59 protein-coding genes, 1 tRNA gene, 1 other RNA gene and 2 pseudogenes (2 of these 63 cut by a window edge) are annotated in these 56,411 nt (G+C 56.7%); 32 read left to right on the top strand and 31 right to left on the bottom strand.

Going from position 1 to position 56,411, the window contains the following annotated elements; genetic code table 11:
* The 14 genes from Mal65_RS06445 to Mal65_RS06380 all read left to right on the top strand — a co-directional run.
* Positions 1-543, top strand: the final stretch of a protein-coding gene (locus Mal65_RS06445) for a site-specific integrase (RefSeq protein ID WP_145295028.1). 681 nt of this gene lie to the left of the window's left edge; 543 of the gene's 1,224 nt are visible here — the last part of the coding sequence; the start codon falls outside the window, past its left edge; its stop codon occupies positions 541-543.
* Between the two features lie 17 nt (positions 544-560).
* Positions 561-1,511, top strand: a complete 951-nt coding sequence (locus Mal65_RS06440; protein WP_197137846.1) for a tyrosine-type recombinase/integrase — start codon at positions 561-563, stop codon at positions 1,509-1,511.
* Positions 1,508-2,509: a tyrosine-type recombinase/integrase gene (locus tag Mal65_RS06435; protein WP_145295023.1), complete on the top strand. Its 1,002-nt coding sequence runs from the start codon at positions 1,508-1,510 to the stop codon at positions 2,507-2,509. Before Mal65_RS06440 ends, Mal65_RS06435 begins: the two co-directional genes overlap by 4 nt.
* Before the next feature lie 165 nt (positions 2,510-2,674).
* A complete protein-coding gene (locus Mal65_RS06430; protein WP_145295020.1) occupies positions 2,675-3,487 on the top strand; it encodes an amidoligase family protein in 813 nt (270 codons plus the stop codon).
* 288 nt (positions 3,488-3,775) lie between these two features.
* Positions 3,776-4,051, top strand: a complete 276-nt coding sequence (locus Mal65_RS06425) for a hypothetical protein (protein ID WP_145295018.1) — start codon at positions 3,776-3,778, stop codon at positions 4,049-4,051.
* A gap of 132 nt (positions 4,052-4,183) precedes the next feature.
* Positions 4,184-4,393, top strand: a complete 210-nt coding sequence (locus tag Mal65_RS06420) for a hypothetical protein (RefSeq protein ID WP_145295015.1) — start codon at positions 4,184-4,186, stop codon at positions 4,391-4,393.
* Between the two features lie 282 nt (positions 4,394-4,675).
* On the top strand, positions 4,676-4,927 hold the full coding sequence (locus Mal65_RS06415) for a hypothetical protein (protein WP_145295012.1): 252 nt from the start codon (positions 4,676-4,678) through the stop codon (positions 4,925-4,927).
* A 59-nt stretch (positions 4,928-4,986) separates the two neighbouring features.
* An RNA gene (locus Mal65_RS06410) (hammerhead ribozyme type II) lies at positions 4,987-5,048 on the top strand.
* Positions 5,049-5,077: 29 nt separating this feature from the next.
* Positions 5,078-5,557 (top strand): winged helix-turn-helix domain-containing protein, encoded by a 480-nt coding sequence (locus Mal65_RS06405; protein WP_165701108.1) that lies wholly within the window; start codon positions 5,078-5,080, stop codon positions 5,555-5,557.
* Positions 5,558-5,566: 9 nt separating this feature from the next.
* Positions 5,567-5,800, top strand: a complete 234-nt coding sequence (locus Mal65_RS06400) for a hypothetical protein (protein ID WP_145295007.1) — start codon at positions 5,567-5,569, stop codon at positions 5,798-5,800.
* A gap of 240 nt (positions 5,801-6,040) precedes the next feature.
* Entirely contained in the window at positions 6,041-6,223 is a 183-nt protein-coding gene (locus tag Mal65_RS06395; protein ID WP_145295005.1) for a hypothetical protein, read from the top strand.
* On the top strand, positions 6,220-6,453 hold the full coding sequence (locus Mal65_RS06390) for a hypothetical protein (RefSeq protein ID WP_145295002.1): 234 nt from the start codon (positions 6,220-6,222) through the stop codon (positions 6,451-6,453). Before Mal65_RS06395 ends, Mal65_RS06390 begins: the two co-directional genes overlap by 4 nt.
* Positions 6,454-6,464: 11 nt before the next feature.
* Positions 6,465-6,680: a DUF4314 domain-containing protein gene (locus Mal65_RS06385; protein WP_145294999.1), complete on the top strand. Its 216-nt coding sequence runs from the start codon at positions 6,465-6,467 to the stop codon at positions 6,678-6,680.
* Positions 6,681-6,692: 12 nt separating this feature from the next.
* The gene (locus Mal65_RS06380; protein ID WP_145294996.1) at positions 6,693-7,013 is read left to right on the top strand and encodes a hypothetical protein; all 321 of its coding nucleotides are present in this window, start codon (positions 6,693-6,695) and stop codon (positions 7,011-7,013) included.
* Here the strand turns inward: Mal65_RS06380 and Mal65_RS06375 are convergent, their stop codons facing one another.
* The 20 genes and pseudogenes from Mal65_RS06375 to Mal65_RS06285 all read right to left on the bottom strand — a co-directional run bounded on the left by Mal65_RS06375 (position 7,014) and on the right by Mal65_RS06285 (position 28,494).
* On the bottom strand, positions 7,014-8,324 hold the full coding sequence (locus Mal65_RS06375) for a DNA modification methylase (protein WP_145294993.1): 1,311 nt from the start codon (positions 8,322-8,324) through the stop codon (positions 7,014-7,016).
* A gap of 475 nt (positions 8,325-8,799) precedes the next feature.
* Positions 8,800-10,416, bottom strand: coding sequence for a DUF3987 domain-containing protein (locus tag Mal65_RS06370; protein ID WP_231131295.1), 1,617 nt, complete (start codon positions 10,414-10,416; stop codon positions 8,800-8,802).
* Positions 10,417-10,536: 120 nt separating this feature from the next.
* Positions 10,537-10,977 (bottom strand): annotated as a pseudogene (locus tag Mal65_RS27470) (bifunctional DNA primase/polymerase); the annotation flags it as partial.
* The gene (locus Mal65_RS06365) at positions 10,977-12,638 is read right to left on the bottom strand and encodes a DEAD/DEAH box helicase (protein ID WP_145294987.1); all 1,662 of its coding nucleotides are present in this window, start codon (positions 12,636-12,638) and stop codon (positions 10,977-10,979) included. The pseudogene Mal65_RS27470 and the gene Mal65_RS06365, both read right to left, overlap by 1 nt.
* On the bottom strand, positions 12,638-13,156 hold the full coding sequence (locus Mal65_RS06360; protein ID WP_145294984.1) for a RusA family crossover junction endodeoxyribonuclease: 519 nt from the start codon (positions 13,154-13,156) through the stop codon (positions 12,638-12,640). Before Mal65_RS06360 ends, Mal65_RS06365 begins: the two co-directional genes overlap by 1 nt.
* A 93-nt stretch (positions 13,157-13,249) precedes the next feature.
* On the bottom strand, positions 13,250-13,723 hold the full coding sequence (locus Mal65_RS06355) for a DUF669 domain-containing protein (RefSeq protein ID WP_145294980.1): 474 nt from the start codon (positions 13,721-13,723) through the stop codon (positions 13,250-13,252).
* Between the two features lie 55 nt (positions 13,724-13,778).
* Complete coding sequence (locus Mal65_RS06350; RefSeq protein WP_145294977.1) at positions 13,779-14,537, bottom strand: ATP-binding protein; 759 nt, start codon at positions 14,535-14,537, stop codon at positions 13,779-13,781.
* Between the two features lie 42 nt (positions 14,538-14,579).
* The gene (locus Mal65_RS06345) at positions 14,580-14,813 is read right to left on the bottom strand and encodes a hypothetical protein (RefSeq protein ID WP_145294974.1); all 234 of its coding nucleotides are present in this window, start codon (positions 14,811-14,813) and stop codon (positions 14,580-14,582) included.
* A 95-nt stretch (positions 14,814-14,908) separates the two neighbouring features.
* Entirely contained in the window at positions 14,909-15,523 is a 615-nt protein-coding gene (locus Mal65_RS06340) for a sigma-70 family RNA polymerase sigma factor (protein ID WP_165701107.1), read from the bottom strand.
* Positions 15,524-15,715: 192 nt separating this feature from the next.
* The gene (locus Mal65_RS06335) at positions 15,716-16,420 is read right to left on the bottom strand and encodes a GNAT family N-acetyltransferase (RefSeq protein WP_145294967.1); all 705 of its coding nucleotides are present in this window, start codon (positions 16,418-16,420) and stop codon (positions 15,716-15,718) included.
* 74 nt (positions 16,421-16,494) lie between these two features.
* On the bottom strand, positions 16,495-17,646 hold the full coding sequence (locus Mal65_RS06330; protein WP_145294964.1) for a hypothetical protein: 1,152 nt from the start codon (positions 17,644-17,646) through the stop codon (positions 16,495-16,497).
* Entirely contained in the window at positions 17,612-18,811 is a 1,200-nt protein-coding gene (locus Mal65_RS06325) for a hypothetical protein (protein WP_145294961.1), read from the bottom strand. The genes Mal65_RS06330 and Mal65_RS06325 overlap by 35 nt, the downstream gene beginning before the upstream one ends.
* 103 nt (positions 18,812-18,914) lie before the next feature.
* A complete protein-coding gene (locus Mal65_RS06320; protein ID WP_145294958.1) occupies positions 18,915-19,646 on the bottom strand; it encodes an ImmA/IrrE family metallo-endopeptidase in 732 nt (243 codons plus the stop codon).
* Between the two features lie 2 nt (positions 19,647-19,648).
* Positions 19,649-20,179, bottom strand: coding sequence for a helix-turn-helix domain-containing protein (locus tag Mal65_RS06315; RefSeq protein WP_165701106.1), 531 nt, complete (start codon positions 20,177-20,179; stop codon positions 19,649-19,651).
* A 186-nt stretch (positions 20,180-20,365) separates the two neighbouring features.
* Positions 20,366-20,689 carry a hypothetical protein gene (locus Mal65_RS06310; RefSeq protein WP_145294952.1) on the bottom strand — a complete coding sequence of 108 codons (324 nt, stop codon included), beginning with the start codon at positions 20,687-20,689 and terminating at the stop codon, positions 20,366-20,368.
* 243 nt (positions 20,690-20,932) lie between these two features.
* Positions 20,933-21,796 carry a restriction endonuclease gene (locus Mal65_RS06305; protein ID WP_145294951.1) on the bottom strand — a complete coding sequence of 288 codons (864 nt, stop codon included), beginning with the start codon at positions 21,794-21,796 and terminating at the stop codon, positions 20,933-20,935.
* Between the two features lie 148 nt (positions 21,797-21,944).
* Entirely contained in the window at positions 21,945-23,216 is a 1,272-nt protein-coding gene (locus Mal65_RS06300; protein ID WP_145294948.1) for a GIY-YIG nuclease family protein, read from the bottom strand.
* Complete coding sequence (locus Mal65_RS06295) at positions 23,209-25,383, bottom strand: hypothetical protein (RefSeq protein WP_196784618.1); 2,175 nt, start codon at positions 25,381-25,383, stop codon at positions 23,209-23,211. The genes Mal65_RS06300 and Mal65_RS06295 overlap by 8 nt, the downstream gene beginning before the upstream one ends.
* Entirely contained in the window at positions 25,380-25,646 is a 267-nt protein-coding gene (locus tag Mal65_RS06290; protein WP_165701105.1) for a hypothetical protein, read from the bottom strand. Before Mal65_RS06290 ends, Mal65_RS06295 begins: the two co-directional genes overlap by 4 nt.
* Positions 25,647-25,695: 49 nt before the next feature.
* On the bottom strand, positions 25,696-28,494 hold the full coding sequence (locus tag Mal65_RS06285; RefSeq protein ID WP_145294942.1) for a class I SAM-dependent DNA methyltransferase: 2,799 nt from the start codon (positions 28,492-28,494) through the stop codon (positions 25,696-25,698).
* Positions 28,495-28,625: 131 nt separating this feature from the next.
* Between Mal65_RS06285 and Mal65_RS06280 the strand changes: the two genes are divergently transcribed.
* Entirely contained in the window at positions 28,626-28,964 is a 339-nt protein-coding gene (locus Mal65_RS06280; RefSeq protein WP_145294940.1) for a helix-turn-helix domain-containing protein, read from the top strand.
* 21 nt (positions 28,965-28,985) lie between these two features.
* On the opposite strand, the gene Mal65_RS27155 is transcribed toward Mal65_RS06280, so the two are convergent.
* Positions 28,986-29,312, bottom strand: a complete 327-nt coding sequence (locus Mal65_RS27155) for a hypothetical protein (protein WP_231131294.1) — start codon at positions 29,310-29,312, stop codon at positions 28,986-28,988.
* A 231-nt stretch (positions 29,313-29,543) separates the two neighbouring features.
* Here Mal65_RS27155 and Mal65_RS27150 point away from each other — a divergent pair, with 231 nt between their 5' ends.
* From Mal65_RS27150 to Mal65_RS06265, 3 genes and pseudogenes are all read left to right on the top strand, one after another.
* Positions 29,544-30,278 (top strand): hypothetical protein, encoded by a 735-nt coding sequence (locus Mal65_RS27150; RefSeq protein ID WP_231131293.1) that lies wholly within the window; start codon positions 29,544-29,546, stop codon positions 30,276-30,278.
* The gene (locus Mal65_RS06270) at positions 30,271-31,713 is read left to right on the top strand and encodes an argonaute/piwi family protein (RefSeq protein ID WP_145294934.1); all 1,443 of its coding nucleotides are present in this window, start codon (positions 30,271-30,273) and stop codon (positions 31,711-31,713) included. Before Mal65_RS27150 ends, Mal65_RS06270 begins: the two co-directional genes overlap by 8 nt.
* 88 nt (positions 31,714-31,801) lie before the next feature.
* Positions 31,802-32,518, top strand: a pseudogene (locus Mal65_RS06265) (ZIP family metal transporter).
* Positions 32,519-32,950: 432 nt separating this feature from the next.
* Here Mal65_RS06265 and Mal65_RS06260 read toward each other — a convergent pair.
* The 3 genes from Mal65_RS06260 to Mal65_RS06250 form a co-directional block, all read right to left on the bottom strand.
* Positions 32,951-33,024 (bottom strand) — tRNA-Met (locus Mal65_RS06260).
* Positions 33,025-33,164: 140 nt separating this feature from the next.
* Complete coding sequence (locus tag Mal65_RS06255; protein WP_145294931.1) at positions 33,165-34,388, bottom strand: agmatine deiminase family protein; 1,224 nt, start codon at positions 34,386-34,388, stop codon at positions 33,165-33,167.
* 6 nt (positions 34,389-34,394) lie between these two features.
* Positions 34,395-34,688, bottom strand: a complete 294-nt coding sequence (locus tag Mal65_RS06250) for a hypothetical protein (protein WP_145294928.1) — start codon at positions 34,686-34,688, stop codon at positions 34,395-34,397.
* Between the two features lie 585 nt (positions 34,689-35,273).
* Between Mal65_RS06250 and hpf the strand changes: the two genes are divergently transcribed.
* From hpf to Mal65_RS06235, 3 genes are all read left to right on the top strand, one after another.
* Positions 35,274-35,618, top strand: coding sequence for a ribosome hibernation-promoting factor, HPF/YfiA family (gene hpf / locus Mal65_RS06245; protein ID WP_145294926.1), 345 nt, complete (start codon positions 35,274-35,276; stop codon positions 35,616-35,618).
* 135 nt (positions 35,619-35,753) lie between these two features.
* Complete coding sequence (locus tag Mal65_RS06240) at positions 35,754-36,233, top strand: PTS sugar transporter subunit IIA (protein WP_145294923.1); 480 nt, start codon at positions 35,754-35,756, stop codon at positions 36,231-36,233.
* A complete protein-coding gene (locus Mal65_RS06235; protein WP_145294920.1) occupies positions 36,233-36,547 on the top strand; it encodes an HPr family phosphocarrier protein in 315 nt (104 codons plus the stop codon). The genes Mal65_RS06240 and Mal65_RS06235 overlap by 1 nt, the downstream gene beginning before the upstream one ends.
* A gap of 174 nt (positions 36,548-36,721) precedes the next feature.
* Here Mal65_RS06235 and Mal65_RS06230 read toward each other — a convergent pair whose 3' ends face one another.
* Positions 36,722-36,994: a hypothetical protein gene (locus Mal65_RS06230; RefSeq protein WP_145294917.1), complete on the bottom strand. Its 273-nt coding sequence runs from the start codon at positions 36,992-36,994 to the stop codon at positions 36,722-36,724.
* Positions 36,995-37,238: 244 nt separating this feature from the next.
* Here Mal65_RS06230 and ptsP point away from each other — a divergent pair, with 244 nt between their 5' ends.
* The 3 genes from ptsP (at position 37,239) to Mal65_RS06215 (ending at position 41,462) form a co-directional block, all read left to right on the top strand.
* Positions 37,239-38,984: a phosphoenolpyruvate--protein phosphotransferase gene (gene ptsP / locus Mal65_RS06225; RefSeq protein WP_145304729.1), complete on the top strand. Its 1,746-nt coding sequence runs from the start codon at positions 37,239-37,241 to the stop codon at positions 38,982-38,984.
* Complete coding sequence (locus tag Mal65_RS06220) at positions 38,984-39,751, top strand: TIGR03936 family radical SAM-associated protein (protein WP_145294915.1); 768 nt, start codon at positions 38,984-38,986, stop codon at positions 39,749-39,751. Before ptsP ends, Mal65_RS06220 begins: the two co-directional genes overlap by 1 nt.
* Before the next feature lie 106 nt (positions 39,752-39,857).
* Positions 39,858-41,462 carry an Rne/Rng family ribonuclease gene (locus Mal65_RS06215; RefSeq protein ID WP_145294912.1) on the top strand — a complete coding sequence of 535 codons (1,605 nt, stop codon included), beginning with the start codon at positions 39,858-39,860 and terminating at the stop codon, positions 41,460-41,462.
* Between the two features lie 97 nt (positions 41,463-41,559).
* Here Mal65_RS06215 and sthA read toward each other — a convergent pair whose 3' ends face one another.
* The gene (gene sthA, locus Mal65_RS06210) at positions 41,560-42,951 is read right to left on the bottom strand and encodes a Si-specific NAD(P)(+) transhydrogenase (protein WP_145294908.1); all 1,392 of its coding nucleotides are present in this window, start codon (positions 42,949-42,951) and stop codon (positions 41,560-41,562) included.
* A 302-nt stretch (positions 42,952-43,253) separates the two neighbouring features.
* Here sthA and Mal65_RS06205 point away from each other — a divergent pair, with 302 nt between their 5' ends.
* The 3 genes from Mal65_RS06205 (at position 43,254) to Mal65_RS06195 (ending at position 46,306) form a co-directional block, all read left to right on the top strand.
* On the top strand, positions 43,254-44,207 hold the full coding sequence (locus Mal65_RS06205; protein ID WP_196784616.1) for an ABC transporter ATP-binding protein: 954 nt from the start codon (positions 43,254-43,256) through the stop codon (positions 44,205-44,207).
* Positions 44,208-44,216: 9 nt separating this feature from the next.
* A complete protein-coding gene (locus Mal65_RS06200; protein WP_145294905.1) occupies positions 44,217-45,419 on the top strand; it encodes an ABC transporter permease in 1,203 nt (400 codons plus the stop codon).
* A gap of 206 nt (positions 45,420-45,625) precedes the next feature.
* Positions 45,626-46,306, top strand: a complete 681-nt coding sequence (locus tag Mal65_RS06195; RefSeq protein ID WP_231131291.1) for a 3-keto-disaccharide hydrolase — start codon at positions 45,626-45,628, stop codon at positions 46,304-46,306.
* 30 nt (positions 46,307-46,336) lie between these two features.
* Here Mal65_RS06195 and Mal65_RS06190 read toward each other — a convergent pair whose 3' ends face one another.
* The gene (locus Mal65_RS06190; RefSeq protein ID WP_165701103.1) at positions 46,337-47,146 is read right to left on the bottom strand and encodes a biotin--[acetyl-CoA-carboxylase] ligase; all 810 of its coding nucleotides are present in this window, start codon (positions 47,144-47,146) and stop codon (positions 46,337-46,339) included.
* Between the two features lie 134 nt (positions 47,147-47,280).
* Entirely contained in the window at positions 47,281-47,544 is a 264-nt protein-coding gene (locus Mal65_RS06185) for a hypothetical protein (protein WP_145294900.1), read from the bottom strand.
* Between the two features lie 421 nt (positions 47,545-47,965).
* On the opposite strand from Mal65_RS06185, the gene Mal65_RS06180 reads away from it, so the two are divergent.
* Positions 47,966-48,739 carry a response regulator transcription factor gene (locus Mal65_RS06180; RefSeq protein ID WP_145294897.1) on the top strand — a complete coding sequence of 258 codons (774 nt, stop codon included), beginning with the start codon at positions 47,966-47,968 and terminating at the stop codon, positions 48,737-48,739.
* A gap of 82 nt (positions 48,740-48,821) precedes the next feature.
* Here Mal65_RS06180 and Mal65_RS06175 read toward each other — a convergent pair whose 3' ends face one another.
* On the bottom strand, positions 48,822-49,418 hold the full coding sequence (locus Mal65_RS06175; protein ID WP_165701101.1) for a sigma-70 family RNA polymerase sigma factor: 597 nt from the start codon (positions 49,416-49,418) through the stop codon (positions 48,822-48,824).
* A 487-nt stretch (positions 49,419-49,905) separates the two neighbouring features.
* On the opposite strand from Mal65_RS06175, the gene Mal65_RS06170 reads away from it, so the two are divergent.
* The 4 genes from Mal65_RS06170 to Mal65_RS06155 all read left to right on the top strand — a co-directional run bounded on the left by Mal65_RS06170 (position 49,906) and on the right by Mal65_RS06155 (position 53,959).
* Positions 49,906-50,340, top strand: a complete 435-nt coding sequence (locus tag Mal65_RS06170; RefSeq protein ID WP_145294891.1) for an ExbD/TolR family protein — start codon at positions 49,906-49,908, stop codon at positions 50,338-50,340.
* The gene (locus tag Mal65_RS06165) at positions 50,337-50,813 is read left to right on the top strand and encodes an ExbD/TolR family protein (protein ID WP_145294889.1); all 477 of its coding nucleotides are present in this window, start codon (positions 50,337-50,339) and stop codon (positions 50,811-50,813) included. The genes Mal65_RS06170 and Mal65_RS06165 overlap by 4 nt, the downstream gene beginning before the upstream one ends.
* 95 nt (positions 50,814-50,908) lie before the next feature.
* Entirely contained in the window at positions 50,909-53,320 is a 2,412-nt protein-coding gene (locus tag Mal65_RS06160) for a hypothetical protein (RefSeq protein ID WP_145294886.1), read from the top strand.
* Between the two features lie 9 nt (positions 53,321-53,329).
* Complete coding sequence (locus Mal65_RS06155; RefSeq protein ID WP_145294883.1) at positions 53,330-53,959, top strand: hypothetical protein; 630 nt, start codon at positions 53,330-53,332, stop codon at positions 53,957-53,959.
* Here Mal65_RS06155 and Mal65_RS06150 read toward each other — a convergent pair.
* Entirely contained in the window at positions 53,887-54,699 is an 813-nt protein-coding gene (locus Mal65_RS06150) for a hypothetical protein (protein WP_145294880.1), read from the bottom strand. The genes Mal65_RS06155 and Mal65_RS06150 overlap by 73 nt on opposite strands.
* A gap of 104 nt (positions 54,700-54,803) precedes the next feature.
* Positions 54,804-56,411 carry the 3' portion of a hypothetical protein gene (locus Mal65_RS06145; protein ID WP_145294877.1) on the bottom strand. It continues 1,578 nt past the right edge of the window, so 1,608 of the gene's 3,186 nt are visible here — the last part of the coding sequence; its start codon lies off the right edge, out of view; the stop codon is at positions 54,804-54,806.

Genomic DNA, 56,411 nt, shown 5'->3' with positions numbered 1-56,411 from the left:
AAGCTGCTACAAGCGGTTGACCGATCCACCAAGATTGGTAGGCGAAATTATGCCGCGATTCTTTGCATGATGGACTTAGGAGTACGGGTCGGCGATGTAGCTGTGCTTCGATTGGATGACATTGATTGGACCCATGGGACGATTCGGATTTCAAACCACAAGCGCGGCAGACCTTATGACTTACCATTGCCGGATCGAACAGGTGTTGCCATCGCCGATTATCTGCGAAAGGGTCGCCCCGCAACTCCGCACCGCAATGTGTTCTTGCGTCACACGCATCCAATTGGTCAGCCTGCATCGGCAGCATCTCTGAAGCGGATGGTTTCAGTTGCATGGAAACGAGCTGGGTTTACCGGACCGAATCGTGGCACCCACATTCTCCGTCACACGATGGCGACATGTTTGAAGCATGAGGGACAAAGCTTGAAGTCAATCGCAGATGTGCTTGGGCACCATTCCTTGCAAACGACAACCCTGTATGCACAGGTCGATTTACCAGCGCTTCGTCGTGTAGCAGGTGAGTGGCCGGAGGTGACAGTATGAGCAAGAAAACACTCGCGATGTCTTCACTCGTCGAACGATACATTGCTTACCGACGCTCGCTGGGGTATCGAATTCACTCAGAGGCGTACTTGTTGAGGTCATTCGGTCAGTACGCCGACAATCACGCTGCGGGGAGGCCACTTACGGTCGAAGTCGCGCTTCAGTGGGCGACCAATTGCAAAGGAAAGAAGCGAATTTACCATGCGAAACGATTGGATGTCGTCCGGTCGCTGGCCCGCTACCTCGCAGTCTTTGACGATCGTACCGAAATCCCGATGCGCGGTCTGCTGGGTAGAAGTTATGATCGTATCCCACCATACATCTTTGCCCCGGCAGAGATATCGCTGTTGTTGGGCACGTGCCTGACGTACGCTCCGTCTTTCAAACGTGATCCAATGACGGGTCTGAGAAACGCCACCGTCATCGGGCTTTTGGCGTGCACCGGAATGCGAATCGGCGAAGTGTTGGCACTGAAGAATGAGCACGTGGATCTCGATGAGGGGGTCTTGAGGGTTTGCCACAGCAAAAACCTGCCGATGCGTCTCGTTCCGGTGTCCGACTCGGCGCGAATCAGCTTGTTGAACTATCGCATCGCGAGGGATCGACAGTTCGGCAATGCGGATCAAGCTGACCCATTCATCCGATCACCTCGCGGTGGGCACCTGCCTTACACAACAATGCGATGCGCGTTCGATCAACTGCTGAAGCGAGCGAATCTGAATCCTGAAAACGGACGTAAACCTCGCTTGCACGATCTGCGACACACCTTCGCGTGCAATCATCTTCTCAGAGCATACCAAGAAGATTGCAACATTGATGACGCAGTCCATGAGTTGTCGGTCTATCTGGGGCACGCAACGCTGACCTCAACGTACTGGTATCTCAGTTCCGTACCGATCTTGATGCAGCAGTGCTCTAAACGGAGCGAATCGTCGATCAAACGCGCTAGACTGGGAGGCGAGTCATGAAAAAATCTGGACCCGATATCCCACGTCATCTGCAGCATTTTCTCGGTGAGCATTTAGTGCAGGACCGTGGCTGTAGTCTCAACACGGTACATTCATACCGCGATGCTCTGTGCGCCTTCTTGACTTACCTTCAACATAAGAAAAACCTTGCGCCGCGAGCGATCACCGCAAGCGATTTCTCCGCGGAGAATGTTGTGGCGTTTCTCAGCCACCTGCAGCGGACTAAGAAATGCAGCGACTCAACTCGCAACCAACGCTTGTCGGCAATTCGTGCCTTCGCGAGGTACCTTCGTTGGAAGGAACCACTTATCTCAAGTGATATGGAGAGCATCCTCGCCATTCCATCAAAACGGACATCGCGGCAAGTGCTCGGCTTTCTGGACCGCGATGAAATGGAAGCTATCTTGGATGCGCCGGACGCAAACACCTGGAGCGGAAAGCGTGATCGAGCTCTGCTTGCAATGATGTACAACACGGGGGCACGGGTCTCCGAAGTCGTGAGTGCCATAGTGTCGGATGTGACGTTGAAACCAAGTGGAACGTTTCGGTTTCAAGGCAAAGGTCGAAAAGAGCGGCTGTTACCTCTTTGGAAATCAACATCAAAGACGCTTGGCCAGTGGATCAAGGGAACTGGGCTGCGACCATCGCAACCGCTGTTTCCCAACGCTCGAGGCGCGATGATGACACGCTCGGGGGTGGAAAAGCGACTGAAGCAGGCGATTATTCGAGCAACTTCAGCCCGTCCATCACTCGTGCAAAAGCGGATTTCGCCGCATACGTTACGTCACACGACAGCCATGCATCTTCTTCAATCCGGCGTCGACATTACGCTGATCGCAATGTGGCTCGGTCACGAAAGTATCGAAACAACGCACCTCTACATTACAGCGAACCTTGAACTTAAAGAGGCGACGCTCGCCGCTCTCCAGCCGGTCAAGAACAGCTCGATGCGATTTCAGCCGGACGATGAACTGCTGAAATTTCTGAAATCGTTGTAGATTCGCGACCATGGGATTATGCGGAGTGCAGGGCGAGTCGCCGATCAAGAAAGGTAGCTATTCATGATGCCAAACAGCGTGACAGACTTCAGACTCTGCATAATCCCGAACTCCGCATAATCGATACTATGCGGAGCTCCGCATAGCATCGAAATCGAAACCCACATGCCCGGCACCGACCGCACGCCGATCGGCGGATACCACAACGGGTTGCCGGTCGCTTGGCTGCCCGCGGGTTGGAAAGCAGAACGCGACGGCAGCATCCGCACGCCGGCCGGACGCAAACCATGCGAGTTCGTATCGCCGGTCCTTCGCGGCTACGAAGGACTCGCCAACGTAGAGACCGCGGTGGACGCGATCAAAGAACGCGGCGCGCGGGTCAACGAATCTTGCGGCCTGCACGTAACGGTTTCCTGGAACGGCGACGCCGCGGCTTTGGCCCGACTGATTTCGCTGATAGCGAACCACGAACGAGCCATTTACGCTTCGACCGGCACCAAGCGCCGCGAACGAACCCACTGGGCGAAACAAATCAAAAGCTACGGCAACAAGGACGCCGCGAAGACCCGCTGCGAACGAGACCGCTACCACCTTTTGAATTTGACGCACTTGGCCGCCGGCCGAAACCGGATCGAGATTCGCGCCTTCGCCGGAACGCTCAACAAAACGAAACTGATCGGATACATCCAGATGATTTTGGGCTTGGTAGAAATCGCCCTCAATACAAAACGCTGCAGCGGATGGGACTACGCCAAGAAGCCTGGCACGAAGAGTTGCTGGGACCGACCGGATGCCGGCCACGGCGAAACGGAACTCAACCGGCTCTTCTACCGCCTCGGTTGGACCAAGGGTTGGTACAAGGGCGAGCTTCGCAACAAACGCTTCGGCGAGCTTTCCTCCGCCGAACAAACATGCGATTGGAAGCCGGTCAAAAAGAAACTTCTTGAGTTGGCCCGCAAATACGACCAAGCGGTCTAACGGCTGACGACCTTCCACCCCACGAACGTCGCGATGTATCTCGCGGCGTTTCTTTGGTTTTACGGGGGCACGTGTACATCGTGTCGCGTCAACGGCGTATGTGACTAATAGCGGGCCACTGGTTTGCATCGCGACACACGCCGCAGTTTCGGGCCACGTCGGCGAGATCGAGAAACATTCAAAAGGACAGCGAATTACTGGCTGGATTCGCTTGATGTGTTTTGAAACGCACGGCTCATGTGTGGTCATACGAAACGGTTTTCCACTCACCCCAACGGAGACACAAACATGACCATCGACCAACTGATCGGATTGCTCGAAGAGTACCGCGACGTACATGGGCCGGACGCCGAAGTGCGTTTGATGACGCAAGAGAACTGGCCTTTTGAAAACCGCATTGCCGGAATCACCAGCGGCGCGGAGATGAACGAAGCGAGCGAAGACGACCCCAGCGAATACTTCGATGACCAAGACGTCGCCGAAGACGCGATCGTCTACATCGTCGAAGGAGGCCAGATCTGCTACGGCAGCAAACGGGCCTGGGAAACGTGCCGCGATTGCTAAACGCGGCAAGCGAAAGCGAGTTCGGGAAACATTCAAAGACTTTCCCGAACTCTGCTTGCTGTGTCTGAAACCGCATGGCTCATGTGTGTCAACGCAGACGCATTTCCCCTTTCCAACAACGGAGACCCAACCATGGCAAAGAACACCGCTCGAGCCGAAGACGCTTACACCACCGCGCATGTCCGGGCTTTGACCTTGCTCGAAGACCTTCACCAAATCGTCGAAGACATGCCTGCCCCCGATACCGACCATCCCATCAATTGGGAACACGTCGGTTCGCTGCAACACCTTTGCGAACGGCTCAAGGAATTGAAAGATTTCGTTGCTCCCGCCGGCGAATAGATTCCCACCCGCATCCTTTCGGCCTCGCTCGCCAGCGCGGCCGTTTCTCGTTGAATTGCCGCCGACGTTGGCCCGTGTCGCGCACCGTTGCCGACAAGCGGCAAACCATGCCGACATCTCTTTACGGCCAACAAACGCGAACGACGGCGAAGTTGGAAAACATCGTAAAAGACTGCGAATTGCTGCCGAACTTCGCTTGAGGTGTTTCCAAATGCATGGCTCATGTGTGTTAACGCCAAACGGCAAAACGATTTGAAACCCCTTTTCACGAGAGACAAGACCATGGCCATGAACGAAACGCAAAAAGCGAAAGTCGCCGCCCTTCGCACAGAGATGCGAAAGCTCGACCCCGAAACGTATCAGGAAATTCGCCAGTCGTACTACAAGATCGCCGAGGAGCTTCGCCCCTTGGTCGACGCCCTTGAAAAGGCCGACGCGGAACTGGGACCGGACGGCCCGCTTTTGGAAGAGCACTACATCTTTTGCGAGATGCTCGACCGGCTCAATAAGAGCCTTCTCGGCGGGGTGGTTTAACCCGCCGGCCGCACAACGACCGCCGCGGACGGAACCGCGGCGCGACTCGCAAGGACGGAAGCCGAAACGCACACGGGCGTTGTCGCGGGTGGTTCCCGCGGCCTGACGATGGCAGCCAACCACGAACGAAACCCAAACGGAGAACGAACGATGCAGAAAACAGACGTAAAGATCGGCGGCGAGTATTTCGCTACTGTGACCAACAAAAAGGTGACCGTGCGAATCGACGCGGAAAACCGTAACGGAGGCTGGGACGCGACCAATCTTTCGACGGGTAAGAAAGTGCGAATCAAGACGGCCGGCCGGTTGAAGGGATCGGCGCGGGCTACTGAGACGCCGGCAACGGAAACGCGGGTCAGGAAACGAGTCGCGAAAAGGACGGAGGAAACCACTGGCGGCGAAAAGAAGCTCTCGTGCGTGAAAGCGGCGTTGAAGGTCCTGGCTGATAGCGGCGAACCGATGAACGCGCAAGAGATGATCGCCGCGATGACCGAAGCTGGGTTGTGGGAAAGCCCTGGCGGAAAGACGCCGCACGCGACGCTGTACTCCGCGATCCTCCGCGACATGAAACGCGGCGATGATAGCCGCTTCGTCAAAACAGAACGCGGTCGGTTCACGGCGAGAGCATAGGGCGAAGCGATGAAGTACATTTGCGACGTCCGCCAGGTCGCCGACTTGGCTGAAGGAGAAACCGCACCGCCGGAACCCGACATGGGTTACGAACTGCGGCCGATCGCCGGCGACAACTTTGAAGCCGGCGTCGTGGAATATTTGGTCCGCCGCGGAGACGCGATCTTGGCTAGGACGACGGCCGGCGAAGAGTTCGCGGTCACGGGCAAGAACGCCCACGTTTTGGTGCCGCTCGGCTTTTAGGCCGAACGCCGCCGACAACGCCCGACGTTGGCAACGTGCGGGCGTTTCGTCGTGACGGCCGTAACCACGCGGCGCACCCGAGTCACGCGAGACGCGGCAACGTCGTGGCCCAACGCACTCCGGCGAAAAACATGTTGAAGTTTTGGAATGTTTCGTGGACTTCGCTTGATGTGTCGGCAAACCCATGGCTCATGTGTGGTTGTACGAACGGTTTTCAAACAACACGAACGGAGAAACGAAATGAAGATGCAACCGCAGCGAATGCGATCGGTTGTCTTATTCGCCGATGAACGGCGAATCGAAGTCGAAGAACCACTACCAGTGCAAACGATCGTCGCCGATGCGAAACGCGCCGGCGCGGCGAAGGTTGAACTCGAAAACGGCACCGAAATCTATCTCAACGAGAAAGGAGACCAACAATGAGCAAGGTTCAAACGCTTAACGCTCAGCCAATCCAACCCGCACCGGCTTACGAAAACGCTCACCAGATTGCCCGCGATCTCTTGCAACACATCGAGTTGCAACTCGACCGAATGATTCGGCCGGACAACAAGGCGTTGCGATGGACACACGTACGAGCGTTGAACTTGGTCAACGCTCAACTTTCGGAAGTCGCTGCTTTGCTCGACGAAACCAACAACGCTCGCAACTAGGAAACAAAACGATGAAAACGAATCTCAAGGCGGGCGATCGCGTGCGGCTGCTTTCGATGACCGACGACCCCGATCCGATTCCCGCCGGCACCACCGGAACGGTGGTCGGCGTCTATCCGCATAGCGATTGGACTCAAGTCGATGTTGATTGGGCGGGCGGCCGGTCGCTGATGCTTTCCATTCCTCCGGACGTCGTCGAGCGACTGCCGGCCGACACAACGAACTAAGGAGCAACCACCATGTCCACACGAGCGACGATCGCCGTCCACCGCCCCGACCGAACGTATGCAGCGGTCTACCTTCACTACGACGGTTACCCCGAACACACCGGAGAAATTCTGATGCAAAGCTACCAAACTCAAACCGCCGCCGAGGAACTCGTCTCCCATGGCGACTTGCGATGTCTGAATCGCGAGACCGGCGAGGCCGAACAATTCTCAGACGGCGATCCGCCGGCCAAGTTGCCGACCAATGACTCGCTGATTGATTTCGCGAGGAATTGCGGCGCTCGATTTGTCTATGTCTTTGACGACGGAGCTTGGTCCTGCAAGGAACTCTAGTCACCGCATGTTCTCCTCACGTTTGCCAACGGGGATCGGCGATTCGCCGGTTCGTTCAAGGATCGCTTTCTTACCGGTGAAGCGTTGATAGCGATCAACGATCACGTCGCAATACGGCGGGTCGAGTTCCATCAAGAACGCCTTGCGTCCGGTCTGCTCCGCGCCGATCAGCGTCGAGCCACTGCCGCCGAACAGGTCGAGGACGTTCTCGCCCTTCCGTGAAGAGTACTGCATTGCCAATACCGCGAGTTCGGCCGGCTTTCCGGTGAGGTGTTCAAGTTTCTGCGGCGCGATTTTCTTCACGTGCCACAGGTCGGTCGCGTTGTTTGGCCCAAAGAACTTGTGACCGGCACCTTCTTTCCAGCCGTAAAACGCCCACTCATGTGCCCCCATGAAATCTTTTCGGGTCATTACGGGATGTTGCTTGTCCCAGATGATGGCCTGAGAAAAATACAAACCGGCTGCGGCGAGGACCGGCGGGTAGTTAGCGATGTTGGAGAAGCCACCCCAGATGTAAAAGCAACGGCCGGGTTCGAGCACGCGAGTGATGTTGCCAAACCACGCTTTCAACAATCGGTCGAACTCTTCGTCGGACACAAAGTCATTCGCAAGCGGCCGATCCTTGGCCCGCATCTTCTTCGGGCCTTCCTTCGTCTTGCCCTTCCCGGCCTCGAACGACGAATTGCCGGCCGCGATCGCATTCTTGCTGCGAGGTTCCACCTTCACGTTGTACGGTGGATCGGTATTGCAAAGGTGAATCTTCGCGCCGGAGAGCAGACGATCGAGGTCTTCGACGCTGGTCGAGTCACCACACATCAGTCGATGGTCGCCGAGGATCCAAATGTCGCCGCGCTGCGTGATCGCTTCGTCTGGCGGTTCGGGGATGTCGTCTGGATCCGTCAAACCCTGCGTTACACCGGGATCGAGCAGCTTGGCGAGTTCATCATCGTCGAAACCGAGCAACTCAACATCAAAACCTGATTCTTGTAATCCGCCGATTTCCAAGGGCAACAGGTCGTAGTCCCACTGCGCGTTCTCGCCAGTCCGGTTGTCGGCGATCCGGTACGCTTTTACCGCTTCAGGTTCGAGGTCCGTCGCGATGTGAACGGGGACTTCGGCGAGTCCGAGTTTTTTCGCCGCCTTGAACCGCGTATGGCCAACGATGATGACGCCGGCGGTATCGACCACAATCGGCTGGCGAAACCCAAACTCGTTGATCGAGAGGATGACGGCATCGACCGCGTCGTCGTTGATGCGAGGATTGTTCTCGTAAGGCTTGATTCGATCAAGCGACCACATTTCGACCTGCATGTTTGCCCTTCCAAGGCGAGAGAATGAAACGGGAAGGGTTGGGTCGGTCGTTGGTTTGCTGGGTGGTTGGTTTGGGATCCGATGCGTTCGGACGGACGTGAATTTTCGTTCGGACAGTCGAAACTAACTGTGCCTAATAAGGCTGCTGTTCCCGCGGCCCTGACCAGAGATACGATCCGCCGGGAGTACCTAATCGTTGTGCGATCCGTCCGCTGAGGTAATCCTTCCCTCGAATCCTTCCCCAGTCCCGTGCGAGGGCTGGCGGTCAGGAATTTGGTCATCGCGGGCATGAGCGTGGGAACAGGGGAAGTATTCATAGAAAGAGAGAGATTGTTCCTATATTTGTTAGTTAAACGTCTTTTGAAATCCTTCTCGAATCCTTCCCCGACGCTGGGGAAGGTTTGGGAACGATTCACTGCTTTCGGGTCGAATCCTTCTCTATTTGGGGAAGGATTGGGAAGCGTAGGTGAAGGTTTCATTCGGCAACGACACGCTGGAAGCCGCTCGCGGTCTTGGTGGCGGTCGGCATGGTGATGGGTTCGATCTCGCCTTGCTGGATGAGCGTTTGAATGATTTGATCGAGGTCGGCGGCCTTGCACTTCATGTACTTGAGAATGTGTTGTCGTTGCATTCGCTGTTCGGGTTGCTCGCCGAGTCGTTTGAGCAGCTTCAAGCACTCAGCATGAAACGGATTCTCGGCGACATGGACGGAGGCGAGGTAGAGCTGACGCCGAGTTTGGTGCATTGCGAACTCGGTCGCCCACTCGACGGCCGGCAAGCCGATTAGCGGTTCGATGTGGTTTTCGCTGCACGCATAGATCAACGCCAGCTTCTTAGCGTGTTCGCACGTACGACTCCATGCCGTACGAGCGACTTCATCGAGTGCCTCTTCCGCTGCGTTGTATTCGTTCTCTGTCATCAACCGCAGGCTGTCGATCGCTTCGGCAGCGTCCGGGGTGGCTTGCACCACGAGCGGCCTGGGGTGGAAGTTCAGGAAGTTGCCACTGCCAGGCTCGAAGTCGGCCCACCATTTGGCAGTGTCGAGAATTTCCTCGGGCAGGTCGCGAGCCGAACCCGGCGACTGGCCGCTACCACGTTTGCCGACGTCGATGATGTTCAGGCGTGCGAAAAATCCGTTCGTGAGCATTCGCTTCGAGAGCGATTCGTAGAAGTACTGGGGCGTCGCGGTGCCGAAGAGCGTCAAGTGCGGCTGGTCGACGTGGATCGCTTCTTTCTGATTCGCCTTCACGCGGATCGGATAGACGTCGCCGGCCGACGTGTAGAGCGTGAGCAGGATATTCGGGATCGACTCGCGGCTGTTTTCGCGGTCGAGATTGATTTGGCGGAGCACTCCGTCCATTTCGTCGTTCTGAAACAGCATTCGGCCAGTACGGACGAGAGCGTCTTGGATGCCCTCGCCGGATGCGAACTTGTCTCCGATTGATGCGGACATGCCGATTTGAAACAGAATCTGCGAGTTGACTTTGCGCGGAAACTCCTTGCCGGTCCCGCTGCTAGCGAGCGCGAGCAAATACAGATTTGTGCGCAAGTCACCCGACGTGCAGACTTTTCGGCCGGCAAGAAACGATTGCAGCGCCATCGCACCGCAAAATGCGAGACCAATATTCGGATAGGGAGCGTTCGCGAGCGTGAAGTCCATGACTCGGCGAACGAAACCCGGCACGTCAAATAGTCGCTCGGGTAGTTGCCCTGGATCGGGCGTCGATTCGGGTGGCGGAGGTTGGGCTGCAATCGCAGGCTGCGAACTGCCGATCATGAACTTGCTCAAGTCCACATCGTTGTCGATCGTTTCGATTGGCCCATCATCACGAAGCCAGCCAAACGGGCGATCGTGTGGTTTGGTAGCTGCTTGGTTGACTTTGTGTTGCAGTTCCTTGTCCGACCAAGGAGGGTTGCAGATTGGGTTGTAGTGCTCGGTCAGTATGGCGAGAGAAGTGGCTGGATCGAGACCAAAGCCGTGAACCAGTGCAGTTGCCGCAGCATAAGTCTGCGAGTGACCGCCACTGCCGGCGATCGCGGGCGGCATCGCGTTGATATAGGCGATTGCCCGCGATTCCACGTCGTTGCCCACACGCGGCGACTGTGGCGGCAACGCGGCGACTTGTTGTGGTCGCTTCGCGCTTCCACGCCGATGGATGACGGCATCAGCGAGTGCTTTGACGCACGCGGACAACATAGGCGAGGGAACGGGGGCCGGTTCGCCATTGAGTGTTTCGTAGGTTTCGCCATCGGGATGCACACTCGGTCCGACGACGGTTTGCGTTCCTGTTGAACGCAATTCGACGATCATCGAGCCGTCGCTGGGATCGGTGTGCTTCTCAGTCGTCGCTCCGATTGCGATGTACCAACGATGCGATCGCAGGGCTGTCGGTCGGCCCGTGATCGCCGGCGTTGGTGGCAGGTATTGATCGGCAAGCTCGATCGCTTCGGGGCAATCGAGGTCGACATCGACAAGCCACCCCGAAGGCTCGCCAAGGATGATTCCGATATTGCCTTGATCGGGAAAGACCTCCGGGTTCAATCGAAGATTCGTCCAATCACGACGTGCCGGTGATTTCGATCGCGGGCGCAGCGGCACGCAGTACCAGCCACGCTGGCGATAGTTTGTGACTTGCTCCCGCACATCGGCCATCAAAAGGGTGCCTCTTCCAACGCTGCGTTTGGAATCTCGCCGAGCGATTGTTTGATGATGCGATCGTATTTCTGGCCGGCGATCGAGCGGACCGTCAGTTTCTCGGCCGCAGCAAGCAAACCTGATTCGGCGATATCAATCGCTTCTTCAGCGTTCGTTGGACAAGGATCGAGACAACGATCACGCCACCACGTTTCCGCTTTGCGACGTGCGTAGCCAGAGTGCTCGATGCAGATGAATTCGCTCTGCCAACGTTCGAGGCCGATCATGTAGTCGACGCGCAGGCAGCGAGGTGCGTCTTCATCAGCGTCGCGTTTGCGATGAACGCGATAGATAATGTCTTGGACGTCGTACTCGGTGTCGGTCAATTCACCAGACAACACGCCGGCCTCGCTTGCCTCGGCGTCGTGGGCTTCACGCTGCGGAGGCGGAAACGGATGACCGCACTCGGGACAGTTGGCATAGCCGCATGCGACCAAGGCGTGACACTTTTCACACTCTTTCGCCGGTGGGCCTTGGTCCGGCCGTTTGGCTTTGTCTTTCGGCTTGATCTGGTCGATCGGTCCGTGGCGTTCAATGTTGCCGCCGAAGTCGAGGACTAGGCAGTTTTCCTTGCCGGGATGCAAGCGAAAGCCGCGGCCGACGCATTGACAAAGCAAGCCAGGCGACATCGTGGGACGCAGCATCACCACGCAATCGACTCGCGGTGCGTCGAACCCGGTGGTGAGCACGTTTACGTTGCAGAGAAAGCGTAGCGGTTCGGTTTCGATCAACGATGTTGGGGCATCGCCACGGACGCGGGCCAACAGTTCGTCTCGTTCGCCCGCTGGTGTTTCGCCGGTCACGAAACCGCACTCGATGCCGTGATTTTCCCGCAACACTTCGACGACACGCCGCCCGTGTGCGACGGACGACGCAAAGATCAACACTGCCCGGCGATCGACCGTCAGTTCAACGATTTCGCCACACGCGGCCACCATGAGGGCGTCGTCGTTGACCAAAGACTCCACTTCTTCGCTGACGAACTCGCCGGCGCGGATGTGCAGACCGCCAAAGTCGGCTCGGTGCACGCCGGCTTTGGAAATGAGCGGACTCAGGTATCCGTCACGAATCAATTCCTTGATACCGATCTCGTAACAGACTTGATTCAGGAAGTGGTCTGGCGAGCAGATCATGCCGGAGTCGAGGCGGAACGGAGTGGCTGTCAAGCCGATGACGCGAACGTGTGGATTGATGACCTTGCAGTCGGCCAGGAACTGCCGATACATGCCGTCGCCCTTCTTTGAGATCAAATGGGCTTCATCGACGACGATCAGATCAAACGGATCGAGGTCACACGCTCGCTTGTAGATGCTTTGAATGCCGGCAACAAGAACGGAAGTGTTCGTGTCGCGTTTCTTGAGGCCTGCCGAATACAGTCCGACCTTAATATCGGGACACAACCGACGAACCTTGTCGGCATTCTGTTCGAGCAGCTCTTTGACGTGCGCCAAGATCAGTACGCGACCATTCCATTGCCCAACGGCATCAGATGCGATTTTGGCCAGCACGAGACTCTTGCCCGCACCCGTCGGCAAAACCGCGACGGGATTGTCGTCGCGGTTTCGCAGGTGATCGTAGACCGCATCGACGGCGGCTTGCTGATAGGGACGCAGTTTCATCACATCAACTCCCCGTTGTGCCGTTTGCTACCTCGTTCGATTGGCAGCGCTGGTGGCAGCAGGTCGTTGATGAAAGTGCAACTCTCGCAGATGCGATTGCCTGGACCGGTGGAAACAAAGGCCTCGTCGCAACGCAAGCATGAGCGAAAGCCGGCTTTCCCAATCGGCGCAGGGATGCGTTGAATCACAACTTCGGCGTTGCCCGCTTTCGGTGCCGGCTCCCGTTTCTCGATCGTCAATCGCACAATCTGGCTATCGTCCTCGTACGCACCGCCCCACTGCATCGAGTCCAACATCGCCTTCAAACAGTTGTCGACATCACGCCGGCGTCGATCGGGCGGATGGACGACGATGTCGACGATCAAGTCGCCCGTCAGCGTTTCGATGTTCTTGCGATTCAGAAGCGAGCTGACGGCCGCTCGATACTTTCGGCCTTCCTTGCTGATCAACACGCGATTGCCAACGTGTCGCCAGTAATGATTGACCGAAGGCGGATAGGGCAACGTGAGTCGGATCATGGTGGCTTACTTCGATGTTCAACGAGCGAATAAAAACACCCAGCCAACAATCCATTGCTGACTGGGTGCCGTTCCTTGGAAGCTGTCGGGCGGTTAACGCTTCCAAGGTGGGGACGCGGACTGGTCGTCCGTGCCGCTGACTTGCGACGCGGCAATCGGCTGGGCAACAGCATCTTTCTTCGAGTATCCCTTCACTTCGTTCTGCAACTCGCCGGTGTCGTTCCGGCGTTTCACTCGCACATGAATCACGCATGGCAAGTTGTGTAAGTCCGCCGAGTCGGTTGGCACCAAGACGCCAACCGACCGGCAGATCGCAGACAACTCCCGCCGGGCGATTTCCACCGCGGTCGCGTTGGGGTTGTCGAGGTTGAGACGCACCCAGAGAAGACGGTTTGCGTACTCGCCCTCCACGATCTGAAACGTCAACTGCAGATAGTTGCCCGTGCCAGATTTCGTGGGTTTCATTTCGCTGTCGGTGATGACGGCGACGTACTTGCCCGAAGGGATCGGTTCGAGGTCGTCGGCTGGTTCGACGGTGTTGGCATCAAAGCCGTTGAGGTTAGCCATGGTAAGTCTGTGGTCCTTCGTTTGGAGTCTGTAGAAAGAGAATTGGTTGAGTCATTTAGTTGGCCGACATCGCTGCCACGAACGCCGCCCACGAGAGCGGCAATTCTTCAGCGATGCCGTAACGATTCTTGGCAACGCAACTGGGCGATCCGTAAGCACGCACGACGCGTTCGCCACCGTCTTTGCCGATCGCGTGAGCGATGGTGCGTTTGCGGTTGAAACCTCCGTCTTCGCTCTGCGTGCGCATCTTTCGCGTCGCGAACAGCACGGCGTCGCACCACTCTTTCACCAGGGCAGCGGCGTGCTTGTGCAGTCGCGGCGAATAGCGGTCGTAGGGTGAGGACTCGGGATCCTCGAACCGTTCGACCTTGGAATGGGCGATCAAGACCGTCACCATGCCGCGCGAACGCAGCACATTGAGCAGGTCGAGTACTTCACGCCACAGAGAGAGGGCGTGCATGTAACCGCGGGCATACCCGCCGTCGACCTTCTCAATCGACTCGACGGCATACTGCTGACAGAGTTTGTCCCAGACGAGACGCTCCAGCCAATCGAGCGAGTCGATCACGACGGATTCGTAATCGTGCTTCTCATTGACGAGCGTTTTCAGGGCGGCAATGACGTCATCGAACTTCGTCGCCAGCGGAAAGCGATCGCATTCGATTTCGTCGAGACCGTCTTCCGTTTGAATGAAGATCGGTTTTGGGGCTTCGCTGCCAAACGTTGACTTGCCGATGCCTTCGACACCGTAAAGCAAGACACGAGGCGGCTTCGATTGCCGGCCAGATTGAATGGTTGTGAGTAAGTTGGTCATGGGTTGGATAGTTCCTTCGTTGAATGGTTGGGATGGCTGGAATTACAGAGTCGGGATCGCTTCGATGTCGAAATTGCCATCGCGATCGCTGGTCACGAGGTAGTGCTTGAAATCAATTTGGGCGACGAACCGTTGGTTGGTTCCCAGTTGCTTGCGGAGCGACTTGCACGCTCCGGTGAAATCTCGTGACGCTTCGTTGAAGCGGTCGGCCGATCGCAAGTAACGGCCGACCGCCAATGAAAGTGCTACGCGGCGTTCAATGTCCAAATCACTCATTCGCTAACCTGGTGGATGGGAGGTTTGATGTTCCGACGACCCGTTGGCCGCCCCTGGTTACCTATGCCGTGAATTGGTCGCCCTGTACGCCAATCTCAGAAATTGGCCACGCCATACTTCTTCAAGTGCTTGGCGATCTCGGCACGCACCGCGTTGAACCGCCGACGCGGCAGGCCATACTTTTTCATCGTGCTGCTCATCGAATGACAACGCAGGTACTCGCACACCCGCCGCAATTCCGCGGGCATCGTCTGCATCGCGACCTCCAAAGCGTCCGCTTCGTCGATCGCCTCGAATGGATCGCTGTAAGACGACTGGCTTCGTCGGACCTGGTCCTCGTCACAGATTTCGCCACCCAGAGTCGCGAACGTTTCATCCACCGTGTCGACGGGCGTCTCAAACGATTGCATTTGCACGCCATCTTCGATCGGATGCCGTTTGTGGCGTTTCCTCGATCGCAACAGTTCTCGCACGCCCGAGTTGATGACTCGGTTGATGAACGTGTTCACCTTCGATCGCGACGGGTCGAAACAGTCAGCTTTTTGGATCAAGTACATCAGCAACTCTTGAGCGATGTCTTCGGCGTCACAGTCGCTGAATTCCGGTCGCCGATGGAGTTGCTCGGCTTTGATCCGCGCCGTCTTAATCGCGAAATCGTTGAGAATCTCTTCGCCAAGCCGTTTGCCGTCCGCTTGAGTATTCGCACTCATGGTTGTCTCCGGCTGGAGGCATCCCGTGATGCGAGCGATTCGCACGGACCGCAAAGAAGCTGCGTCGCGACAAGCCATGTCACGAAAAAACCGCAGGCGGCCGGCGAGGTTCGTCCGTCACGTCCTCACAGCGAAGACGTGCCGCGACTTCTCAAGTCGCCGAGCGACATTTGGAGTCGCTAAGAAAAGTTTTTAGACACCGATACGGTTGTCGCCCTCTTGATCACGATCATCGCGTGGTGACCGCGTTGATCCGGATCGCTGACGCTTTTCAATGTCGCGAAACGGACTGGGGTCATCGTTCCACCAATGTTCCATGACAACTCTTCCGCCAGATGATTCAACCGCAGAAAACCCGACCGCTTGAAAAAACAGCAAGAGACGAAGATTGGATTCCTCGACCGTGACTTTGATTCGCGTCCGACGCTCTCGGGTCAATCTCGATCGCAGCTCGGAAATCAATTGCCGCCCAAATGAATGCAATTGAACCTCTGGTTCGATAAAGATCCGTTCCAACTCGACGTGCTGCTTGTGGAGTTGATAGACCATGGAACCGACAATCACGGGCTTGCGGCGGCCGACACGAGGCAACTCAATCACCATGGCGACTGTATTTCGTTGGCTCAGGCGACTTTTGTAGTCGTCTTTGCTCCACGGAGCACAGGTTGCCGCAACATCAATCGCCACAACATCTTTCAAATCTCGATGGATCATCCAACGCACGTGCCCGTCGATCGGCGTTTTTGATGGTGACAGCTTGGACCGCCGTGCGATCATCGGTCGCGTCACCGGGAAATCAATGTGCAAGGCCGAAGCGATTCCTTGTACTTCCGCGGCCGATAGCCGGATTCCGCGTTCTTGCTTTAACGCTTGTTGGATTCGGTTTCTAAGAGTCATCGTTGTCCTAAGGCTTAAAGTGTTATTCGTTAGCTGTTGTGGTTTCTTTCGCAGCGAATTTGTTTCCAGATAGTTCAAACCAACCAGTCGATGTCGGCGGGCGGTGAATAGACTGGACAGACACCACGACTGAGGTGCGCTCGCAGATGATCGGCCAGCGGTTTTAATTCCGTGTCGAGTACATCAAGCGTTCGCTTGATGCCGACCGAAACCGATTGGCTCACCTTCTTGATGTCGCCAACTTCGCGAGGTTTGCCACCCTTGCCCAATACCGATGCGAAGTGCAGGGCCAACTGATCCTGTTCGGACTGCAGCTTTTCCAGCCAACCCAAGTCATTGTTCGCTTTCGCTTCAGTGATCTCGACCATCAGCTCGTGGTACCGACCGCGACACTCTTCCACTGCCGCTTCGTCCGTCAATTCGCCGGACGACCCAATCAGCTGCCGCTCGTCGATCCCGATGCGACTGGCCATCAACGTGACCGCCGGTACCGCTCGGTTCGGCGTCGCCAACAGCCGAGCGATGTAGAGTGGGCCGACATTGTTCTCAAGGTAAGTCTCCTGCCCCTCGAACCGCACCACCCACATCTGGCCTTTGCGATAGAACGCGTTGCCTAGCGGCACACTCGACAATGGCAAGACCTGTGCAAAACGCTCCGGTCGCGACTTGATCTGTTTCGAGCAAATGGCGAAAGCTTCAGTGATGCTCAGTCTTCCCGCGAAACCCTCGCCGGGAAGCTCATCGCCAATCAAAATCATTCGTGACGCACCACTCCGGTCTGCCAGACGCGATGCTGATCGGGTCGTCGTCAAAACAATCGGAAACGATTCACCACCAACTTGCACCTCGCCAATTCTCCACGCCACACCCGGTAACAGTGTTTCCGCCGGGCCGCCGTCCGGCATCGCCGAGGCAAACAATTCCGCGATCGCCCGACCGTCAATCGACCATTGCCGCAATCGCTCTTTCTCAACCAAGTCTGCGCCGTCGAAAGGGCACGCTTCGTAAAACTCAACCCCAGTTGGTCGCGGAACACGAACCACATCGTGGACATTGCATTGTCCGCAACTTGCATGCAGCGACATCGACGGCTCGGCCGGCACCAACACGCCGGATCGAACTAGGTCGTCGGGATCGCAACCGCCCAGTAATCGAAGCGTGTCGCAATCCACCAACGGTTCATCGCCTCGGTCAAGCAACCGAAACAGCGTCACAATCGCTCGCAAGGTCGATCCCCCACTGACGAAGGTACTTTTCAGCCAACAAGCGATCTCGCGTCGCCAACGATTTGATGGTGCTACGGTTGGGCCGCGTGATTGAGAGGTTGAACTCGTGACCGTTTTCCATCAGGAATCGCAGGTCGACGCGCTCGAGATGCATGATCGACCGCGGCAAGTTGTCTTGCCGGATGTATCGTTCGATCATGCGTTGAAAACTCGATGGTCCGAAGTCGACGTTCGGATTGAAGTGCAACTTTTCTTTTGAGCCGAGAATCAACACACGAGCCGCCGCGATCACGACCGAGCGTACGGCGTCCTCGGGATCAGTCGGAAACCGAAACTTCGGATCCAACAGGATCCCCAGCGAGAATGGCTCGGCGTTGGGATCTTCCGGCGGCAATTCGATCCCCAGGAACTCGCGAGCAAAGATCTTTTGCAGCGGACCGATTGTCGGTTTTCCACCGAGCGCGTACACGTCGAGAACGTGATTCGCTTCGTCGTAGGCAAATACGTTTTCAAACACATGCGTTTCACAAACCCGCTTGAACGCGTTGCCGCCGTCGATCAGCTTCATGAACGTTTTGCGATAGTCGTCCAGGCTCGCGAAGACATAGTGCAGGTTCTCGCAGCGCAGCAAGTACTCGGCCACGCATTGCCGGCCGCGACCCTGATGAGCCGAATAGAACGCTGACAAGGCACCAGAAAACGACTTCATGTGCTGGGGCGAGGTTCGAGGTTTCGCCGACGGAAGGTTGATGCGCCGCTGAGACGATCGCCCGCCAATCACGCGGTCGGCTGCCGCGAAGCGAGTGGCCACTTGCCAGACCTCCGGCTTCGACAAATAGGTCAGCATCGCGACGTCGTACCGGCTATCGAACCGTTCGAGTTCCGCAAGGAAATCGTCTTCGCCAATTTGGATGGCTTGTTGAAAGATCGAACGTTGTCCCGACTCCGTGGCCATCGAATGCAAGTCACGCAGTAGCAATTCGATCTTCTGTCTCGTCGGCTCCTCCAGCGACTGATACGCCTGAAAGATCGGTTCGACGTCCGTTTCGATCGCCTCGGACCAATTCACGTCGATCGGAATCTTCAGCCCGCCAAACATTTCCTCCAGCAAACCGTTGGAAGTCTGCCGCAGGACATTCCGCGGATTAAACCCAGCTAATGACATCGTCTTTTCACCCTCCCGGAAACATACCGTACACTACACACTAAACAATGAATCAAAAACGAATGCCTCCGATTAGGAGGCATGAACAAACCCTCAAAGCTGCCTACTCAGCGAACAAACCCAGATACTCCAATTGAATCCGCATCGCCTCGTCCGACACCGCGAATTGATCCGCCAGCGATTCACAGAACACCTCACGCATCAAACGGATCGGATCCGGCTGGACCTCGATCCCATCGGCGTCGATCAAGAAACGAATCGGCTCGATCGTCGGCACGAGTTCTCGAAGCCGGCAGTCGCAAATCGGATCATCGCTGCCGGTTAGCATTCGCCACGCCGGCCTGAGCAACCATTCCGGCATCAGCAAACAACCAGCGAACTCATCGGCTTGTCGTTCGATCAAGGGACGAGCGTGATCCTTGCGACAAATCACATCCGGCATTTCATCGTCACCGTACAAGATCGCATGTCCGGCTTCGTCCAGGAACAAAAACCGGTGTAACTGCCAGTGTGCGATTTCATGGCCGAGCGTGAAGTGATAGCGACCGAGCAGATCCGGAAAGCGATCAGGATTCAGCGCGTCGTCGATCAGAATGTGCTGCCGCGAAAACCAGATCGCACCATGAACGCGACCACCAAGTTGGCTCTGGAGATCCGAGAACCCAAACGTCAGCGGCAACACCGACGTCGCAACGTCTTCGATTTCGATGGGAGGTTTCGTGATCGGCCCGAATCGCTTCGCGTACTCCGCCAGCACCGCGTCGGCCTCAGCAGCGATCTGGCGAGACGACAGCGGCGGCACTTCGATTCCCTGTGCCAAAAAATCAACGACCATCGTCACTTCCCCCGCTTTTTCATTTTACGAATCTGTTCTTTGATGATTTCAAATTGTTTCGGTGAAAGCCCAGTCGCTAACCGCATCAGCTCGGGCATGTCCTTGGGGTGCTGGCGGACCATGACATCCACGTCATCCGGCACACGATCGGCCAGCCGAATCCATTCGTCGGGATCCTCGCCCAACAACTCGGCGATCTTCGTGACACGATCTGCCGTTGGCGGTGCAAAGTGATCCTGCTCGACCTGTGACAAATACGTCGCCGAAACGCCGATCATCTCCGCGAACTTGCGCAGCGTGATCTTCTTCGCCGTTCGTTTCTGGCGCAGCACCGCGCCAAACGACTGCGCGCTACGAGCCTTTTTCATCGCGCAGGCCTCCCCGCCGAATCGTCGCCCGAAATCCACTGCATCCAAAGCATGGCAATCTCCATCAACCGCTTTCTCCTCCGGAAACCCGCAAAAACACGAGCCCCCGACCCTCGATGTGTAGTGGGCACTAAACACTGCAATCATAATATCCCGTGTCCCCAAACCCAGGCAATCCCCCAATCCAGAATTTTGCTAGCAAAGCCGCCGTCCGGGATCATTGAAGTCAACGCTCGTGACACGTCTGGTCACGGCCGGGAAATAAAAAACAGAATTTTGGGCGCATCGGAATGCGTTCAAAAGTTGCGTTGAAGAAAAGCAGTCAGCGAGCGGGACGCGAAAGCGAGGCTGCTAAATGTCAGCTGGGGTATTCTGCCTGCCTTCAGGCTCATTGTCCCACATCTCGCGATAGGCTTGGACGTAAGATGCGGTTGCTTCTGGATCGAGTTCCCAGAAGTACCGACAAAGTTTCAAGTAGAGAACGAGGCCATCGTCACTGCCCGCGAAGCCAAGCAATCCATCAAGCGTTGATTCGATGAATTGCTTTTCTGTGGATTCACCTTCAACGATCGAAGTAACAATTGGCTCGTAGACCTCCATGGCTCGCTGCTGCAATTCTACAAATTGATCTGCAAGCTCGTGAATCGGGTCGGGATGTGAAGAGTCTTTATCCATGCTGTTTCAGTTTAAGAGTATTTGACCGCATTGGTTTACTCAGCGACGTTCTCCGGAACCAAGTCGTCTGCTAGATAGCTTCAAAAGGCCATTGTTCACATTCCGCCTCCACACTGGTCGCGAACCACGGCTATTCGCCTTACGTCCGTAGCGATTCGCATTCCCGTTCAGTCGTGGACGCGATCGTCAAGGTCGACATCACGCACCTGGTTCGACTGGAAAACACTGAAGCCGCCAGCTAAATCATTTTAACGATGGGGATTGTGCACTACCAAAACGAATCTGCTGATATTTTTTCAACCAATCACAAATACCCCCGAAGTCTCGTCCTTCCAAAGTCCATTCATTCCGCTCGATGTGTTCGATGGCGGGTTTTGTAAAACTAGATGTTGTTACGATCAGGCCCTTGGTGGCTCGTTCGTCATGAACTACGCCGTGAAGCGAGCGAACTACCTGGACGTCGATCTTTCGTTTTTCAGCGTAGCGTTTGCATTCGATCAGATATTTGCTTTTTGCAATTTCATGATTGGCGATCGCAATTATGTCCCTACCTCCGTCGCGTGTTTGGCTGGAAAGCTCGACACCGAAACCAAATCCATCAAGGATTTCAGCAATCAGTTCCTCGAAGGCTCGTGGATTCATCGAGCGCATGTCCGTGGGATTTCTAAGAATCCTCTCAAGCAGTTGTTGATCGAGTAGAGAGGTGATCGTAATGATTGAATCGCGATCGGATCCATGATCTAGATCGAACCCCGATATCACTGCGAATGCTCGCTCCCAGTAGGCTTTGCGCGCCGACTCTTGGTTCGAGTCCGTGTTCCAACCTGATAGACCGTAGAGTCGCGCCAGGGTCTCTTGAAACTCTGAAACCACCCCCATCGGGTTGTTGTGCTCCATAAAGAATGCAGATAGATGAGTGAGTTCTGTATGGTGTTCCGCCATATCAATCATGACATCCTTGATCTCCTGGTATCCAAGATCCCAAATCGACCTTAGCTCGGCTTCAAGGCGAGTGGTGTTTATCCAGCGATGGTCGTGCAGGTCACGAGTGTATTTATCGAAGACGGTTTGTGCCTCACGCTTTCTCTTTTCGGTCAGTCGATACACGGTAATCCGATTCCTGAATGGTCAATAAAGTGCCTACGCACGGAAGTCACGGGCATGCGAATGCACAATTTTCTTATCCTCTAGTTCCATCAGCCACGTGGCGATATGTAGATAATTGCGGAAAGCTTTTCGGTTCGTTCATTCGTGATCAGACAATTTTCTGCAGCGTCGCTGTTTCCGAGTCGTATCGATAGCCACTGATGCTGCCGTCTTTGATTCGATCAACCACCTCAGCGATCACCGGCAGCGGCACAAGGAACCATTCACGCGGGTGAACCTTGTCGCCGAAGCGGTCGGCTAGGGCGAGGTCGAGGCGGGCTTTGGCGAAAAATTTGTGCAGCGTTTGTTCGAGTGCTTTGCGGTTGATGTTCGCAAGTTTGTAAGTGGCGACCAGTTCGGCTTCGGCCAACAAGAACGTCGGGTCTTTCTTGGCTCCCGCGATGCGGGTAGCCGGATCGCCGCCCGTGACGCCGATCTTGTGCAACACCTCGCGGTTCTCTTGGATGAACGCATCCTCGGAAAGGCTACGGGCGACGTAGATCGTGCCTGATGCCGTGTCGTCGTCATCGACGTCATCGGAAAACAGTGGGCCGAAGTCGCTATCATCCTCTTCAGTTTGCGGCTGGGGTGGAACGATACGCCGGCTTGCCTCGTCTTTCTGGAGCGCCCGACGGAGCGAACGCAGCAACAAATCCGACTCGGTTCCGTTGTCAAAGATCACGCGCAGCCGTCGATCTCGTTCCACCTTCTGACCAGGTTTACTCGGCTCTGGCATGAACCATTTGTCGGCGTCGGCAACCAATGCTTTTTGGCCATCAACAATGAACCAATCACCCTTGGCGATCTTCGTTCGCGTGCTAGTCCGGTAAAGCTCCGTCGTCTGTCGACCGGTTTCGATGTCAGCCTGCACCGCATCGAACTCCGGCCGGAAATCATCGAAGTCGTCACACGGTTTCCGTTGAGCGACCTCGTCCGGGGATGAGCGTTCAGCATTTCGCTGCGATGCCGTCCGGACATGCTTCATCGTTGTGATGTCGTCGTCGCTTGGCCCGACACCCAACGCCTCAAGCAATTCATCATCGCTGCCGACCTCGTAGTCCTCGCTAGGTTCGGCAACCCGGTCAGTCAGCAAACCGTCGTCGTCCAAAGGACGCAGCAATTCCAAGCATTCAGCATCGGCCAGAATTTGGTCCAGTCGCACAGCATACAGCCTCTCGAAAATGTCGTTACCCTCGCCGTGCTGAGGCGACCGGCCGTGCTCGCGAGCAAAACGTTGAATGTCCTCAAACCCGGCGATGATCCGCTCTTGCTTTGGTGTGTAGGTTTGGACCTTCTTTACCTCTGTTTCAACACCAAGTTCGGCGAGAAGTGCTTCGTCATCATCAGTGAAACTGACGCTTGCAGTCTTTCTCTTACCCATCGGCATTCTCCTGCTTCATGCGAGCCAGAAACGCGATACCTTCCGCCATCCGTCGTTCCCACGCATCCTGACTGGTGAGCGACGGAAGCTTGCCTCGCTGCTGTTTGAATTTCAAAGCGCGTTTCGCTAGATCACGGGCCTCGTCAGGTGTCAACTGCACTCGCCTGCCCGCGATTGCCATTTGGACCTGACGTAGTCGATCCTCGTTCATCGCCTTAGCCAGGATGTTGTACGCTTCGCCAAACGGATTGATCGAGTCAATCAAGTCCACATTCAAATCTCGAACATCGGTCACGTAGCGACGAATGCCGTCGATCAAAGCCGTGTTGGCCGCCGGTGAACCGTTACCACGCGTTGCGCGAGTCGCCTGTTGAATCAGATTCAGGGCAGCAACCGCACGTTGGCGAATGGCTTCCTGATCTTGGTCCGAGAGATCCGGATACTTGTCGCGGATGATCTTGCCCATCCGTTGTTGGGTTGTTTCCTGAGGCGGCAAGTCCTCGTTAAACAGACCATCCTGAACCGTCCGGGTATCTTGCACAAAGCTGGCCACGACTTCATTCAAGTCTTCGCGACAGATTCTCGTTCCTTCCTCGCTTTCCGGTTCAGCCAATCCATTGATCTCAACCTGAACGGCCCCGGTTTCTCCGTTCACCCCAACATTGCAACCACCGTCGTCGTAGCCATTCGGACCGTAGTCCAAACCGGGCTGAGGCACGTTGGCGGGCGTCTTAGGGCGGAACTCGAAACGAGGAGCCAAAACTTGCTCCATAAGCAAACTCGCCGCGATTGCTTTGAGTGTATCGTTGACCGCTTCGGTAACCGTTTTCTCGCCTGCGTCAGGTTCCGCGATCAGATTTGTGAACCTGGATCGCGTTTTGCCGGGAGCATCTCGCGTCGCGCGGCCAATGATCTGCACAATCTCAGTAAGACTACTGCGGTAACCAATTGTCAACGCGTGCTCACACCACACCCAGTCGAATCCTTCTTTTGCCATTCCCAAAGCGATGATGATGTCAACATGATTCGGATTGTTGCGGCCTGCTGGCTCACGAAGCGCCGCAGCCACCTTCTCACGCTTTATTGATTCGTCATCAACCAAGTCGGCAATCCGCAATACACGACCGGTGGATGTCTTGACCAATTGAAACCCAGTTGTTTCATCAGTCCCTTGCCACTCGCCTAAGGTTTCGAGAATATGCTCGACCTCTTTGTGCTTGTCCTGCGTGCTTTCTCGGCTGTTGACGTTGGGGATGTGGATGATTGTCTTTTCGTCTTCGTTAAGCACCTTCGGCAGGTCGTCGATGTAACTTCCTGAATAGAAGTAGTAACCGATGTCGAGCTGCTTTAGATACTGATAGCCTGCGAGTTGCTCGTAGTAGGTGTAGGTAACAGATTCAAAACGGCGCTCATCCTCAGGCATCAGCACGGCGGCAGCGTCGCCGCGGAAGTAGCTGCCTGTCATCGCAATCAAGTGTGTCTTGTCTCGCTCGATCAATTGACGCACAAACTCGCCCAGTCGGTTGTCTTCGCTGACCGATACATGATGAAACTCATCGACGGCAATCAACCGATCATCGAATGCTTCGACCCCGAATTTCTCAAACGCGAAACGGAATGTCGCGTGCGTGCAAACAAGCGTCTTATCATCGCTCGCCAGAAATCTACCGACCGCGTCGACCTTCCCGCCATCGGTGCCGGGTGCGTTGCACAGGTTCCACTGCGGTTCTACTTTCCAATCGGCGAAAAACCCGCCCTGAGTGAGCTGTGTATCTGCAAAGCTGGCCCCGATTGACTTTTCGGGAACGACCACGATGGCTTGTTTGAGTCCTTGTCGATGCAGCTTATCGAGTGCAACGAACATCAACGCCCGGCTTTTTCCCGAGGCTGGCGGCGATTTGAGCAGAAGATACTGCTCGCCACGAAATTGCCATACGCGCTCTTGCATCGGGCGCATGCCCATATCGTTCGCCCGCGTCGAACGACCATCGCCCGCGTAGCGTACCGACACCGACGGGATTGATCTTGATTTACTTGCTTTCGCGGCGATGCGATCGTGGTGTCGCGCAACCAAGTCGGGCAACTCGGTAGCGACATTCTCGCGAACTGCTTTGTATTTCGCCGCTTCTTCCGGGGTAAGTCGACGATCTCGTTTGATTCGCTTCATAGTTGCATGCGTCTTGGGACGTCGTAAGCGGTAATGGGATATACAGTTTCTGCGTCGATCTGTTCGTAGACCACAATCAGGTGCCTGCCGGTTCGAGTGTCACCGAACGCGACGGGATAACCGGACGAGTGACTTGTGTCCCGGTCCGTTGGATTTGCCAGGACATCTTCGACTTCTTCTTGTGTCACGCCGTGTTCAGCAACGTGGACAACATTTCCTTCGGGGTCGTCATCAAGATCCCAGATGATCGAAGAAAGCGGCATCAACATGACCTCGCAACGTAACTCATTATAGACTTCGTTGGTGATCGGTTCATTTCGCGTTCCCCGTCGTCAACTCGGTGTACATCCGAAATAGCGTTTCGAGCCGTTCGGTGTCGTTCTTAAAGCGGCGACCGATGTAGATGCGTTCGAGTGTTTGGTCGTTACGATCATGAGCGGCTCGCAGGTCACCGGGCATCTTGTCCGGGTCATACAACTCCGCAATCGTCGCCGGCCAATGAGCCTCGCGAGCCAGCAAGATGTCTTCGGCGCAGCGGGTGAGGTCGGACTTGTTTTGATCCGAGAGGGGCGGGACTGGGAATGTGTTCCACCCGAGAACATTTGAAAACCGGTAGTCTGTCTTAAATTTGCCGCATACGGTCGCGATCCAGATGAAGTGCAGTTTTGAATTGAGCAAAGCAACTTCTGCGAGCGAGGGTTCGTATATTGCGAAGGCTAGATTGGTAACGACTGTTCCAGGAGGCAGCAGTCCAACTGGAATGTATTCACGACTTTCCGAGGTGAGCGTGGGGATCAACCCGATTCGTTCACGACCTGTCTGTTTAACCTCATCGAAGCGATGTGGTGTTGCCGCAGCCCGCTGCGTGGCGGCCTTCGGGCTTTCAGATCGCATCTGAGCGACCGCAGAAATCCTTCTGCCTACTGCTGAAATGCTCTTGGCATATTCAGCAACCTCATCCGAAATCCAAAGGCAGTGTCGGATCTTTCCGTTGGTGTATTCCTCTGCACCCAGAACTCGCAAGATGAGCGATTCGGCTTCTTCCGATTCTCGAACCAGCGTTCGCTTTTCGTCACATGACAACAGCAGGTGTCCGCCATCAACTGGTTTCCCGCCGGCTTCGATCGTTGCAAGCTGGCTAATAGGGGTTCTTCGCTTCTCAACGATGACATCGTCCGCTGGAACGAGGTAGGCGTTGATATTAGGAACGACACGCCCAATATCTTCGCCGCCATCTCCAATCGAATAAAGAGTCTTAGGTCTCGACGAAGGTGTTGACAACCCGACGATGACCACCGTAACACCAGCATTGTGCGATGCAAGGTTCGCCCATTTGAACGACGTGTGCGCAAACGCGATTCGATGATTCCGGTTTTGTATTAGCGGCCAGAGTAGTGCCACCTGCTGCCCTTGGCAGATGGAATTGGTGGAAACAAATGCCGTGACTGACTCAGTCTTCTCGCCATAGTCGGCGGCCTTCATAAACCAACCCGCGACGTAGTCGAGCGACTTCCACTGTTTCGTTCGTTTCGAGAAGATATGACCGAGCTCTTCCTTTTGTGTTGTCGTTTGCCAAGTTGACCCTAAATACGGCGGGTTCCCACAGATGTATGTCTCCCCGCCTTCATTCTCGAAATCAATCTCCGGTTGCTCCAATGGCGTCTGAAACAGGTCGTCTTCAGTCAACTTGATTCCACCGGTGCCTGTCGGTGGGCATACCTTCAACCAATCCAGACGCAGCGCATTGCCGTGCGTGATCCAGTTCTCTTTATTGAGCGGCAGAAACTCGGCGAGTGCTAATCGCTGGCCACGATAGAGTTCGTCGCATTGGTATTCGGCGATGATCAACGCCAGTCGAGCAACTTCGACGGCGAAGTGCCGCAGCTCGATACCACGGAAGTTTGTGAGCGGAATATCCGACGCCCGTTCGGGTTCGCCGCGAAGAATGTTGATCTCCGATTCGATCGCACGCATCTGTTTGTACGCGATGACCAGAAAGTTGCCGCTGCCGCATGCCGGATCGAACACGCGGATGCGGGCCAGACGCTTGCGAAGATTCAACAACTTGCGAGCGTTGTTGCCGGCCTCTTTCAGTTTCTCATGCAGGTCGTCGAGGAAAAGTGGATTGAGCACTTTGAGAATGTTCGGCACGCTGGTGTAGTGCATGCCCAGTGCCCCACGCTCCTCATCATCGGCAACGGCCTGGATCATCGAACCAAAGATGTCCGGGTTGATTCGCGTCCAATCGAGCGAACCGATGTGTAGCAAATACGAGCGAGCGATTTGGGTGAACTTAGGAACGTCGCCTTCGCTGGTGCCGCCGCCGAACAACCCACCGTTGACATAGGGAAACTGGCTCGCGAACGGACGAAGGTTCGCCGCGTCGCGATCCTTTATCGGAACGTCCATCGCCCGAAACAACTCGGCCAAAACCCAATGCGTGTTCGCGCCACTCGTTTCGCTCATCTGGCGAACCGTTTCAGTAAACAGATCCTTTTCGTGAAAGATGCCGGTGTCCTCGGCAAAGAAGCAAAAGATCAGGCGAGCAAAGAAATGATTGAGTTCTTCTCGGCGTTTGTCACCGTCCCAATCGGGATTGTTCCGCAGTAGCTCGACATACAACCGGTTCAGCCGCCCGGTTGCCTTGATATCGAACGCATTTTCACGGATCTGCCGAACAGTCGAGATGCCGGCCAATTCCAGGAAATAGCCAAAGTGATCGTCAAGATCTCTGAACTCGCAAACCAACGGTGGTTCGTCGGAATTCAAACTCACCGCATGGACCGTATCACCGTCGGTCGCCAGAGCAAACTTCGCCTTGTGCTTCGCCGTCGCCGCACTGTCGGTCAACTTACCCAGCAAATCTGCGACCACATCAGAACCGCCGCCATCGCAACTGGCGATGTGAATGTTGTTTCGTTGCAGCACAGCAACCACGCCATCGCCCTCGACATCGGACTTGTTAGTGGTGTTCTTTCCAACGCTGCGCAGACGCTTGATCGTCGCGTCTTTGTTCCCGAACGCCTCCAGGAACGCATACGGAAACTCCGCCGCATCAAACGCTGCTTCAACCAGCTTGCTGACTGCCTCCTCAATCTCAACTGCGTTCAATCGCTCGATCCCTCGTGCCAAGAATAACGGTGCAAAAATACATGGTGTCGTCGCCACGCAGCGTGTTGCCTGCCGACTGCTACAAATGTAAGATTATCTGCGTCCGGTAACAAGCAGGCAGGCAGATCAACATGAATGCATTCGGTGACCGAATTCGCGAGTTGCGCAAATCGAAGGGTTACTCGCTGCGCAAACTCGCTCCGCTGGTCGGCGTCGGCTTCTCGTACCTCAGCAAAGTTGAGCGAGGCCGACTCGACTTCGACGGTTCGCCGTCGGAGTCACTGATCCACCGCTTGGCCGATGTGCTGGAAGCGGACGAAGACGAATTGCTTCTCTTAGCCCGCCATCTACCGCAGAAAATGGCAGATCGCATCTTCGAGCAGCCTGAAGTGTTTCGAGTCCTCGCTAATTGCGATCAGAAGCAACTTAGATCGCTTGTAAAGCGGGTCGAAAAAACAGCCGGGCATTAGGCAAGTCAGCAAAACTCAACATCAAAGGGCAAGACGGAGCGAATGGCAATCAAACCACGGACGAAGCTGATTCTCTGGACTCGATCGGGATGTCGATGCGCTTTTCCGGGCTGCCGACGGAAGCTGTATCTCGAAGGCGATGAACAGACGCCCGATGTAATTCTTGGCGAAATGGCACACATCGTCGGTCAAGGGGATGACGGACCGCGTCGAGACAAGACGATTCCAGGTGGCGAAATCGACGGATACGAGAATTTGATCGTTCTTTGCACGGAGCACCACACGATTATCGATCGACAACACGAAAAATATACCGTCGATCGTCTGGTACAGATGCGAGTTGAACATGAGCGTTGGGTGGACCGACAGCTTTCATTCGAGGATCGCTTTCGCAGTACTTTTGACCCTGGTGACTATGAAGACGAAGTCGTCTCCAGTAGCCTTCTGCCGGTCGAGAGGATGCCTCGCTATGTTTTTTCGGCACCATGCACTGTCAGTGAGCGAGCAGTGAAGACTGGCCTCATTAAGCATGGTGGCGTCGGTTTCATGACGCCTTACATCATTCGAGAAAAGCGACTCATGACGTTTTGCGATCTTGAGTCAGTCGATTCGCCCTTTGCCGACTTGATCGACCATGCGGACGTGCGTGATGAGGATGGATTCTCTGATTGGTGGCCGAACCCAGATCGCTTGCGCTGGTATGTCGATTTGTTGAATCGATCGCTGAACAAGATGACCGGCAGAAAAGGATTGCAACTTGACCGAGATCACAACCGCTACTACTTCGACCCTGACGAATCCGGAGAAAAACGGTCGATTCGATACCAAACGCTGACCGGACGTTGGTCGACGCTCGGTGTCGCATGGGAACCAACGTCAAAGAAAACTGGAAAAGGCAAAGGCTATTGGGAACACTTGGCGGTTAGCCTTCGGTTTGAAAAAGTCGGCGATTCAAGTTGGTGTTTTTCAATTCGCCCCGAACGCCGGTTCACCAAAGATGGCTTGGCGGAACTAGCAGGCAAGGCGACCGGAAAGAAAGCAACCAGTCGGAAGTCTAGAATATACAACATTGACTATCGACAAGAGTTGCAATTTTGGCGTGACTATTTCTGCAACGGAACGCCTCGCATCTTGTTTGACTTTGGCGGTCAGTCGCTGGTCATTCAATCTCAATTCGTGGAGCCAACCGTCAATTGGCCTGGTGTTCATGGCGACATTCCGCAGCCAGACGAAATCGAATACGAGGATGACTTGTTTTCGTTTTCGGAGTACCACCAATTGATTGACCATCGTTCGGGAATCAGACATGAGTAAATCAGCAATCTCGGCGAGTGGCGAGCTTGTTATCCCTCGCGTCACTTGCATTTTTCACGACGAACCAGCTATCCGGTTTGGTTGCGAACGAGAGCACGTATCGCCTCAAGCTGGGCTGTCGTTGTACGGTCCGCGATTCGTTGAGGACGATCACCAGCACCCATCGACGGTGCGAGTTGGGTTCATTGGTTCTGGCAAGTCGATTGGGTTAGCCGAGCAATGGATTAGCGATTGTGCCGATGGCGTCGCTGGCGATGGCGTCAACTTGGATTTCCCTGGCTACAAAGAAGACCGAGGTTTTTATTCGCGTTTGTCCATGTCAACGAAGTGGCGCGAAAAAATTACGGCAAATGAGATTGCTGCGATCAGCTCTCTAAAGTTCAGACGCGATCGATTCGAGCAAGCATTGCGACTAATATCCGAAAAGGCTCACTACCTCAGCGAACTGGATTCCGAACCACAGGTGTTAGTTCTTGCATTGCCTGATGATCTCCTGGCACACTGCAAGACCGTTGAGTACAAGGATCCCGACGCTGGAAGAGTGCATCGAGATTTTCGGCGGGCGTTGAAGGCGGAGTTGATGCGATATCGGATCCCAACGCAAATCCTGCTGCAGCACACGACAGAGGCAACGCCAGTTTCACGAAACGTTGATCACAAGTCTCGGTGCGCTTGGAATTTCTTCACCGGAATGCACTACAAGGTCGGCGCTGCCCCGTGGGGGCCAATCATGGACTCAGCTGGATCACTGTTCATTGGAATCAGTTTTTTCAAGGCATTGGGAACACAGCAGGGTACGATCCGAACCAGCGTTGCCCAGGCATTTGACGAACGCGGCGAAGGTATCGTTCTACGCGGAAAAAGCTTCGAGTGGGATGAGAGTGCCAATGGAAGAAGTCCGCACCTCAATGAAGACCAAGCTAAGCAATTGATTGACGATGCGGTGAAGCGCTACAGCCGGGAAACCGGTCACTCTCCAAAGCGTATTGTCATACACAAGAGCTCTGAGTACTGGCCGGGCGAATTGCTTGGATTTCGCAGGGCTCTCGAATCGGTCCGTGAGCACGATCTGGTTTCGTTTCGTTACAACGATCGGATACGTCTGTTGCGGCAAGCGAGCTATCCAGTGTTAAGGGGAACTCAGTTCACTGTTGGTTCCCGTACATTTCTTTACACAACCGGCTACATTCCAAGCCTTCGGCGTTTTCCACATGGTCACGTTCCGTCACCGCTTGAGATTTCAGAACACCACGGTGACTCTTCCATGGAGGAAATTTGCCGTGAAATCATGTCCCTAACGAAACTGAACTGGAATTCATCCTTCTTCGCTTCGACAGAACCGATCACCTTGAAGTTTTCAAGAAGTGTTGGCGGAGTGATGAAAGAGATGTTAGACGGCTTCGAGCCGAGGCCACAGTTCAAATACTACATTTAGACAGCTTCACCTAGCCCTACGGGTTAACGGGTAACTTGGTGGGCGGCAGTGATGCAGCCGTTTTCGGAAAACGCGGCGGGGACTCATTGTGAACGAATTGGTGCAGGTGTTGTTGCTGACGACGATGGCGGGGGCTGCCATTCCGATTGGTGGTGCGATCGCGATGGTCGAGAAAATTTCGCCCTAATGGATCGAAGAAGAGTTTCGTCACAGCGTGATCGCGTTCGGCGGCGGCGTGTTGATCTCGGCCGTTGCCTTGGTGCTGGTGCCGGATGGTGTGAAAGAATTGTCTCTGGGCTGGATCGTCACCGCCTTCGTTGCCGGCGCGGTTGTGTTCTGGGGATTGGAGACGCTGCTGGCGCGGTCGAAGAGTTCGATCGCCCAGTTGGTAGCGATGCTGTCCGACTTCATTCCCGAGGCGATCGCACTGGGAGCTGCCTTCGCGCACGGCGAGAAGACCGGATTGTTGCTGGCGGTTTTGATCGCGTTGCAAAACTTGCCCGAGGGATTCAATGCGCATCGCGAGCTCAATGCGACCGGGGACATCGGCGGCAAGAAACTCGTTTGGTTGCTGGCGGCTTGCATTCCGCTCGGCCCGTTAGCTGGGTGGGTAGGCTTCGAGCATCTCGCGATTTACCCGAGAGTCGTCGGTTTCATCATGCTGTTTGCCGCCAGCGGGATTCTGTATTTGACGTTCCAAGATTTGGCACCTCAATCGAAGGTCGAGAACCAAAGGGCACCCGCGATCGGTGCCGTGCTCGGATTCTTACTCGGCGTCGTCGGCCAAGTCTTGCTCAACGGATAGTTCGCATCGCCGCTCTCCATTGAGGCTGGAAGCCGGCAATTTGGGCTTCTCAGTGTCTCTAAATCACATGACCCGGCAAACGGTGTTTGTGCTCCGTTTCGGTGGGTCGCTACGAAGTGGGTGATTGGAAACGTCGCGATTTTCAGGGGCAAACGCGGTTCTCAACTGGACCGAAAGGGAGGTCGCTACGGCTCCTAACCCAAACCGGCTAAGACACAGAGAACGTAAGAATTCTGGCCCAGAAACCGAAATCCGGCCGCGAGTGCCGGCCTGAGTGTTCTCAGGATTCTGAGACGACAGAGAAACCTCCGCCACGAACATCGACGCAAGTCGTGCGTAGACAGCGGGATAAAACGAAAAAAGCCGATGCGGAGCACGCATCGGCTTTTCGTTAACCGTTGGGTCAGAACTTGTTCCAACCTTTCAGAGAAGTTGCGGGAGCCGGATTCGAACCGACGACCTCGAGGTTATGAGCCTCGCGAGCTACCGGGCTGCTCCATCCCGCACAAGGAATATCGCAGGATCTTCACGGTTTGCCAAGGGCCGCCGAAGGCATCGAAGCCAACTAGCTGAGAAAAAGTTTCGACCTTGCAAAGTCGACGAACAGCGAACCGCCGATGAAGCATTCGCCCCAAGCGAATGAAGGTCAGCCCGTGATTGTTACGGCCGGTTGATGAAGCGATGCACAGTGCAGTGCACCCAAACCCCAAGCCAGGTCAAAGCAGTCCACCGGATCGATTTGGCATGTCGGCAAAGCGCCGCGCAGAATGTCCAGCGCACCAGCGTCAGCTTCGCGGTCACGGAACGTCGGCATCAAGATCCGATCGGGGCCGAGTCGCAGAAAGTTGCAGTAACTTTGAGGCACCGCTTGCCCGTCGATGAAACGAGGGGCGGGCATCGGTAGATCGATCACCGTCACGGCGGGTTCGGTTTGACGCCCCCAAGTGATCAATTGCCGGCGGATCTTTTGCAGCGACAACTGACTGGGGCCATGTCGATGGTCGGCCGTCGCGACAACCACCGTGTAGGGATCCAAGAAGCGAGCCAGTTGGTCAATATGACCATCGGTATCGTCACCGGAAATCGGGGGAGCGTTTGCGTCTTCGCCCGAAGATTCTTTGTGGCCGATTTCGTTTGATCCAGAATCACTGGGATCAGATTCGCCCAGCCACACGATCTCGGTCACGCCGAGGGTGCGATAGAGTTCTTCGGCGATCGCTTCCTTGGACATGCCTGGGTTACGCGTCGGTCCGACCAGAGTGGTTTCGCACACCAACAAGCGACCGTTGCCATCGGTTTCCAGCGCGCCGCCTTCGGCGCACAACGGCGATTCGATCAAGCGAGCCGACACATGGTCGGCGATGCGAGGACCGGCGGCGGCGTCGCGTTGAAAGTGCTGGTACTTTCCACCCCACGCGTTGAACCGAAAATGGACGGCGGAAAGCGGGACCGCAGCATCACGAGCGTCGCCGCTTGGTGTCGCGGCCGAGACTTCGCCCGATGTCGCGGGCAAAAGTTCGCCCGATGTCTCGGGTAAAAGAAGGTGCGGCAAGGTAAAGACCGGGCCGTAGTCGCGAATCCAGCAATCGTCGGTGGGCGTTTCCAGAAACCGGATCTCCATCAACGCCTGAGTTCCCGACGACGGATCCCCATCGAATTGACGGCGGATCAATTCAGTGGCGGAGGGCACCAACGACTTGTCAGCGACGATCCACACCGGGTGGGTGCGAGCGATTTCGACGGCCAAGCGGGCAAAGAATGGCGGAACGTTTTCAAAGTGGCCCGGCCAAGTGTCCGTTTTGTGTGGCCACGCCAGCCAGATCGCTGACGCGGGGTGCCATTCGGCGGGCATGCGCCAGGGCAGCTGCACCGCGGGCTACTCCATCGCGATTTCTTCTTTGACCCGCTGGATAAAGTGGGGCGACTTACCGCCCTTGCTGAGTTCTTCGGCGCGTTTTTCGGCTTCGTCCCGCTGGTCGAATTCGAACACGGCGACCCGCTTCAGGTTTTGGCTGAAGACGCCCCAGTACAGCTTCATGCGGACATCGGCCGCGGCCTTCTTCGTTTTCCGCGAGCTGCTTTTTTTCTTTTGTCTCTTTTCAGCAGTTTCCTGCTCCGTGGCGAGTGCTCGGGCGGCGAGTTCTTGGCGGCTTACGACCGAACGTGGCATCGAGAGGGGTCGGGGTTAAAAGGGAAGAAGGCGTTGGGGGACAAACCGCAGAAAATAGCAGTTCAGGCGTTCGTTTGTCACGGGGGAGAATCGCCTCGGGCGGACAACAAGGCGGTAAAAACGCGGTTTCGGGTCCACTTTCGGGGCCGAACGCAGGGCCCACAGGCGGCGGGCCGGTAGCGGCGGATGTGGGGAATCGGGGGCGTGGGGATTGATTCCCGGTCGATTGGTGAAAAAGGATCGCTATTCGCGGCGGCCAATTCCCTTTATGCTTGGGATACCTCAAAGAGAGTTAAGCTGCTGGCGGATGGAGAGATGTCAGCGGCCGCCGACGTGTTCGGCGTGCTGGGTAATCCCAGTGCAGCCGGAATTTGCCCCCGATTGGGGCTCGATTCCGGCCGGCGATCGCGGGACCATCGCGTCCCGTGGTGAAAGCACTGTGACGGTCGGCACGGCGGGCGATGAAAGCGGTCGCGGGCCCGTCGATCGGCGGAACGAAGCATTTCGTCATTTCTTCGTCCGGGGCCCCGTGCGTCGGCGGGATCGTCCAGTGGTGCAGGATACATTCGTCGGAGCGATCACAGCATGCAAATCAGCGTATCGGCACGTCACGGGAGTCTTCAGCCGGGCGATCAGGAATTGATCGAAGAAAAGGCCGGCCGCCTGCGTCGACTTTACGACCGTGTCAGCGCGATCGAGGTGACCGTCGAACTGGTCAACCTGGACAAGCCCGCTGTCGAAATCCGTGCCTCGGTCGAACAAGCTGACGACTGCGTGGCAACCGCCGAAGCCAGCAACGTCTTGGCGGCATTGGATTTGGTGATCCCCAAGGTGGAACAGCAGCTGAGGAAACTGAAAGACAAACGCACCGGTCATCGAGCCACCGGACACAAACACATCGAAAACCCTTCCACCGCAGCGGAAGACTGATCGTCCGGCCCCGTCCCGTCCCTGTGGTGCGACGGTGCCAACCTTCAATTTTTCAGTCGCGTCGGTCACCCCTGGTCGACCGCCGCCCTGCGATCCGCTGCCGTGATTCACCTTCCATAAAGGAACCCGCTTTCCATGAAGTTCTCTGACTTTATCAAGACATCCGCGATCCGCGCGGAGTTGGCCAGCGAAACCAAGCAAACCGTCATCGAGGAATTGGTTCAATCGCTGCAAGAGGCCGGCGAAATCGACGCCGACCAACGCGACGACATCATCGCCGCGATCATGAAACGCGAAGAATTGGGCAGCACCGGCATCGGCCGTGGCGTTGCCGTCCCGCACACCAAACACCCCAGCGTGCAAAAGCTGGTCGGAACCGTCGGCGTCAGCCCCGGCGGTGTCGATTTTGATTCACTGGACGGCGAACCCGTTCAACTTTTCTTTTTGCTGATCAGCCCGCCCGAACGCCCCGGCGATCACTTGCGTGCCTTGGAGAACATCTCTCGGCAATTGCGTGACGAAACCTTCTGTCGTTTCCTGAAGCAAAGCAAGACTGCCGAAGACATCCAGCAACTGCTGCAAGAAGCAGACGACAATCAATTTGCCGCAGGCTAATGAGTACCAGCCCTTTGGAGCGGACCGTCACCGTCGTCAATCCGCAAGGTTTGCACGCTCGTCCGGCCGACATGATTGTTCGTGCGGCCAACAAGTACACGTGCAACATCTTGATCGGCAAGTCGGGTGAATTGGTGGACTGTAAAAGCATCTTGTCGCTGTTGACCCTGGGCGCCACCCAGGGCACCGAGTTGTCGATTTCGGCACAAGGCGACGATGCCGATGCGGCGATCCAAGAGATCAGTGCCCTGTTCGAAAACGGCTTCGAAGAAATGAAGCAGTTGCAGGACGCTGAACATCCCGCCGAACCTTGAAATAGTCGAACCTTGGAAAGCCGAGCCTTCACACGCCGGACCGACGACCGTCCCGGACCAACGACCGTGCGGAACGCCCACACGCCGAGCCACTAGGAACGAACCCTGGAACCACGACTGTTTGCCCGGCAACGGATCGCCGTACGAGCCGTTGCATCGGAGCCGGGTCACGGTTCACACTTTGCCGCCGGCCACGGGAGTCTCCGATCCGACGTCAATGTGACGTCCCGCGTGGAGCGATCGATTCGGCACGTTGGCTTGCTTCGCGGCCGATACCCGATCAACGTCCAGACGCGGGCTGATGTCCAGGCGACAATCGTTCAGAAAGCCATTGGGGCGGTGATTGGAAAGACGCAAGAAATCGAAACATTGGACTTCCTTGCCGATTCCACGCCCCCACAGACCCAACAAGGACGCCCGATCCGATTGATCATTGTCGCGGTTCAATCTGACCGGTGCCGTCACCAACAAAACAAGACACCGGGCCTTGGCCCGAACCAAACAACCAACCAATACAAGCCAAAACGAGCCTACGGAATGAGCCGCTGATGGTGCGAATCGGATCGTTCACACGGTGAACGGCGGTGACATGCGGGTCCATCGATCTGCATCGCCCTTGGACACCAACGTTGTGAACGTGTTCGCCGACGGAAAACCACGTCACGCACCCGTCACGGCTTGTCGACTGATGATGGTCGAGCTGCAAGGAATTCCCGTTGCGCCGGGTGTTGCCATCGGACCAGCCTTGGTGCTGAACGCCGAAGGATACAGCATCCCGCGTTGTCATATCGCGGCCAGCGACGCGGCTGCCGAACAGATGCGGCTGCGCGTGGCCATTGAAGAGGTTTCGAAACAAATCGAAGCCAATCGAATGCAGACTGCTGCCGTTGCGGGTGAAGAAACCGGTGACATCTTTTCGGCCCAACTGCAGATGCTGCATGATCCGCGGCTGAACGCTGAACTGACCAAGCGGATCGCTTTCCAACGTCACAGTGCCGCCTATGCGGTCAGTCGCGTGCTGCACAATTACGCGACCGCACTGCGACGGCTGGACAATCCGCTGTTGGCCGAACGAGCGCAAGATGTGCTGGACATCGAACGTCAACTGTTGACCGAACTCGGTGCGGCAACGCGTCGGCCGCTGGAAGACCTGAGCGAATCGGCCATCGTGTTGTGCCACATGCTGACGCCCAGCGAAACGGCCAGCCTGGATCGTCAACACGTGTTGGGTTTCTGTACCGAAACCGGTGGCCCCGGCGGGCACACGGCGATCGTGGCCAAGGGATTGGAATTGCCCGCGGTGGTCGGCATCGGACCTTTCTTGGACAAGATCAGCGACCAAACCTTGGTGATCGTCGACGGCGACCATGGCCGGTTGATCGTCGATCCCGACGAAGAAACCGTCGCTCGTTATCGCCGCCGCAACGAAGAACGTCGGGACTTGGCCCAGCGTTTGTCGGAACTGCGGTCGCTGCCGGCCGAAACGTCCGACGGCGTCCGAATCCGCTTGAGTGCGAACATTGAATTTCCGCACGAGGCCGCGTCGTGTTTGGAACGCGGGGCCGATGGCATCGGTTTGTACCGGACCGAGTTCCTGTATCTATCCAGTGCCGAAGAACCCAGCGAAGAGGATCACTACGAGGCGTACAGCCAAGTGATCCGCGAAATGGATGGCCGTCCGGTCGTCATTCGCACTTTGGATTTGGGGGCCGATAAAATGGGGCGGCACCCGCAAGTGGATCGTGAAAACAATCCCTTCCTGGGGCTCCGCAGCATCCGTTTGTCGCTGCGTCACCTGGACCTGTTTCGCCCCCAATTGCGGGCGATTCTTCGTGCCGCGGTCCACGGCGATGTCCGCGTGATGTTCCCCTTGATCACGACTTTGGCAGAACTGCGGCAAGCCAAAATGCTGCTCAGTACGGTCGCCGAAGACTTGGCCGTTTCCGGCGTCCCGTTCCGCAGCGACATTCCAATCGGCATGATGGTCGAAGTGCCCGCGGCCGTTTTGATGCTGGATCGGTTTGTCCGCGAAGTCGACTTTCTTAGCATCGGGACCAACGACCTGGCACAGTACACGTTGGCCGTCGATCGCAGCAACGAATACGTGGCTGAACTGTATCAGTCGACCGATCCGTCGGTGTTGTCGCTGATTCGCCGCAGCGTCGAAATCGCCAACGCCAACGACACCCCGTTGGCCGTGTGCGGTGAAATGAGCAGCAACCCTGCGCGGGCGTTGCTGTTGCTGGGACTGGGTATCCGAAACCTGAGCGTCCCGCCGTCGTCGTTGCCGCGGGTCAAAAAGGCGATCCGCAGCGTGTCGATCGAAGAATGCCAGGCGATCGCCGAACGCGTGATGACGTTCGAAGCGGCGCGGGACGTCGATCTGTATTTGATCGGCCGTTTGCGTGAACTCGTTCCGGAATTGGTGGTCAGTTGATGCGCGTCCGCTATCGCATTCGTTTCGCCAAAGTCGGCTTGCTGCGTTGGATCAGCCATCGGGACTTGGCAACCTTGTGGGAACGGTTGGCCCGCCGCGTGCGTTTGCCGCTGTCGATGACCGAGGGCTTTCACCCCAAGCCGCGGATCGGATTCCCATCGGCTTTGGCGTTGGGCATCGAAAGCCTGGACGAAGTCGTTGAAATTGAATTAACCGAGTCTCCGGCTCCGGCCGATTTGTTGGCGGTGCTGGCCGGCGACCGGCAACCGGGTTTGCTGATCCGCAGCGTCGCGCGGCTTCCCGAAGGTTTCGGCAAGGCGCGTCTGCAGAGTGCCGACTACGTGATCACGATTCCCGCCGATGCCGATCTGGCGGCGGTCGAATCATCGATCCAGCGTTTGAAAGACGAGCCTCATGTTTCGGTCCAACGGAAACAGAAAACCGTGACCGCGGATCTGTCCCAACAAGTCCCCGTGATGCAGTTGTGCGATGCCAGCGAATCGCACGACCGCGTGGCACCCGATCCTCAATTCGAACACCAACAGCGTTTGCACTTGTCGATGAACAGCGTCGACGGCGCCGCTCTGAAGCCGGGCGATGTCCTGGAATTGATGAATGTCCAACACTGGATCCCCGCCGGATCCACCATCACCCGCACGCGAATCGTGCTGGTCAAAGACTTTACACCCGATGATCCCGACCAATACGCGGTGGCATCACCGCCGGGATCCGAACATGAAACACTGAAACCGTCGGCGTCCATGTAAGCATTCGTTGACCCCAAAGTTTTTCTTTGGCGATTCGCCTTGGCGGTTGAATCAAACACGAATGCCGACATCCAGCCGGCCCAACACCGAACGAGGTGAACCAACGATGACGACCAAAATGTTGATCAACGTTTTGCAGCCCGAAGAAAGCCGCATTGCCATTTTGAAGGACAATCGGCTGGAAGAGCTGTACATGGAACGCAAGAGCGTCGAAGCATTTGCGGGCAACATCTATCGGGGCAAAATCGTCAACCTGGAACCCAGTATCCAAGCGGCCTTCGTCGACTTTGGCGTCGGCCGCAACGGCTTTCTGCACATCAGCGATGTCGAACCGCAGTACTTTCGCCAAGGCGGTTACGACCCCGAAGAAATCATGCGGGAATCGGATGAAATGGCCGAAGCGTCTGCACGCCGCGCACGTGAATCGGGCCGTGGCGGCAAACGAGTCTTCAAAGGTGGTCGCCCGCGAGTGAAGCCGCCGATCCAAGAGATCTTCAAACGTGGCGACGAAGTCCTGGTCCAAGTGATCAAAGAAGGCATCGGAACCAAAGGCCCCACGCTCAGCACCTATATCAGCATCCCCGGCCGCTATCTGGTGTTGATGCCCGCGCTCGGCCGCGTCGGTGTCAGTCGCAAAATCGAAGACGAAGACGATCGCAAACGATTGAAGCGATGCCTGTTGTCACTGAACCCACCCAAAGGCCTGGGCTTCATCGTTCGGACCGCCGGCGCGGGACGCAAAGAACAGGAGCTGCAACGTGATTTGGAATACCTGTTGCGGCTGTGGAAGGCGATCGTCCGCCGCGTGAAAAACAAGAAGGATCCCGGCGAAATTTACGCCGAAAGTGATCTGATCATTCGCACCATCCGCGATATCTTCAGCGACGAGATCGACGAAATCGTCATCGATGAAAAGGAAAGTTACGACCAAGCGCGTGACTTTCTAAAGATGGTGATGCCGCGGGTGGCCGATCGGCTGAGCCTGTACGAAGGGCGGGAACCGTTGTTCCACAAGTACAAGCTGGAAGAGGAAATCGTCCAAATCAACCAGCGGCAGGTTCCGTTGCCCGACGGCGGCAGCATCGTGATCGATCCCACCGAAGCGTTGGTGGCGATCGACGTGAACAGCGGCAATTTTCGCGGCAACGATTCGGCCGAAGAAAACGCATTCCGCTTGAATTTGTCGGCGGCCAAGGAAATCGCTCGCCAATTGCGTTTGCGTGACCTTGGTGGTGTGATCGTCAACGACTTCATCGACATGCGAAAGGAAAGCCATCGTCGCAAAGTCGAACGGGCGCTGCGTGACGCGATGTCCGAAGACAAGGCGCGGACCAAGATCTTGCGTACCAGCCCATTCGGTTTGATCGAAATGACACGCCAACGGATTCGTCCGGGCTTGAAGCGAACGATCTATCAAGATTGCCCGTGCTGTCAGGGACGCGGTTTGGTCAAAACCGCCGAAAGCATGTCGATCGAAGTCATCCGCATGTTGGCTTTGGCCGTCAAGAACGAACACATCGATCGCGTTACTGTCCGAGTCAACGACGAAGTCGCCGCGTACTTGAACAACAAGAAACGTCGCGAAGTGACCGAGATGGAAGATTCCGGCAAGATGACCGTGCAAATCTTGGGCAGCGAAGGTCTGTTCCCCGAACACTTGGAACTGGACTGCCGCGACGAACACGGCAACCGCGTCGAAATCGACGCATAGGAATTCTTTCGATGTCGACGCCTCGGTCACAGATTTTGATTCGACCATGTTCACAGCCAGGTCGATTCCCCGTGACCGAGACGATCACCGCGTGCTGCTAAAACAACCGATTGACACCGTTCAAGGCCGCCACGCGATACGCTTCGGCCATCGTCGGATAGTTGAACGTCGTTTCGATGAAGTAGTTGATCGTGTTGTGTTCGCCGGGCTGATTCATGATCGCTTGGCCGATGTGAATGATTTCCGAAGCGTTGGCACCGAAGCAGTGCACGCCCAGGATTTCGCGTGTGTCACGATGGAACAACAGTTTCAACATGCCGGTGGTGCTGCCGGTGATCTGGGCCCTTGCCAGACTGCGGAACTGTGCTTGGCCGACTTCGTAGGGAATACAGGCTTCGGTCAATTCACGCTCATTACGTCCGACCGAACTGATTTCCGGACTGGTGTAGATCCCTGTGGGAATGTCGTGAACCCGCAGGTTTCCGTCCGCGGTTCCCAACAAATGCATCGCCGCGGCGCGGCCCTGGGTGTACGCGGCGCTGGCCAGTGACGGCATTCCGATCACATCGCCGACGGCATAGATGTGCGGCAGCACGGTTTGGAACTGTTCATTCACATCGATTTGGCCACGGCGGTTGGCTTCGATCGGAATGTTGTCCAGCCCCAAGTCATCGGTGTTTCCTTGGCGACCGTTGGCCCACAGCAAAACGTCGGTCTTCAGACGCTTGCCACTTTTCAGGGTCAAGATCACGCCATCGTCTTGCGGATCGATCGAATCCATCGATTCGTTGTGGCGAATGATGACGCCCTGGTCACGCAAGTGATAGGAAAGGGCGTCAATGATTTCGTCGTCCAAGAATTCCAGCAACTTCGAACGCGAGTTGACCAAGTTGACTTTGATCCCCAGGTTCCGAAACATCGACGCGTATTCGGTGCCGATGACGCCGGCACCATAAACCGTGATCGAATCGGGACGTTCTTCCAGATCCAAAACCGTGTCGCTGTCAAACACCCGCGGGTGGTCAAAATCGACGCCCGGCGGACGCCACGGACGGGTGCCGGTGGCGACGACAAAGAATTTGGATCGAATCAGCTCGCCGTCATCGACTTGTACGGTGTGTTCGTCGACAAACCGGCATTGGCCACGGTGTACCGGAACGTGATTGCGGTCATAAAACGACTGCCGCATGGAAACCTGTTTGCCGATGATCGATTGCGTGCCGCGTTGAAGTTGGGCCATCGACGGGCTGACGTTGACACCCATTTCACGCAAAACAGGATTCCGCAGCGATCGCATCGTGCTGGTGACCGCGTATCGCAGGGCTTTGCTGGGGATCGTGCCCCAGTGGGTGCAGCCGCCGCCGATTTGCTGATAGCGTTCGGCCACACCGACCCGCAGACCGCCCTTGGCCGCCTGCATCGCGGCGCCTTCGCCGCCCGGTCCGGTCCCGATCACAAACAGATCGTAGTGAAAGTTCGATGTAGTCATTGCGTCGGTCGATCCCTGCTTTCATCGCCAATAGTCCAAACGAGCCGACGTACCGGGTGCGTCGGTGCCCAAGGTTTTACGATACCCCGACGCAGCGTCCAGACCGTGCTGCGGCAACGACCAGGGTCGACAACGGGCATCGGGACCACATTAATGCGATTTTGCGTGCCCGCGGGACCAAAGAATCCCCCAGCAGTTCGCTGTTTCGATCATCCTGGCGTTTGCGGTACGATCTGCCGGTAGTTGTCCCGCTGATGTCCACACCGTCCTGACCGTCTGATTTTCGGCCGAGCCCCAAAGCCTTGCTACAGATCCAAGACCTGCGAAAGTCGTTCGGTTCGACCCGTGCGGTCGACGGGGTGACGTTTACCATGGGCGAAGGCCGGCGAGTGGCACTTTTGGGCCCCAATGGCGCGGGCAAAACCACCACGATCCGCTGTATCTCCGGCCGGACACGGGCCGATTCGGGGTCGATCACGCTTTCGGGACGACCGATCGATGAAGCGGGAGTCCGCGACGGGATCGGATTGGTTCCGCAAGACATCGCCGTGTATGGCGATCTATCCGCGAAGCAGAACTTTTACACGTTCGGTCGATTCCACGGACTGCGTGGTGACAAACTGGCCGACCGGATTGATTGGGCACTTCACTGGACGGGTCTGGACGGTCGCGCCGACGAATTGGTGGCCGGATTTTCCGGTGGCATGAAACGACGGGTCAATCTGGCGTGCGGTGTGTTGCATCGGCCGCACCTGATCCTGCTGGACGAACCGACCGTGGGCGTGGATCCGCAGAGTCGTCATCGAATTTTTTCAATGCTGAACGATTTGAATGCGGCCGGGACGTCAATTTTGCTGACGACCCATCACTTGGACGAAGCCCAGTCGCAAAGCGACAAGATCGTGATCGTCGACCAGGGCCGCGTCGTCGCCGAAGGCAATTTTGATCAGCTGGTGGCCCAAACCGTCGGGCCCCAGCGTTTGGTTCGTCTGCGTGTGGATCAGACGTCACACTCACCGCCACAGCCGCACCGCCGGACGCCGGGAAGCGGACCGCAGCATCAACGGGAAACGGTGACCGCCGGTGCACGCCGATTCGCAACATTGACCGCAAAGATTGATGATGTCGGCCGTGAATTGCCCGGTGTTCTTGAATCCGCAAGACAACAAGGCTTTGCGATTCACGACGTCGAAGTCCAAGCGCCCACTCTGCACGACGTTTTTTTGCATCTGACCGGACACGATTTGCGAGACTGACACGCGGCCATGATTTGGACGGTCATCCAAACCGGTTTTCGTCGACTGGTCCACAATCGTGTGGAACTGGTGATGACGTTCATCGTGCCAATCGCATTCTTCAGCATCTTCGCCGTAATTTTCGGACGCGGCATGGGCACCACGCCACGAATCAAGGCCGTGGTGGTCGATGAAGTCGAATCTGCGACAAGTCAAGCCATTGCATCGGAGATCCGCGAAAGTCCGGGAATTCGCTTGATGCAACAAGACGATCAAGTTCTAACCCGACAGGATGCGCAAGACTTGGTACGAGGCGGCAGCGTGACGATCGCGATCGTCCTGACCGGAACCGACGCCGAGATCCGTGCGGATTTGTTGGCCGACACCTCGGATCAAGTGGCACCACAAGTTGTCACCGCCTTGGTGACTCGAACGCTGATGATCCACGCGGCCGGATCATCCGGCATGTCCGTGATGGCCGCATCAGCCGTGGGTCCTGCCTCCGCGTCCGGTGGCGATGCGGATGGAAGCGACGAACAAAGCACGACGTGGGTCAGTGACGTCAACGCCAAGCCGGCCGCCGCCATGGCCGACGTCCAAGTCGTGGACGTGATGAAATCAGGAAAATCCAATCCGGTCGTCAGCATGTACGCGGCGGGCATTGCGGTGATGTTTTTGCTGTTCGGTGCCGCGGGCGCCGGCGGTGCGATGCTGGAAGAGAAGGAAAACCAAACGCTCGATCGCCTGCTAAGCACGCGTTTGTCGATGGACCAATTGTTGCTGGGCAAGTGGTTCTATCAAACGATGCTGGGAATGGTCCAAGTCAGCGTGATGTTTGTCTGGGCAATGATCGTCTTCGGCGTCGACCTTTGGCATCACCTGGACGGGTTCATCGTCATGACTTGTGTGACCTCCGCCGCGGCCGCTGCCTTCGGTTTGGCCTTGGCAACACTGTGTCGTTCCAGAGGCCAGCTGAATGGGTTGTCGGTCATCTTGATTTTGACGATGAGTGCGCTGGGCGGTTCGATGGTGCCGCGTTACGTGATGAGCGATTCATTGCGTCAGGCCGGGTTGTGGACCTTCAATGCATGGGCCTTGGACGGTTTCGACAAAGTTTTTTGGCGCGACTTGCCGGTATCCACGCTTGCCCCACAGTTGGTGGTTTTGTTGGCATGCACCTTTGGTTTCTTGATGCTGGCGCGATTGTTGGCCATTCGCTGGGAAACGGAATGACGTTTGGCAAGCGACGTACATCGTCAGTGGGCACACGTGCGGACTAGCGGTGACCGACCGATCGGGTGGCCATCTTCATCGCTTATGTTTGGATACGCCTGTGTTATCCTGGTGGACCGGCGTGGTGCGATTCACCGATGTTGGAATCGCGTCTTTTGAACCGCGCCCGAAGCAATCCGTCCAAACACTTTGGCCCCCGAATCAGCATGAAAAACCAACTTGGCGTCCACGTTGTCTTTGCTTGTTTGTTGTTGTCGCTGACGATCAACGTATCCGCTCGGGGCGATCAGCCTGCGTCTGTCGCCGATGCGACCAGCGAAGATGGATTCGTCACCCTTTTTGACGGCCAGTCCTTGGACGGTTGGACCGGCGCGGTTGACGGTTACGAGGTGGTCGACGGGGCGATCCAGTGCAAAGCCAAGCACGGCGGAAACCTGTACACCAAGGAAGTGTACGGGGACTTTGTGGTCCGATTGGAATTCCAATTACCGCCACGGGGAAACAATGGTCTGGCCATTCGTTTTCCGGGCAAGGGTGATCCCGCCTACGTCGGCATGTGTGAACTGCAGGTGCTGGACAACACGCATCCCGATTATGCCAACTTGGACGATCGACAATTTCACGGCAGCGCCTATGGCATGGCGGCAGCCAAACGTGGTGCATTGAAACCGGTCGGTCAGTGGAACGAACAAGAGGTGACGGTGATCGGATCCACCATTCGTGTCGTCTTGAACGGCCAAGAAATCCTGAACACGGATCTGTCGAAGATCGATGAATACTTGGCCGACCGACCGCACCCCGGCAAGGATCGTGTGGAGGGTCACTTTGGTTTTGCCGGCCACGGCGATGCGGTCAAATTCCGAAACGTCCGCATCAAATCGCTCTAGGCCCAGCGGTCCCCATCCGTCCCGCAACGCTTAGGCGGGACGCAGCCTTTGCACATCGCCCGATCCCAACGTCAGAATCGTATCCTGAGTTTGGACACGAAGGTGGCCGGTGGGATCGATTCCCAAGCATCGACCGGTCATCGGTTCGTTGCCACGCGTGAACCGGATTAGTTGGCCGGACAGCCAGCATCGACTGCGAAATTCGCCCAGCACTGACTCCGGTGCATTTTCTAGTTCGGACAACGTCGACAAGATTCCGGACACGATCGGAAACAGCACGCCATAGCGTTTGATGGGTCGCCCGACGTGCTGGCTGAGCGAAATCGCGGGAGGTACATCAGGACCGACGAAGTCCGGTGCGCTGGACACGTTCAAGCCGACGCCCACGATGACGCGACGTTTGCCCGATGGTGTGGGCGTCGATTCCTGGACCGCTTCGCACAAGATGCCGCCCAGTTTGGAATCCCCAAGAATCAAATCATTGGGCCATTTCAAACGCAACATCAGGGGAGCGAATTCGAAATCGATCGCCCGGGCGATTCCGACGCCCACCGCCAATGGCAAAGTTTCCATCGTTCCCGCTTCGACGACCAGGCTGAATGTCAGCGTGCCGTCATCGCTTTCCCACTGACGCCCCATTCGGCCCCGACCGCCGGTTTGTTGGTCAGCCAGCACCAAGCGAGGCAGTTGGGACGAATCCATCGCTTCGCTGCGGACTTGGTGAATGGCCAGTGTGTTGGTCGATGCCGTCTCCGGCAAATACACCGCGGTGGCGCAAACATGTTCATCCAGCAGGCGTTTAACAGCGGCTTTTCCAGACGGATCAATTTCCGATTTCATGGGCTCGGGCAGAAAACGAAGGACAGTAAACATCGCGAAGCAAACGTCGCATCCAAACGAAGCGGCGACGACGGTCGCCCACGATCGGGCGGTCACCAAGCCCGTGGTCGGCCGGTCAAAGACAAAGGCATCGATCAATCACCGCCGATCGCTTGCCAGATCGATGTTAGGATTCCCAACACCACGGCGCCCAGGATTGCCAATGTCGTGTACCGCCACAATGGGCGAACGGAGGTGTTCCAGGATGCCGATTCAAGCGGACCGGTGCCGCCGTGATTCGCGCGAACGTATTCGTCGTAATCGAATTCGTCGTAATCGAATTCGTCCTCCCAGTCTTCGGCTCCCCATTCTTCGCCTTCGACGGCATCGTCATCCCATGGGTCATCAAGATCATTCATCGAAAACCGGCGCGGCGCTAACGTACAAGTGGCTTGGGAACAATCACATCGACGGCATCTTGGCCATCGTCTCAAAGACAAAACGAGATCGCAGGAGTGATCGGCGGCAAATTAACATCCCTGTGCCGTCGCGCGATGACAAAATGGCGCACTGTGGCGAGGGTTGAGCACACGGGTATTCGACATGCCGAAAACCGTTTCGCGAAGTATAAAACGAAGGGAAAACAATCGGGATTTTTCCGTGTTTTTTTGACGCCCAGCCGTAATTTGGGGCCATGAATGGACGCTAATAGAAAGTGTGGATCATCCGTGCCAGCAGGCGGCAGCACTTCTGATCAACCAATAATCGAGGAAACAGGGCAACAAGACTTTCAACCGATCCAATGCATGGGCATCGTGCGGACCGTTACTGTCCGGATGAATGGCGTTGGTCGGGTTAGGTGGCAAAGTGGGTACCAACACGTTGTATTTGGTCGCAGCCGTTCGCGACCAAGCCGAGGCATTGGCGGCAAGCTGCGAATCGGCTGACTGGGCACTTCAATTCTGTACCGGGCCGAGTGAGTACGCTTGTGTGCGTGACGCATCGCACCCCAGCTGTGCGGTGATCTTTGAAAGCAAGGGGATCCCCCCAAGCTTCCTATCGCTTCGTGACATCGCCGACGAAGTTCCAATCCCATGGCTGGTCTTGACCGACCGTCCCGATATGGCGGTGGCGACCAAGTGGATGCGGTGCGGCGCGATGGACGTCTTCCCAGTCGACGTGGGAACACTGACTTTGCGAGCGGCAATCGAAAATGCGATGCGAGTTGACGCTGAACAGGCGTCCTTGAATCGCCGCATGGCCGACGTCAAAGCCGCTTATGCAACGCTGTCTCCACGTCAACGCGAGATCATTCACTTGGTGCTGGAAGGTCGGCAGAACAAATGGATCGCCAACAGTTTGGAAATCAGTAAGCGGACCGTCGAACTGGACCGGGCAACCGTGCTGGCCAAACTGAACGTGGAGAATGCTGTGGAATTGGCTCGACTGGTGACCGAATTGCGTTGCCATGAGCAATGGGGTGGCTGCGTGCATTGCCGCATCGATCCGGGAACCAGCAACGTGGCCGGGCCACATTGGCAACACACCTCGCAAGGTCGACCACAAGCGGTTGCCGAATCGCCCCATCGGGGCGGCAGTGATCCAACGGCGTGAAATCGCCGCGTTGCGGTCCCGCGTGTGCTGACCAATTCAACCGACCGAGCGGTATGCCTCGGCCGCAATCGGCTGGCGATTCCTAGCCAATCGCACAATGGGTGGCGTCTGCATTCCGACGGAGCGCCCGCATGATTCGATGCTGTGCAACTCGCAATCCGCCCAGCGACATGCCCAGATCTTCTGCGACCAAGGCCTGGGGTTCTTCGCATAAAACGACGCGGCGAAACGCGTCCAGGTTGCGTTTGCTGAACCGATCGCCCAACGCGTCCAGGCACTGCTGGACCAACTCGCTTTCATACTGCCGATCCCACCGCGACGACAACTCGCTGCGATGATCTTCCAGTTGGTCGGCGATCGATGACAAATCCGCGACCAGCGCACAATCGTGTCGCCGATCGCGGGAGGCCCACAAGCGCCGCATGCGATTGGCGGTCACGCGTCGCAACCAGCGTGGAAAACATGTCTCATCGCCCGAATCGACGAAGGTCTCGATTTCCGAATGCACGGTCGTCAGAACCTCCTGACGAATGTCTAGCGCGTCGGCCGATTGGACGCCGGCTTGTTCCAACCAAGCCAGAATCATCCGGTCGTAGGTCTCGGTGAACACCTGCCAAGCCAAATCACTATCGTGGCGAAGCAGCCGCTGAATTTTTCGAATTTTGGTCTCTACAGACACACACGGCCCCCAAACCATTCACAACCGTACACTTTGAACCAATGCCCAGAACCGGCCAACGATCGGCATTCCGCCACTAGGAGCGTGCAGGGTGCCATGAACAACCACACCTGAGCTTCAAGCAATTATCACCAGGATTCAACGCTCATTTTGCACCTAACCGCATTTGGCAAACCTGCTTCCTTGTCCGATGTTTGGTCATGGGCACGACAAACAGACTGTTTGTGGGGTAACGATCCAATCATCGCGAGGTGGCAAGACTTGACCGGGGCACGTCGGGTCGATGATTCGCGATGGACGATTTCCCAGCCCGCGCGGGGCCACGGCGCGGGCTGGGATTTTTTATGCGCCGGTGCCGTTCGTGTTCGCAGGCCCCGAAGAGTTTAGCGCAGGCCCCGCAGCCAGCGTCCCCAGCCATTGGGCGAGTGGGTTTCGCCGGATCCGGTGATCGGATTGCGGTGAACGTGACGACGCCTAGACTGACGGAATGAAAATTCCTCAGTCGCGGCAACGTGGTTCGTTGGGCGCGAACATGACGCCGATGATCGACGTGGTCTTTCTGTTGATCATTTTCTTCCTCGTGTCCAGTCATTTGGCACGACGCGAAAGTCGTTTGCCGATGGACCTGCCCGGCGCACAGACGTCGGCCGATGCCGATCCGCAGCGGGCCGCGCTGACCATCAACATCGACCAAGCGGGACGCATCGTGGTCCATGGGGTCGCGGTCAGTCCCGATGACCTGTTGGCGATTTTGAACGATCACCTTCGCCGCAATGAATCCGATGCCGCGGTTCGTGTCCGTGCTCATCGCTTTGCCGCGTATCGTTCGGTCGAACCAGTGTTGCGGACCGTCGCTGACACAGGCATCCACGATGTCCGGTTGTCGGTACAAAAGTCCCGTGTCGGGGGAGCAACGCGATGAAGGTTCCCGCGGCCAGCGAAGCAACATCATTGGAGGTCAAGATGACGCCGATGATCGATGTCGTGTTCTTGTTGCTGGTGTTTTTTGTCTGGACCAGCAGTTTCGAAAAGCCCGAATTCGATCTACCCAGTTCAATTGTTCAACCGCCACAAGGAACCAGCGAGGTCGAAACCGCCGATCAACCGGCGGAATCATTTGATGAAATCGTTGTCCGCTTGATTGAATCCGCGGGCACGATGCAAATCCGCATGAATGGGCAAGCGATCGATACCGCAGACCAATTGCGTCAACGATTGTCGGAGATTTTGGCGTTGGATGTGGAACCGTCGGTCGTGATCGACCCGGACGGAAATATCACCATGGACGATGCGGTGCATATTTATGACGTTGCGCGGTCGGCAGGAGCGGCAAGAGTACTGTTCGCCACCGACGACACACCCGACGCCGCCGTGTCGCCGCAGGTTGCACCGTGATGGTCAGAACACTCAATTGCGAAGATTGCCTTTCGAATCACAACACTGGGGCACCTAGACGTTGCACCGGAGCCGCTGCCGGGTCCCGCGTGCGGATGTCTTTCGCGATGGTGCTGGCGGCAATGATCGCTGTGGTTTCACCGTCGCTGTCGTCCGCATCCCAAGACGGGCCGGTCGGTCGCTGGTCGACTGTTCGTTCGGCCGACGTTGCCGACCGAATGATCCAGGCATCCGCGTTGGACGAGGCTCTTGGGTGGTGCATGCGGAATCGTGGCCGGTTGGCACCGCAAAGCGAATCGGGGGTCTGGTGGCTGGCCAAATCGATCGAGGTCCAAGCGTTGATTTTGCGGCGTGATGCTGGCGACCCGGCATCGATGATTCAAGGCGTGATTGAACCGGCCGATTCGTTTCTGAGGGCATATCCGGATCATTCGCGACGCTGGTTCCTGCAGTGGTCCATCTGGTCGGCTCGTCGAACCGTCGCGGAGTCCACCGTTCTGGACGCGATCCAGCGGCGGGGTGACGAATCGTTGGTCGATCGTGCGATGCGATTGATGCTGGACGTCGACCGGGGTCTGGATGACTTGGCGAATCGTGTCGACGACGCCGTCCAAGACCGGCGACAATTGCTGCAGCGGATGACACCGCCGGGTGATGATACGCGTGACGCGATGATTCAAGATCTGTTGCATTTGCGACAGCGAATCGGCATCGCCCGTGTCTCCGGTGCACTTTTGCGTACCGAACTGTTTGATCCTCAGAGCCGAGACTTTGTGGGCAGTGCCGCCACCGCCGTACGTTTGGCCGCCGACGCCGCCGCGGGTTTGCCGGAAGGCTCGGAGGCTCGCAATGCAATGGAACGGCTGTGGACAGAATCGCTGTTGCGAGCCGGACGCTTGGACGAAGCCCGGCGCCGACTGGATTCGGTTGACGGTCGTTCGTCCGATCCACAATGGACGGCGTTGGCCATTCGTCTGGCGATTGCCGAAGGCGACCTTGGCAGTGCCCGTGGCGACTTGAAAACGTTTTACGGCGGTACGCCAAGTTCCGCGTCATCGTCCATCGCAATGGATGACGCACGCTTGCGATACTTGATGGCGTTGTCGGAGTCCTCCGATGCACCAACGGATTCGACCGCCGCGATTACGCAATGGGTCGATGCGATCGGGCAAAGACACGGAAAGTTCGCACGCCGTCGAGCGGAATCATTGTTGCTGGCTGATGCCGGTGACGATCCGGGGTCGATCACATCACGTGTCGAACTATTGGCGATTGCGGGCCGCGATCACCTTCGATCCGGGCGATATGGCGAAGCGGCCGAAAGCCTCCGTGCCGCGGCCACGCGAGCCCCGGCGGCCAAACTGGCTTCGCAATACGCCATCCAAGCGGCCGTCGCCTATCAACAAGCCGGGGACCCAAACGCGGGTGCACGGTTGCTGAGCGACATTGCCAAGAAGCACCACGAATACAGCCAAGCGCCCGCGTTGGCGCTGCAGGCGATCGTGTTGCGTAGCGAAGCCGATCCCGCCTTCGCTACGCAAACGTTGATCACAGAATTGCGAACCATGGTGACGTCATGGCCTGGATCATCGCAGGCGGTCGCCGCGAAGCAATGGGCACGATCGGTCTTTGAACGAACCGGGCAGCCGTGGCAGGCCGTCGATGTGCTGGCGTGGAATCCCCTGCAACACTGGGTGCCCGATGAAATCAGGCAAGCCAAACAGATCGGTGTGCGTGCCCTTTCCAGCGGCACGGAACCATCGAACCCAGCTCCGGTGCAAGCCGTTGTTTCGAAACTTTTGGAATCCACCGATGCGCCGGTGTGGGACGACGAAGACGTTGTCACGGCGTTGGCTGAATGCTTGGTCTTGTTCGCCGACATGTCGGATTTAAAAAAGGTGACGCAGGAAACGAAACTGTCGCTGGATGGTTTGCGACCGCCACTGGATGTGTTTCTACGATTAAGACAAGGCGGAAAGTCCGCGTCGATGCCACCGCCGGATGACGCGGACTTGGCCAAAGCCATGGCGTGGCGACTGATGCGCGACGCCAAAGAACGCCGGGGAATGCGTCGGCATATCGCGGGCCAACTGATCCAGTGGCCGACATTATCGCCGGACGATTTCGCCGCCGCCGAACGATTGATCTGGCTGGGCCGCAGCGATGAAGCGATCGCACGGTACGATGCCATGCTGTCATCATCGCCGGGTGGAATCGCCGTGCTGCGACGTGCCGCATCCGACTTGTCCGACAGTCGTCAGGGCGACGACTGGAAAGAAGCGGTCAAGCTTTGGGATCGGCTGGCATCCGGCGTTCCTCAAGGAAGCGATGCTTGGTACCAAGCACGACTGAGGGCCGCCAAACTGTATCGGCTGTCCGGACGTGCAAGCGAGGCGGACAAGCGGGCACGCTATGTTTTACTGACTCGTCCGCCGAATGACCCGAAGCTGAAACAAGCTTTCGGGGCTCTGGTGCTGACCGAAGCGTCCGAAAAGTCAGGCAAGTAGAAGGCTGTCGTGAATCAAGCAGCGATATCTGACCTGTTTCGATCTTTTGCCGACGCGGGACGATTCGTGATTTTGTATCACGACGTCGGGCCAAGTCTATCGCGCACCAATCGTTCGCACTTTGACTGGATGTTCGCCGGCGTGGGCGGTTTGGTGACGTTCGCGGTCGTGCCCGAACAATGGGAACAGGCATTGGCCGAAACGGGCGAAATTCCGGAGACCGGCGTCGGTTCGCACCATGACGTGGTACGGCGAGACCACTGGACGCCGGGGATGCGCGGGGTGCCCGAAAAGCCGATGACAATCACGGCAACCCGATTGCCCGATCACCGCACGAAGTACCTGGAATACGAAGGTCCGATCTCTGGAAACCGCGGCAGCGTCCGCCGTGTCGATTCGGGATTCTTTCGTCAGCGTCCCGATCGCGCATGCCTGGACATTGCGTTTGATGAATGTCCAGCAAAACGCATGAACCATGCCCTTGCACCCGAGCCGGTGTATCGTCATCGCCTATCATTTTCGCCATTGGCACCATGCCCCCCGCCGCGATCGATGGGGGCAACTGATCAGCGGATCTGCGACTTGGATTTTTCCGAAGGGATCAACAACGCCTGGCGTCTGGAATTGGGATCCGGCTGATACGACACGAAACGGTGGATGCTGGTCTTGGGACGATAATCGTTCTTGGCCGATTCGCCCGAACGTCCGGCCAGGCTGATCTGACCTTGTCCCAACTGGATTGATTCCACCAGAACCGGGCGAATGGCAAATTCGGGATGTTCACCGGGGATCGCCAACAGAGCGACCGGACCGGTTTCGGTCATGTCCCATTGAATGTTGATGTCGCCGACGGCAGCCTCACGGCTGATACGATCCAGGAAATGCCCCCAAGGGATCGACAGCGCACCGGCCCTCAAATCTTCCAGGCGAATGGCCAACATGTTGGGTTGTTCGGTCAATTCCACGCTGACTTGGCAGGACACGACCGTGTCAATTCGCCGGTTTTTCAAACGTGCGGCGGCCAACATTCGTCCGTCTTCGATCGCAACACGAGGTTCTGACAGCCCCCGCTGTAACCAGTGCGGAAAACTTTTGGGCAGTTCCTCGGCCAACCAGGCGTTGATTTCCTCATTGGAGAATGTCGCATGCCAGGCACCGGGTTGTTGTGCGGCGTCTTGCAAACGTTGAACGTTTTGGTTCATCCGTCGGGCGGCTTGAACCCGGTCTTGGGCCGTGACGCTTTCATCGCTGCGTTGCGTCGCCAATCGATAGAATTCTGGGACCTGCTGGGTTTGGCGGATCGCCCACCACGCCCACGCGCCTGCCAGCACGGCGATGATCACACAAGCCGCGGCGAATCGCCGAAACCATTTTCGCATTCAACAAGCTCCGCTGCGGACCGGTGCCGATCACGTCGCCTGTGACGACGCCTGACCATGTGCACTAGGGATGGATGTCGGTCGCCCCGATCCGCACCGCGGAATCAGAACCGTAATTGTTGTGGCAGCCAACTGCGAATCCGACCGGTCATGCCTTGATCCGATTCACTGGAATCGGCATCAACGGGACGAACCGCCTGGTCGCTTTTCGATGTGGACGATTTCATTTCCGATCCCGATCGCCGCCGCACAAACGCGGGTTTCAGCGAATCAGCATCCAAATGCAAACCGGCGTGGTCATCTAACAACAATTGGGACCACTGATTTTGTAGAAGTCGGGCGGCGTGTGTCAAATTTTCTTGGCGGACTCCGTCGATCGCCAGGAATGCCAAACGCTGCAATTCGTCTCTTTCGGGCCGCAACGGAAACCACTGCTGCAGCTTCAGGTCGTCAATCCAGACTTTGCCGGAATCCAGCGAATCGATCGCCAATCGCAACTGCTGAGCGTCACGTGGGATGTCCGCGACGGTCAACAAATGCTGTTGATGGCTCCACGCCGAATCGGCTTTCAACCGGATCGTTTGTGATCGTCGGAACGCCTGGCCGCCGGCGTGACCTTCCAACGTGGTACGTAATCGCAGCGGGGGTTGGTTCGATTTGCCGAGCCCACGCAGCGACGCGATGACCGTCAGGCGACCGGTCAAGGGTGCCGCGATCGCATCGCTGATGACCCAAGTCCGATTGTTCGATCCGGGTGGATTGGTCAGGCACAATGATCGATCGCCGCCCGCCGGATTCTTGTCATCCAACAGAACCGCGCCTTCGGGAAACTGGGAATGCACCCAGCCGATCAGTCCCAGTTGGCCGACGGATTCGAAATCACCGTTGGCCAGTCGACAATCACCTTGGGGATGAGTTTGATCGGCCAACTGATCCAGCAAGCCCATCCGCTGGATCACTCGAGTCACGTCGTGCTGAACCGCTTCGGCCAAAGGTTGCCCGCCAACTGGAACGACACGAACCAATCGTGGCACCGGAGCATTTGCCGCCCAGGGAACTGCCGTCCACTGTCCCGGGCCCAAACGATATCTGGTTCCTTCGGGTTCACGATCGCGAGATTCCTGCGTTGTCTTGTCGTGGCGGTCTTGGGTTTCCCCGGTCGTTTGGATGTAGGCATCGACCGGCCAAGGAGCCAGATTGCCCAGCGTCAAAAAATCGGGACGCTTCGTGGCATCCACCGCAGTGCGATTGTCGCCAGTTCTGTCAATTGGTTCAGTTCCGCCGTGCTTGTCATCGACGCGATGGGCGCGTGCGATCACGTAGTCGTGGTGCGAATCAGCGGCCGCCAGCAACGCTCCGTCGCCAGTGGGCAGGGCGGTGAACCGCCGCAACGTGGCCCAAATGCGATCGTCGGACGGCAAAAAATCCGGTGTCACGTGCAGCAAGACAACGTCGGGGTCCAGACGAGCGATCCCCATCTGCAGGTCGCGCCACACCGCTTCCCCCATCGCCGTGGGTTGCCCGATGCCATGGGGCGGTTGTCCACACCACAACGCAATTGGCCGGTCGTGTTGATGATCGACCCGTTCGCGGCGGGGGCATCGCAACCGACTGGCAACCGTGTAGGCCTCTCGTCCCATCGCATAGACATCCACCGTTTCCAGTGATGCGATTGACGATGTCGTTGACGACACCCACGTTGCCCAACCGGG

The sequence above is a fragment of the Crateriforma conspicua genome (genome assembly GCF_007752935.1).
Classification (GTDB): domain Bacteria; phylum Planctomycetota; class Planctomycetia; order Pirellulales; family Pirellulaceae; genus Crateriforma; species Crateriforma conspicua.
Note: the sequence above shows the minus strand (reverse complement) of the source record. Positions and strands in the feature narration are given on the sequence as shown.

Coding starts and splice junctions, on each gene's coding strand:
- Mal65_RS06440 (WP_197137846.1), top strand. CDS start 561: ATGTCTTCACTCGTCGAACGATACATTGCTTACCGACGCTCGCTGGGG.
- Mal65_RS06435 (WP_145295023.1), top strand. CDS start 1,508: ATGAAAAAATCTGGACCCGATATCCCACGTCATCTGCAGCATTTTCTC.
- Mal65_RS06430 (WP_145295020.1), top strand. CDS start 2,675: ATGCCCGGCACCGACCGCACGCCGATCGGCGGATACCACAACGGGTTG.
- Mal65_RS06425 (WP_145295018.1), top strand. CDS start 3,776: ATGACCATCGACCAACTGATCGGATTGCTCGAAGAGTACCGCGACGTA.
- Mal65_RS06420 (WP_145295015.1), top strand. CDS start 4,184: ATGGCAAAGAACACCGCTCGAGCCGAAGACGCTTACACCACCGCGCAT.
- Mal65_RS06415 (WP_145295012.1), top strand. CDS start 4,676: ATGGCCATGAACGAAACGCAAAAAGCGAAAGTCGCCGCCCTTCGCACA.
- Mal65_RS06405 (WP_165701108.1), top strand. CDS start 5,078: ATGCAGAAAACAGACGTAAAGATCGGCGGCGAGTATTTCGCTACTGTG.
- Mal65_RS06400 (WP_145295007.1), top strand. CDS start 5,567: ATGAAGTACATTTGCGACGTCCGCCAGGTCGCCGACTTGGCTGAAGGA.
- Mal65_RS06395 (WP_145295005.1), top strand. CDS start 6,041: ATGAAGATGCAACCGCAGCGAATGCGATCGGTTGTCTTATTCGCCGAT.
- Mal65_RS06390 (WP_145295002.1), top strand. CDS start 6,220: ATGAGCAAGGTTCAAACGCTTAACGCTCAGCCAATCCAACCCGCACCG.
- Mal65_RS06385 (WP_145294999.1), top strand. CDS start 6,465: ATGAAAACGAATCTCAAGGCGGGCGATCGCGTGCGGCTGCTTTCGATG.
- Mal65_RS06380 (WP_145294996.1), top strand. CDS start 6,693: ATGTCCACACGAGCGACGATCGCCGTCCACCGCCCCGACCGAACGTAT.
- Mal65_RS06375 (WP_145294993.1), bottom strand. CDS start 8,324: ATGCAGGTCGAAATGTGGTCGCTTGATCGAATCAAGCCTTACGAGAAC.
- Mal65_RS06365 (WP_145294987.1), bottom strand. CDS start 12,638: ATGAAACTGCGTCCCTATCAGCAAGCCGCCGTCGATGCGGTCTACGAT.
- Mal65_RS06360 (WP_145294984.1), bottom strand. CDS start 13,156: ATGATCCGACTCACGTTGCCCTATCCGCCTTCGGTCAATCATTACTGG.
- Mal65_RS06355 (WP_145294980.1), bottom strand. CDS start 13,723: ATGGCTAACCTCAACGGCTTTGATGCCAACACCGTCGAACCAGCCGAC.
- Mal65_RS06350 (WP_145294977.1), bottom strand. CDS start 14,537: ATGACCAACTTACTCACAACCATTCAATCTGGCCGGCAATCGAAGCCG.
- Mal65_RS06345 (WP_145294974.1), bottom strand. CDS start 14,813: ATGAGTGATTTGGACATTGAACGCCGCGTAGCACTTTCATTGGCGGTC.
- Mal65_RS06340 (WP_165701107.1), bottom strand. CDS start 15,523: ATGAGTGCGAATACTCAAGCGGACGGCAAACGGCTTGGCGAAGAGATT.
- Mal65_RS06335 (WP_145294967.1), bottom strand. CDS start 16,420: ATGACTCTTAGAAACCGAATCCAACAAGCGTTAAAGCAAGAACGCGGA.
- Mal65_RS06325 (WP_145294961.1), bottom strand. CDS start 18,811: ATGTCATTAGCTGGGTTTAATCCGCGGAATGTCCTGCGGCAGACTTCC.
- Mal65_RS06320 (WP_145294958.1), bottom strand. CDS start 19,646: ATGGTCGTTGATTTTTTGGCACAGGGAATCGAAGTGCCGCCGCTGTCG.
- Mal65_RS06310 (WP_145294952.1), bottom strand. CDS start 20,689: ATGGATAAAGACTCTTCACATCCCGACCCGATTCACGAGCTTGCAGAT.
- Mal65_RS06300 (WP_145294948.1), bottom strand. CDS start 23,216: ATGGGTAAGAGAAAGACTGCAAGCGTCAGTTTCACTGATGATGACGAA.
- Mal65_RS06295 (WP_196784618.1), bottom strand. CDS start 25,383: ATGAAGCGAATCAAACGAGATCGTCGACTTACCCCGGAAGAAGCGGCG.
- Mal65_RS06290 (WP_165701105.1), bottom strand. CDS start 25,646: ATGCCGCTTTCTTCGATCATCTGGGATCTTGATGACGACCCCGAAGGA.
- Mal65_RS06280 (WP_145294940.1), top strand. CDS start 28,626: ATGAATGCATTCGGTGACCGAATTCGCGAGTTGCGCAAATCGAAGGGT.
- Mal65_RS27155 (WP_231131294.1), bottom strand. CDS start 29,312: ATGTTCAACTCGCATCTGTACCAGACGATCGACGGTATATTTTTCGTG.
- Mal65_RS27150 (WP_231131293.1), top strand. CDS start 29,544: ATGACGTTTTGCGATCTTGAGTCAGTCGATTCGCCCTTTGCCGACTTG.
- Mal65_RS06270 (WP_145294934.1), top strand. CDS start 30,271: ATGAGTAAATCAGCAATCTCGGCGAGTGGCGAGCTTGTTATCCCTCGC.
- Mal65_RS06250 (WP_145294928.1), bottom strand. CDS start 34,688: ATGCCACGTTCGGTCGTAAGCCGCCAAGAACTCGCCGCCCGAGCACTC.
- hpf (WP_145294926.1), top strand. CDS start 35,274: ATGCAAATCAGCGTATCGGCACGTCACGGGAGTCTTCAGCCGGGCGAT.
- Mal65_RS06240 (WP_145294923.1), top strand. CDS start 35,754: ATGAAGTTCTCTGACTTTATCAAGACATCCGCGATCCGCGCGGAGTTG.
- Mal65_RS06235 (WP_145294920.1), top strand. CDS start 36,233: ATGAGTACCAGCCCTTTGGAGCGGACCGTCACCGTCGTCAATCCGCAA.
- ptsP (WP_145304729.1), top strand. CDS start 37,239: ATGGTCGAGCTGCAAGGAATTCCCGTTGCGCCGGGTGTTGCCATCGGA.
- Mal65_RS06220 (WP_145294915.1), top strand. CDS start 38,984: ATGCGCGTCCGCTATCGCATTCGTTTCGCCAAAGTCGGCTTGCTGCGT.
- Mal65_RS06215 (WP_145294912.1), top strand. CDS start 39,858: ATGACGACCAAAATGTTGATCAACGTTTTGCAGCCCGAAGAAAGCCGC.
- sthA (WP_145294908.1), bottom strand. CDS start 42,951: ATGACTACATCGAACTTTCACTACGATCTGTTTGTGATCGGGACCGGA.
- Mal65_RS06200 (WP_145294905.1), top strand. CDS start 44,217: ATGATTTGGACGGTCATCCAAACCGGTTTTCGTCGACTGGTCCACAAT.
- Mal65_RS06195 (WP_231131291.1), top strand. CDS start 45,626: ATGAAAAACCAACTTGGCGTCCACGTTGTCTTTGCTTGTTTGTTGTTG.
- Mal65_RS06190 (WP_165701103.1), bottom strand. CDS start 47,146: ATGAAATCGGAAATTGATCCGTCTGGAAAAGCCGCTGTTAAACGCCTG.
- Mal65_RS06185 (WP_145294900.1), bottom strand. CDS start 47,544: ATGAATGATCTTGATGACCCATGGGATGACGATGCCGTCGAAGGCGAA.
- Mal65_RS06180 (WP_145294897.1), top strand. CDS start 47,966: ATGGCGTTGGTCGGGTTAGGTGGCAAAGTGGGTACCAACACGTTGTAT.
- Mal65_RS06170 (WP_145294891.1), top strand. CDS start 49,906: ATGAAAATTCCTCAGTCGCGGCAACGTGGTTCGTTGGGCGCGAACATG.
- Mal65_RS06165 (WP_145294889.1), top strand. CDS start 50,337: ATGAAGGTTCCCGCGGCCAGCGAAGCAACATCATTGGAGGTCAAGATG.
- Mal65_RS06160 (WP_145294886.1), top strand. CDS start 50,909: ATGTCTTTCGCGATGGTGCTGGCGGCAATGATCGCTGTGGTTTCACCG.
- Mal65_RS06150 (WP_145294880.1), bottom strand. CDS start 54,699: ATGCGAAAATGGTTTCGGCGATTCGCCGCGGCTTGTGTGATCATCGCC.